The 55,404-nt window shown below is 67.8% G+C and carries 53 protein-coding genes (1 of these 53 running past the window's edge); 32 read left to right on the forward strand and 21 right to left on the reverse strand.

Features of this window, described 5'->3' with window-relative positions; all coding sequences use genetic code 11:
* The first annotated feature begins 13 nt into the window (after window positions 1-13).
* The 21 genes from QPK32_RS15285 (at window position 14) to QPK32_RS15385 (ending at window position 19,371) form a co-directional block, all read left to right on the forward strand.
* A complete protein-coding gene (locus QPK32_RS15285) occupies window positions 14-373 on the forward strand; it encodes an NADH-quinone oxidoreductase subunit A (RefSeq protein ID WP_290413647.1) in 360 nt (119 codons plus the stop codon).
* A 10-nt stretch (window positions 374-383) separates the two neighbouring features.
* Entirely contained in the window at window positions 384-860 is a 477-nt protein-coding gene (locus QPK32_RS15290; protein ID WP_135190173.1) for an NADH-quinone oxidoreductase subunit B family protein, read from the forward strand.
* A gap of 18 nt (window positions 861-878) precedes the next feature.
* A complete protein-coding gene (locus tag QPK32_RS15295) occupies window positions 879-1,472 on the forward strand; it encodes an NADH-quinone oxidoreductase subunit C (RefSeq protein ID WP_290413648.1) in 594 nt (197 codons plus the stop codon).
* Window positions 1,472-2,725 carry an NADH-quinone oxidoreductase subunit D gene (locus QPK32_RS15300; protein ID WP_290413649.1) on the forward strand — a complete coding sequence of 418 codons (1,254 nt, stop codon included), beginning with the start codon at window positions 1,472-1,474 and terminating at the stop codon, window positions 2,723-2,725. Before QPK32_RS15295 ends, QPK32_RS15300 begins: the two co-directional genes overlap by 1 nt.
* A gap of 29 nt (window positions 2,726-2,754) precedes the next feature.
* Complete coding sequence (gene nuoE, locus QPK32_RS15305; RefSeq protein ID WP_290413650.1) at window positions 2,755-3,231, forward strand: NADH-quinone oxidoreductase subunit NuoE; 477 nt, start codon at window positions 2,755-2,757, stop codon at window positions 3,229-3,231.
* Entirely contained in the window at window positions 3,228-4,523 is a 1,296-nt protein-coding gene (nuoF, locus tag QPK32_RS15310) for an NADH-quinone oxidoreductase subunit NuoF (RefSeq protein WP_290413651.1), read from the forward strand. The genes nuoE and nuoF overlap by 4 nt, the downstream gene beginning before the upstream one ends.
* A gap of 20 nt (window positions 4,524-4,543) precedes the next feature.
* The gene (gene nuoG, locus QPK32_RS15315) at window positions 4,544-6,874 is read left to right on the forward strand and encodes an NADH-quinone oxidoreductase subunit NuoG (RefSeq protein ID WP_290413652.1); all 2,331 of its coding nucleotides are present in this window, start codon (window positions 4,544-4,546) and stop codon (window positions 6,872-6,874) included.
* 19 nt (window positions 6,875-6,893) lie between these two features.
* Window positions 6,894-7,979 carry an NADH-quinone oxidoreductase subunit NuoH gene (gene nuoH / locus QPK32_RS15320; protein ID WP_290413653.1) on the forward strand — a complete coding sequence of 362 codons (1,086 nt, stop codon included), beginning with the start codon at window positions 6,894-6,896 and terminating at the stop codon, window positions 7,977-7,979.
* 13 nt (window positions 7,980-7,992) lie between these two features.
* Window positions 7,993-8,481 carry an NADH-quinone oxidoreductase subunit NuoI gene (gene nuoI, locus QPK32_RS15325; protein ID WP_290413654.1) on the forward strand — a complete coding sequence of 163 codons (489 nt, stop codon included), beginning with the start codon at window positions 7,993-7,995 and terminating at the stop codon, window positions 8,479-8,481.
* A gap of 25 nt (window positions 8,482-8,506) precedes the next feature.
* Complete coding sequence (locus tag QPK32_RS15330; protein ID WP_290413655.1) at window positions 8,507-9,181, forward strand: NADH-quinone oxidoreductase subunit J; 675 nt, start codon at window positions 8,507-8,509, stop codon at window positions 9,179-9,181.
* Entirely contained in the window at window positions 9,178-9,486 is a 309-nt protein-coding gene (nuoK, locus tag QPK32_RS15335; protein ID WP_170203380.1) for an NADH-quinone oxidoreductase subunit NuoK, read from the forward strand. Before QPK32_RS15330 ends, nuoK begins: the two co-directional genes overlap by 4 nt.
* Before the next feature lie 46 nt (window positions 9,487-9,532).
* Window positions 9,533-11,656 carry an NADH-quinone oxidoreductase subunit L gene (gene nuoL / locus QPK32_RS15340; protein ID WP_290413656.1) on the forward strand — a complete coding sequence of 708 codons (2,124 nt, stop codon included), beginning with the start codon at window positions 9,533-9,535 and terminating at the stop codon, window positions 11,654-11,656.
* Between the two features lie 15 nt (window positions 11,657-11,671).
* On the forward strand, window positions 11,672-13,174 hold the full coding sequence (locus QPK32_RS15345) for an NADH-quinone oxidoreductase subunit M (RefSeq protein ID WP_290413657.1): 1,503 nt from the start codon (window positions 11,672-11,674) through the stop codon (window positions 13,172-13,174).
* Between the two features lie 24 nt (window positions 13,175-13,198).
* Window positions 13,199-14,716 (forward strand): NADH-quinone oxidoreductase subunit NuoN, encoded by a 1,518-nt coding sequence (nuoN, locus tag QPK32_RS15350; RefSeq protein WP_290413658.1) that lies wholly within the window; start codon window positions 13,199-13,201, stop codon window positions 14,714-14,716.
* Between the two features lie 6 nt (window positions 14,717-14,722).
* Window positions 14,723-15,055, forward strand: coding sequence for a DUF2818 family protein (locus QPK32_RS15355; protein WP_290413659.1), 333 nt, complete (start codon window positions 14,723-14,725; stop codon window positions 15,053-15,055).
* 53 nt (window positions 15,056-15,108) lie between these two features.
* The gene (locus QPK32_RS15360) at window positions 15,109-15,678 is read left to right on the forward strand and encodes an NUDIX domain-containing protein (RefSeq protein ID WP_290413660.1); all 570 of its coding nucleotides are present in this window, start codon (window positions 15,109-15,111) and stop codon (window positions 15,676-15,678) included.
* Window positions 15,675-16,376 (forward strand): hypothetical protein, encoded by a 702-nt coding sequence (locus QPK32_RS15365; protein WP_290413661.1) that lies wholly within the window; start codon window positions 15,675-15,677, stop codon window positions 16,374-16,376. The genes QPK32_RS15360 and QPK32_RS15365 overlap by 4 nt, the downstream gene beginning before the upstream one ends.
* 24 nt (window positions 16,377-16,400) lie before the next feature.
* Complete coding sequence (gene ispD / locus QPK32_RS15370; protein ID WP_290413662.1) at window positions 16,401-17,105, forward strand: 2-C-methyl-D-erythritol 4-phosphate cytidylyltransferase; 705 nt, start codon at window positions 16,401-16,403, stop codon at window positions 17,103-17,105.
* Between the two features lie 17 nt (window positions 17,106-17,122).
* Entirely contained in the window at window positions 17,123-17,635 is a 513-nt protein-coding gene (gene ispF / locus QPK32_RS15375; RefSeq protein ID WP_290413663.1) for a 2-C-methyl-D-erythritol 2,4-cyclodiphosphate synthase, read from the forward strand.
* A gap of 172 nt (window positions 17,636-17,807) precedes the next feature.
* Window positions 17,808-19,061 (forward strand): MFS transporter, encoded by a 1,254-nt coding sequence (locus QPK32_RS15380; RefSeq protein WP_290413664.1) that lies wholly within the window; start codon window positions 17,808-17,810, stop codon window positions 19,059-19,061.
* Between the two features lies 1 nt (window position 19,062).
* Window positions 19,063-19,371 carry a hypothetical protein gene (locus tag QPK32_RS15385; protein ID WP_290413665.1) on the forward strand — a complete coding sequence of 103 codons (309 nt, stop codon included), beginning with the start codon at window positions 19,063-19,065 and terminating at the stop codon, window positions 19,369-19,371.
* A 1-nt stretch (window position 19,372) separates the two neighbouring features.
* Here QPK32_RS15385 and QPK32_RS15390 read toward each other — a convergent pair whose 3' ends face one another.
* Window positions 19,373-19,660: a hypothetical protein gene (locus QPK32_RS15390; RefSeq protein WP_290413666.1), complete on the reverse strand. Its 288-nt coding sequence runs from the start codon at window positions 19,658-19,660 to the stop codon at window positions 19,373-19,375.
* On the opposite strand from QPK32_RS15390, the gene sugE reads away from it, so the two are divergent.
* The gene (gene sugE, locus QPK32_RS15395) at window positions 19,659-19,979 is read left to right on the forward strand and encodes a quaternary ammonium compound efflux SMR transporter SugE (protein WP_290413667.1); all 321 of its coding nucleotides are present in this window, start codon (window positions 19,659-19,661) and stop codon (window positions 19,977-19,979) included. The two genes, QPK32_RS15390 and sugE, sit on opposite strands and share 2 nt — an antisense overlap.
* 7 nt (window positions 19,980-19,986) lie before the next feature.
* Here sugE and QPK32_RS15400 read toward each other — a convergent pair whose 3' ends face one another.
* Together QPK32_RS15400 and QPK32_RS15405 are read right to left on the reverse strand one after the other, a co-directional pair.
* Window positions 19,987-20,874, reverse strand: a complete 888-nt coding sequence (locus QPK32_RS15400; protein WP_290413668.1) for a phytanoyl-CoA dioxygenase family protein — start codon at window positions 20,872-20,874, stop codon at window positions 19,987-19,989.
* A gap of 146 nt (window positions 20,875-21,020) precedes the next feature.
* Complete coding sequence (locus QPK32_RS15405) at window positions 21,021-21,914, reverse strand: LysR family transcriptional regulator (RefSeq protein ID WP_290413669.1); 894 nt, start codon at window positions 21,912-21,914, stop codon at window positions 21,021-21,023.
* 103 nt (window positions 21,915-22,017) lie between these two features.
* Between QPK32_RS15405 and QPK32_RS15410 the strand changes: the two genes are divergently transcribed.
* From QPK32_RS15410 to QPK32_RS15420, 3 genes are all read left to right on the forward strand, one after another.
* Complete coding sequence (locus QPK32_RS15410) at window positions 22,018-22,422, forward strand: TerB family tellurite resistance protein (protein WP_290413670.1); 405 nt, start codon at window positions 22,018-22,020, stop codon at window positions 22,420-22,422.
* An 89-nt stretch (window positions 22,423-22,511) separates the two neighbouring features.
* Window positions 22,512-23,066: an NADPH-dependent FMN reductase gene (locus QPK32_RS15415; protein WP_290413671.1), complete on the forward strand. Its 555-nt coding sequence runs from the start codon at window positions 22,512-22,514 to the stop codon at window positions 23,064-23,066.
* 43 nt (window positions 23,067-23,109) lie between these two features.
* The gene (locus QPK32_RS15420; RefSeq protein ID WP_290413672.1) at window positions 23,110-24,027 is read left to right on the forward strand and encodes an ion transporter; all 918 of its coding nucleotides are present in this window, start codon (window positions 23,110-23,112) and stop codon (window positions 24,025-24,027) included.
* A gap of 203 nt (window positions 24,028-24,230) precedes the next feature.
* Here the strand turns inward: QPK32_RS15420 and QPK32_RS15425 are convergent, their stop codons facing one another.
* The 5 genes from QPK32_RS15425 to QPK32_RS15445 form a co-directional block, all read right to left on the reverse strand.
* Window positions 24,231-26,714: a TonB-dependent siderophore receptor gene (locus tag QPK32_RS15425; protein ID WP_290413673.1), complete on the reverse strand. Its 2,484-nt coding sequence runs from the start codon at window positions 26,712-26,714 to the stop codon at window positions 24,231-24,233.
* A gap of 86 nt (window positions 26,715-26,800) precedes the next feature.
* Complete coding sequence (locus QPK32_RS15430; RefSeq protein WP_290413674.1) at window positions 26,801-27,292, reverse strand: RidA family protein; 492 nt, start codon at window positions 27,290-27,292, stop codon at window positions 26,801-26,803.
* A gap of 15 nt (window positions 27,293-27,307) precedes the next feature.
* Window positions 27,308-27,718, reverse strand: coding sequence for a cytochrome c (locus tag QPK32_RS15435; RefSeq protein ID WP_290413675.1), 411 nt, complete (start codon window positions 27,716-27,718; stop codon window positions 27,308-27,310).
* Window positions 27,719-27,726: 8 nt separating this feature from the next.
* Window positions 27,727-29,307: a flavin monoamine oxidase family protein gene (locus tag QPK32_RS15440; protein ID WP_290413676.1), complete on the reverse strand. Its 1,581-nt coding sequence runs from the start codon at window positions 29,305-29,307 to the stop codon at window positions 27,727-27,729.
* Between the two features lie 374 nt (window positions 29,308-29,681).
* Window positions 29,682-30,464, reverse strand: a complete 783-nt coding sequence (locus QPK32_RS15445) for a hypothetical protein (protein WP_290413677.1) — start codon at window positions 30,462-30,464, stop codon at window positions 29,682-29,684.
* Window positions 30,465-30,659: 195 nt separating this feature from the next.
* On the opposite strand from QPK32_RS15445, the gene QPK32_RS15450 reads away from it, so the two are divergent.
* Window positions 30,660-31,289 carry a phasin family protein gene (locus QPK32_RS15450; protein WP_290413678.1) on the forward strand — a complete coding sequence of 210 codons (630 nt, stop codon included), beginning with the start codon at window positions 30,660-30,662 and terminating at the stop codon, window positions 31,287-31,289.
* Window positions 31,290-31,320: 31 nt separating this feature from the next.
* Here the strand turns inward: QPK32_RS15450 and QPK32_RS15455 are convergent, their stop codons facing one another.
* A complete protein-coding gene (locus QPK32_RS15455; RefSeq protein ID WP_290413679.1) occupies window positions 31,321-32,547 on the reverse strand; it encodes an acyltransferase family protein in 1,227 nt (408 codons plus the stop codon).
* A gap of 196 nt (window positions 32,548-32,743) precedes the next feature.
* Between QPK32_RS15455 and QPK32_RS15460 the strand changes: the two genes are divergently transcribed.
* Window positions 32,744-33,166, forward strand: a complete 423-nt coding sequence (locus QPK32_RS15460) for a hypothetical protein (RefSeq protein ID WP_290413680.1) — start codon at window positions 32,744-32,746, stop codon at window positions 33,164-33,166.
* 57 nt (window positions 33,167-33,223) lie between these two features.
* Here the strand turns inward: QPK32_RS15460 and QPK32_RS15465 are convergent, their stop codons facing one another.
* The 4 genes from QPK32_RS15465 to QPK32_RS15480 form a co-directional block, all read right to left on the reverse strand.
* Window positions 33,224-33,931, reverse strand: coding sequence for an SDR family oxidoreductase (locus QPK32_RS15465; protein ID WP_290413681.1), 708 nt, complete (start codon window positions 33,929-33,931; stop codon window positions 33,224-33,226).
* A gap of 91 nt (window positions 33,932-34,022) precedes the next feature.
* Window positions 34,023-34,634 (reverse strand): TetR/AcrR family transcriptional regulator, encoded by a 612-nt coding sequence (locus tag QPK32_RS15470; RefSeq protein WP_290413682.1) that lies wholly within the window; start codon window positions 34,632-34,634, stop codon window positions 34,023-34,025.
* 89 nt (window positions 34,635-34,723) lie between these two features.
* Entirely contained in the window at window positions 34,724-35,470 is a 747-nt protein-coding gene (locus QPK32_RS15475) for a LytTR family DNA-binding domain-containing protein (RefSeq protein WP_290413683.1), read from the reverse strand.
* Window positions 35,458-36,591 (reverse strand): sensor histidine kinase, encoded by a 1,134-nt coding sequence (locus tag QPK32_RS15480; RefSeq protein ID WP_290413684.1) that lies wholly within the window; start codon window positions 36,589-36,591, stop codon window positions 35,458-35,460. Before QPK32_RS15480 ends, QPK32_RS15475 begins: the two co-directional genes overlap by 13 nt.
* A gap of 163 nt (window positions 36,592-36,754) precedes the next feature.
* Here QPK32_RS15480 and QPK32_RS15485 point away from each other — a divergent pair, with 163 nt between their 5' ends.
* Window positions 36,755-40,549 carry an ATP-binding protein gene (locus QPK32_RS15485; protein WP_290413685.1) on the forward strand — a complete coding sequence of 1,265 codons (3,795 nt, stop codon included), beginning with the start codon at window positions 36,755-36,757 and terminating at the stop codon, window positions 40,547-40,549.
* Between the two features lie 79 nt (window positions 40,550-40,628).
* On the forward strand, window positions 40,629-42,251 hold the full coding sequence (locus QPK32_RS15490; protein WP_290413686.1) for a HAMP domain-containing sensor histidine kinase: 1,623 nt from the start codon (window positions 40,629-40,631) through the stop codon (window positions 42,249-42,251).
* Here the strand turns inward: QPK32_RS15490 and QPK32_RS15495 are convergent, their stop codons facing one another.
* From QPK32_RS15495 to ribA, 5 genes are all read right to left on the reverse strand, one after another.
* Window positions 42,252-42,845, reverse strand: a complete 594-nt coding sequence (locus QPK32_RS15495; protein ID WP_290413687.1) for a PEP-CTERM sorting domain-containing protein — start codon at window positions 42,843-42,845, stop codon at window positions 42,252-42,254.
* A gap of 61 nt (window positions 42,846-42,906) precedes the next feature.
* Entirely contained in the window at window positions 42,907-45,150 is a 2,244-nt protein-coding gene (locus QPK32_RS15500; protein ID WP_290413688.1) for a phosphocholine-specific phospholipase C, read from the reverse strand.
* 311 nt (window positions 45,151-45,461) lie between these two features.
* On the reverse strand, window positions 45,462-46,445 hold the full coding sequence (locus QPK32_RS15505; RefSeq protein WP_290413689.1) for an FHA domain-containing protein: 984 nt from the start codon (window positions 46,443-46,445) through the stop codon (window positions 45,462-45,464).
* Window positions 46,442-47,866, reverse strand: a complete 1,425-nt coding sequence (locus QPK32_RS15510; RefSeq protein WP_290413690.1) for a serine protease — start codon at window positions 47,864-47,866, stop codon at window positions 46,442-46,444. The genes QPK32_RS15505 and QPK32_RS15510 overlap by 4 nt, the downstream gene beginning before the upstream one ends.
* A gap of 81 nt (window positions 47,867-47,947) precedes the next feature.
* A complete protein-coding gene (ribA, locus tag QPK32_RS15515) occupies window positions 47,948-48,595 on the reverse strand; it encodes a GTP cyclohydrolase II (protein WP_290413691.1) in 648 nt (215 codons plus the stop codon).
* Window positions 48,596-48,831: 236 nt separating this feature from the next.
* Here ribA and QPK32_RS15520 point away from each other — a divergent pair, with 236 nt between their 5' ends.
* Both QPK32_RS15520 and QPK32_RS15525 read left to right on the forward strand, forming a co-directional pair.
* On the forward strand, window positions 48,832-51,111 hold the full coding sequence (locus QPK32_RS15520; RefSeq protein ID WP_290413692.1) for an ATP-binding protein: 2,280 nt from the start codon (window positions 48,832-48,834) through the stop codon (window positions 51,109-51,111).
* The gene (locus tag QPK32_RS15525; protein WP_374046754.1) at window positions 51,108-51,542 is read left to right on the forward strand and encodes an N-acetyltransferase family protein; all 435 of its coding nucleotides are present in this window, start codon (window positions 51,108-51,110) and stop codon (window positions 51,540-51,542) included. The genes QPK32_RS15520 and QPK32_RS15525 overlap by 4 nt, the downstream gene beginning before the upstream one ends.
* Here the strand turns inward: QPK32_RS15525 and QPK32_RS15530 are convergent.
* Window positions 51,526-52,161 carry a M17 family peptidase N-terminal domain-containing protein gene (locus QPK32_RS15530; protein WP_290413693.1) on the reverse strand — a complete coding sequence of 212 codons (636 nt, stop codon included), beginning with the start codon at window positions 52,159-52,161 and terminating at the stop codon, window positions 51,526-51,528. The genes QPK32_RS15525 and QPK32_RS15530 overlap by 17 nt on opposite strands.
* Before the next feature lie 144 nt (window positions 52,162-52,305).
* Here QPK32_RS15530 and QPK32_RS15535 point away from each other — a divergent pair, with 144 nt between their 5' ends.
* Window positions 52,306-52,914, forward strand: a complete 609-nt coding sequence (locus QPK32_RS15535) for a PH domain-containing protein (protein ID WP_290413694.1) — start codon at window positions 52,306-52,308, stop codon at window positions 52,912-52,914.
* Between the two features lie 24 nt (window positions 52,915-52,938).
* Here QPK32_RS15535 and QPK32_RS15540 read toward each other — a convergent pair whose 3' ends face one another.
* The gene (locus QPK32_RS15540) at window positions 52,939-55,131 is read right to left on the reverse strand and encodes a bifunctional diguanylate cyclase/phosphodiesterase (RefSeq protein WP_290413695.1); all 2,193 of its coding nucleotides are present in this window, start codon (window positions 55,129-55,131) and stop codon (window positions 52,939-52,941) included.
* A gap of 123 nt (window positions 55,132-55,254) precedes the next feature.
* Window positions 55,255-55,404: the final stretch of a response regulator transcription factor gene (locus QPK32_RS15545; protein WP_290413696.1), read on the reverse strand. 234 nt of this gene lie beyond the right edge of the window; 150 of the gene's 384 nt are visible here — the last part of the coding sequence; its start codon lies beyond the right edge, outside the window; the stop codon is at window positions 55,255-55,257.

Genomic DNA, 55,404 nt, shown 5'->3' on the forward strand with positions numbered 1-55,404 from the left:
CTAAGGCTTCATCGTGAACCTCGAGAACTATTTCCCCGTTTTGCTCTTCATTGTGATCGGCACCGTCGTCGGCGTCGCTTCGCAAGTCCTGGGCCGTGTCGTCGGTCCCCACCGTCCCGACGCTGCCAAACTCTCCCCGTATGAATGCGGCTTCGAAGCGTTCGAAGATGCGCGCATGAAGTTCGACGTCCGGTATTACCTGGTCGCGATCCTGTTTATTTTGTTTGACTTGGAAACGGCATTCTTCTTCCCCTGGGGCGTCTCGATGCGCGAACTGGGCCTGCCGGGGTTCGTCACGATGATGGTGTTCATCGTCGAATTCGTCGTGGGTTTCTGGTACATCTGGAAGAAAGGTGCCCTTGATTGGGAGTGAGGAATAAGCCATGGCAATTGAAGGCGTATTAAACGAAGGTTTTGTCACCACCACGGCTGACAAACTGATCAACTGGGCGCGCACCGGCTCGATGTGGCCGATGACGTTCGGCCTGGCTTGCTGCGCGGTCGAGATGATGCATGCGGGCGCCGCCCGTTATGACCTCGACCGCTTCGGCGTCGTGTTCCGCCCGTCGCCGCGCCAGTCGGACGTGATGATCGTGGCCGGTACCCTGTGCAACAAGATGGCGCCGGCGCTGCGCAAGGTCTACGACCAGATGGCCGAGCCGCGCTGGGTGATCTCGATGGGTTCCTGCGCCAACGGCGGCGGCTACTACCACTACTCGTATTCGGTGGTGCGCGGCTGCGACCGCATCGTCCCGGTCGACGTGTACGTCCCGGGCTGCCCGCCGACCGCGGAGGCGCTGTTGTACGGCATCATCCAACTGCAGAACAAGATCAAGCGCACCAATACGATCGCGCGTTAATCCAAGCTGGTTCCTACAATGACGACAAAACTCGAAGCCCTCCAACTCGCCCTGCGCAACGTGCTGGGCGAGGGCGCCGCCATTACCGCGGCGCTGGGCGAAGTAACGGTAGTGGTGAAGGCCGCTGACTACCTGGCCTCCATGAAGAAACTGCGCGACGATCCGTCGCTGCGCTTCCAGGAACTGGTCGACCTGTGCGGCGTCGACTATTCCTCCTATGGCGAAGGCACCTGGGACGGCCTGCGGTTCGCGGTCGTGTCGCACCTGCTCTCGATCGAACACAACTGGCGCGTGCGCGTGCGCGTGTTCGCCCCGGACGACGACATGCCGCTGGTCGATTCGATCACCGGTATCTGGCGCAACGCCAACTGGTTCGAGCGCGAGGCGTTCGACCTGTTCGGCATCCTGTTCGAAGGCCACGGCGACCTGCGCCGCATCCTGACCGACTACGGCTTCATCGGCCATCCGTTCCGCAAGGACTTCCCGATCTCGGGCTACGTCGAGATGCGCTACGACCCCGAGCAGAAGCGCGTGATCTACCAACCGGTGACGATCGAACCGCGTGAAAACATTCCGCGCGTGATCCGCGAAGAAACCTACGGGATGAAATAATGGCTGAGCTTAAGAACTACACCCTGAACTTTGGTCCGCAGCACCCGGCAGCGCACGGCGTGCTGCGTCTCGTGCTGGAACTGGACGGCGAAGTCATCCAGCGCGCCGACCCGCACATCGGCCTGCTGCACCGCGGCACCGAGAAGCTGGCCGAGACCCGCACCTACCTGCAGTCCGTGCCCTACATGGACCGCCTCGACTACGTGTCGATGATGTGCAACGAGCACGGCTACGTGATGGCCATCGAGCGCCTGCTGGGCATCGAGGTGCCGATCCGCGCGCAGTACATCCGCACGATGTTCGACGAGATCACCCGCATCCTGAACCACCTGATGTGGCTGGGCGCGCACGCGCTGGACATCGGCGCCATGGGCCCGTTCCTGTACGCCTTCCGCGACCGCGAAGACCTGTTCGACGTGTACGAGGCCGTGTCGGGCGCGCGCATGCACGCGGCCTACTACCGCCCGGGCGGCGTGTACCGCGACCTGCCGGACGTCATGCCGCAGCACAAGCCGTCGCTGATGCGCAGCCAGCGCGCCGTCGACGAGCTGAACGAAACCCGCCAGGGTTCCGTGCTCGACTTCATCGAGTCCTTCACCAAGCGCTTCGACGGCTACGTCGACGAGTACGAGACCCTGCTGACCGACAACCGGATCTGGAAACAGCGTACCGTCGGCATCGGCGTGGTGACGCCGGAAGACGCGATGGGCATGGGCTTCTCTGGCCCGATGCTGCGCGGTTCGGGCATCGCCTTCGACCTGCGCAAGCACCAGCCGTACGCCGCCTACGACAAGGTGGAGTTCGACATCCCGGTCGGCACCAACGGCGACTCCTACGACCGTTACCTGGTCCGCGTGGAAGAGCTGCGCCAGGCCAACCGCATCGTCAAGCAGTGCGTCGCCTGGCTGAAGGCCAACCCGGGCCCGGTCATGACCAGCAACCACAAGGTCGCCCCGCCGTCGCGCGTGGACATGAAGACCAATATGGAATCGCTGATCCACCACTTCAAACTGTTCACCGAAGGCTTCCACGTCCCGCCGGGCGAGGCGTACGCCGCGGTCGAGCACCCGAAGGGCGAGTTCGGCATCTACATCGTGTCCGACGGCGCCAACAAGCCGTATCGCCTGAAGATCCGCACCCCGGACTATGTCCACCTGCAGAGCCTGGATGAAATGGCGCGCGGCCACATGATCGCCGACGCCGTCACCATCATCGGCACCCAGGACATCGTGTTCGGTTCGATCGACCGCTAAGGCCGACAGTCTGAGAGGTAGAAAAGATTATGTTATCTGAGCAGTGCTATAAAAAAATCGACCGCGAGTTGGCCAAGTACCCGGCCGACCAGCGCCAGTCCGCCGTGATGGCCTCGCTGGCCCACGCGCAAGTCGAACAGGGATGGCTGTCGCCCGAGACGATGCAGGAAATCGCCGACTACATCGGCATGCCCGCCATCGCCGTGCAGGAAGTGGCCACCTTCTACAACATGTACAACCTGAAGCCGGTCGGCAAGCACAAGATCACCGTGTGCACCAACCTGCCGTGCGCCCTGTCGGGCGGCGAGCGCGCCGGCCAGTACCTGAAGGACAAGCTGGGCATCGGCTACAAGGACACCTCGCACGACGGCCAGTTCACCCTGGTCGAGGGCGAGTGCATGGGCGCCTGCGGCGACGCACCGGTCATGCTGGTGAACAACCACCGCATGTGCTCGTTCATGAGCGATGCCAAGATCGACGCCCTGCTGGAGGAGCTGAACAAATGACCAGCCTGCACGACCGTCACATCAAGCCGCTGATCCTGAAGGACCTGACCGGCGACAACTGGCACCTGGCCGACTACGTCAAGCGTGGCGGCTATTCGGCGCTGCGCCGCATCCTGGAAGAGGGCATCACGCCCGAGCAGATCATCGCCGACCTGAAGACCTCGGGCCTGCGCGGCCGCGGCGGCGCCGGTTTCCCGACCGGCCTGAAGTGGAGCTTCATGCCGCGCCAGTTTCCGGGCCAGAAATACCTCGTCTGCAACACCGACGAAGGCGAGCCGGGCACGTTCAAGGACCGCGACATCATCCGCTACAACCCGCACGCGCTGATCGAAGGCATGGCCATCGGCGCCTACGCGATGGGCATCACCGTGGGCTACAACTACATCCACGGCGAGATCTTCCAGGAATACCTGCGCTTCGAAGAAGCGCTGGAAGAGGCGCGCGCCGCCGGCTTCCTGGGCGATAACATCCTGGGTTCGCAGTTCAGCTTCCAGCTGCACGCGCACCACGGCTACGGCGCCTACATCTGCGGCGAGGAAACCGCGCTGCTGGAATCGCTGGAAGGCAAGAAGGGCCAGCCGCGCTTCAAGCCGCCGTTCCCGGCCTCCTTCGGCCTGTACGGCAAGCCGACCACGATCAACAACACGGAAACCTTCGCGGCCGTGCCGTTCATCCTGAACCTGGGCGCCGCCGAGTACATGGCGCTGGGCAAGCCGAACAACGGCGGCACCAAGATCTTCTCGATCTCGGGCGACGTCGAGCGTCCGGGCAACTACGAGGTCCCGCTGGGCACCCCGTTCGCCACGCTGATGGAACTGGCCGGCGGCATGCGCGGCGGCAAGAAGATCAAGGCCGTCATCCCGGGCGGTTCGTCGGCACCGGTGGTGCGCGGCGACGTCATGATGCAGACCGACCTGGACTACGACTCGATCGCCAAGGCCGGTTCGATGCTGGGCTCGGGCGCCGTGATCGTCATGGACGAGACCCGCTGCATGGTCAAGTCGCTGCTGCGCCTGTCCTATTTCTACTACGAGGAATCGTGCGGCCAGTGCACGCCGTGCCGCGAAGGCACCGGCTGGATGTACCGCATGGTGCACCGTATCGAGAACGGCCAGGGTCGTCCGGAAGACATGGACCTGCTGAACAACATCGCCGACAACATCAAGGGCCGCACCATCTGCGCGCTCGGCGATGCGGCCGCGATGCCGGTGCAGGCAATGATCAAGAACTTCCGCGAAGAGTTTGAATATCACATCGAGCACAAGCACTGCTTGGTGCCGACTTACCTCTAACCAGGTCAGGCAAAGATCAAATGGTTGAAATCGAATTAGACGGCAAGAAAGTCGAAGTCCCGCCAGGTTCCATGGTGATGGACGCCGCAAACAAACTGGGAACCTACATCCCGCACTTCTGCTACCACAAGAAGCTGTCGATTGCGGCCAACTGCCGCATGTGCCTCGTGGAAGTCGAGAAGGCACCGAAGCCGCTGCCGGCCTGCGCCACCCCGGTCTCGCCGGGCATGATCGTGCGCACCCACAGCGACAAGGCCGTGCACGCGCAGAAGTCGGTGATGGAGTTCCTGCTGATTAACCACCCGCTGGATTGCCCGATCTGCGACCAGGGCGGCGAATGCCAGCTGCAGGACCTGGCCGTCGGCTACGGCAAGGGCGAATCGCGCTACGCGGAAGAAAAACGCGTCGTCGTGCCGAAGGAAGCGGGCCCGCTGATCTCGATGGAAGAGATGGCGCGCTGCATCCAGTGCACCCGCTGCGTGCGCTTCGGCCAGGAAGTGGCCGGCGTGATGGAGTTCGGCATGGTCGGCCGCGGCGAGCACTCGGAGATCACCACCTTCGTGGGCAAGTCCGTGGACTCGGAAGTGTCGGGCAACATGATCGACCTGTGCCCGGTCGGCGCGCTGACGAGCAAGCCGTTCCGCTACTCGGCACGTCCGTGGGAACTGCAGCGCCGCCGTTCGGTGTCGCCGCACGACTCGCTGGGTTCGAACCTGATCGTGCAGGTCAAGGGCGGCAAGGTCATGCGCGTGCTGCCGCTGGAAAACGAGCACATCAACGAGTGCTGGCTGTCGGACAAGGACCGCTTCTCGTACGAGGCGCTGGACAATGCCTCGCGCCTGGTCAACCCGATGATCAAGCAGGACAACAAGTGGGTCGAGACCGACTGGCAGACGGCGCTGGAATACGTCGCCCACGGCCTGCGCAACATCCGCCACGAGCACGGCGCCGACAGCATTGCAGCCATCGGCACCGCCCACTCGACCGTGGAAGAACTGTACCTGCTGCAGAAGACGATGCGCGGCTTCGGCATCGAGAACGTCGACTTCCGCCTGCGCCAGACCGACTTCGCGCTGGACGGCAGCGTCGTCCCGTCGCTGGGCATGCCGATCGCCGAGCTGTCGACGCTGTCGCGCGTGCTGGTCGTCGGCTCCTTCCTGCGCAAGGACCACCCGCTGGCCGCGCTGCGCCTGCGCGCCGCCGTCAAGTCGGGCGCCAAGCTGTCGATCGTCCACGGCTCGGCCGACGATAACCTGATCCCGACCGCGAACCGCCTGATCGCCGCACCGAGCGACTGGCTGGCCGCCTTGAGCGAGATCGCCGTCGCCGTCGCGGCCGCCAAGGGCGTCGCCGCACCGGCCGGCTTCGAGGGCATCGAGGCGGGCGACGTGGCCAAGGCCATCGCCGCCACCCTGGTGGTCGAGAACGCGGCCGACATGCCGGGCGCCGTCCTGCTGGGCAATGCCGCCGCGAACCACCCGCAAGCGTCGCAACTCCACGCGCTGGCGCAGTGGATCGCCGAGCAGACCGGCGCCAAGTTCGGCTACTTCGTCGAAGCGGCGAATACCGTCGGCGGCTACCTGGTGAACGCCACCTCGAAGAACGCGGCGAACCTGTTCGCCCAGCCGAAGAAGGCCTACGTGCTGCTGAACGCCGAGCCGGAACTGGACGCCGCCAACCCGGCCCAGGCCGTCAAGGCCCTCATGGGCGCCGAAATGGTCGTCGCCATGTCCGCGTTCAAGCACGGCATGGACTATGCCGACGTGCTGCTGCCGATCTCGCCGTTCAGCGAGACCGCCGGCACCTTCGTCAACTGCGAAGGCCGCGCACAGAGCTTCAACGGCACCGTCAAGCCGCTGGGCGAGACCCGTCCGGCCTGGAAAGTGCTGCGCGTGCTGGGTAACCTGCTGGGCCTGTCGGGCTTCGACTACGAGAACTCGGAAGCCATCCGCGACGAAGCGCTGGGCAAGGGCAATACCGACCTGTCCGCCAAGCTGAACAACGTGGCCAAGCTGGCCCCGACGGCAGCGCGCTACGGCAATGGCGAGCAACTCGAGCGCCTGGCCGACGTGCCGATCTACTTCGCCGACGCCATCGCGCGCCGCTCCGAGCCGCTGCTGCGCACGGCCGACGCGCAGGCGCCGCTCGCCACCATCTCGGCGCAGCTGGCCGAGCAACTGGGCGTGCAGGCGGGCGACCAGGTCGCCGTGTCGCAAGGGCAGGGCAGCGTGGTCCTGACGGCCAACGTCGACCGCCACCTGCCGGCCAACGTCGTGCGCGTGGCCGCCAGCCACGAAGCGACGGCCGTCCTGGGCGACATGTTCGGTCCGATCAACGTAGCCAAAGCATAAAGCGGGGAGATCAACAAAAATGGCTATGCCTGAACTTATCAATAACCTCAACAGCGGCGGCGCGAGCCTGCTGGGCCCGACCGTCTGGCCGGTCGCCTGGACGCTGCTGAAAATCGTCTGCGTCCTGCTGCCCCTGATGGGCCTCGTGGCCTACCTGGTGCTGTGGGAGCGCAAGCTGATCGGCTGGATCCACATCCGCGTGGGTCCGAACCGCGTGGGCCCGCTGGGCCTGCTGCAGCCGATCGCCGACGCGCTGAAACTGCTGCTGAAGGAAATCGTGGTGCCCGCCAAGGCTACCCCGAGCCTGTTCGTCATCGGCCCCCTGATGACCATCATGCCGGCGCTGGCCGCCTGGTCGGTGATTCCGTTCGGCCCGGAAGTCGCGCTGGCGAACGTCAACGCCGGCCTGCTGCTGCTGCTGGCGATCACCTCGATGGAGGTGTACGGCATCATCATCGCCGGCTGGTCCGCCAACTCGAAATACTCGTTCATGGGCGCCATGCGCGCCTCGGCGCAGATGATCTCGTACGAGATCCCGATGGGCTTCGTGATGGTCGTGGTGTTGCTGGTCTCCGGCAGCCTGAACTTCTCCGACATCGTGGCCGGCCAGCAGCGCGGCATGTTCGCCGAGCACGGCGTGAACATCCTGTCGTGGAACTGGCTGCCGCTGCTGCCGCTGTTCGTCATCTACATCACCTCCGGCCTGGCCGAGTGCAACCGCCACCCGTTCGACGTGGTGGAAGGCGAATCGGAAATCGTGGCCGGCCACATGGTCGAGTATTCGGGCATGTCCTACGCCATGTTCATGCTGGCCGAGTACGCCAACATGATCCTGGTCGGCGTGCTGGCATCGATCATGTTCCTGGGCGGCTGGTCGGCACCGTTCGGCTTCCTGGACATCGGCGGCGGTTTCGGCGGCTTCTTCTGGCTGTTCCTGAAAACCTTCTTCATCGTTTCGCTGTTCGTGTGGGTGCGCGGCAGCTGGCCTCGTTACCGCTACGACCAGATCATGCGCCTCGGCTGGAAAGTGTTCATTCCGCTGACCCTGATCTGGCTGGTGCTCGTCGCAGGCTGGATGCAGACGCCGTGGAACATCTGGAAGTAAGGAAGCACATCAAATGACACGAGTAAAAGAGATCCTCGGCAGCCTGATGCTGACCGAGCTGTTGAAGGGACTGGCCCTGACCGGCAAGTACGCGCTGTCGCGCAAGATCACGGTCCAGTACCCGGAAGAGAAGACCCCCATCTCGCCGCGCTTCCGCGGCCTGCATGCGCTGCGCCGCTACCCCAACGGGGAAGAGCGCTGCATCGCCTGCAAGCTGTGCGAAGCCGTGTGCCCGGCCATGGCCATCACGATCGAGTCGGCGCAGCGCGACGACGGCACCCGCCGTACGACGCGCTACGACATCGACCTGACCAAGTGCATCTTCTGCGGCTTCTGCGAAGAATCGTGCCCGGTCGACTCGATCGTCGAGACCCAGGTGCTCGAATACCACGGCGAGAAACGCGGCGACCTGTACTACACCAAGGAAATGCTCCTGGCCGTGGGCGACCGCTACGAGAACGACATCGCAGCCGCACGCGAAGCCGATGCGAAGTACCGCTAATAACAAGAGGGCACAAGCGTAAGTCATGGATTTCACAACCGTTCTTTTCTACGTGTTCTCGGCCGTCATGGTAGTGGCCGGGTTGCGCGTCATCACCGCCAAGAACCCGGTCCACGCCGCGTTGTTCCTGGTGCTCGCGTTCTTCAACGCTGCCGGCATCTGGATGCTGCTGAAGGCCGAGTTCCTGGCCATCGTGCTGGTGCTGGTCTACGTCGGCGCCGTCATGGTGCTGTTCCTGTTCGTCGTCATGATGCTCGACATTAACGTCGACCGCCTGCGCGAAGGCATGTGGGGCTACCTGCCGCTGGCATCCATCATCGGCGCGCTGATCGTGCTGGAGATGGCCGCCGTCCTGTGGCGCGGCTTCCTGGGCACCGGCGCCGCGCCGACCGAAGCGACCGTGGGCCACATCGGCGGCACCAGGGAGCTGGGCAAGCTGATCTACACCCAGTACATCTACGGCTTCGAGATCGCCGGCCTGATCCTGCTGGTGGCCATCATCGCCGCCGTGGCCCTGACCCTGCGCAAGCGCAAGGACACCAAGGCCATCGACCCGGGCGTGGCCGTCCGCGTCAAACGCAACGACCGCCTGAAGATCGTCAAGGTCCAGGCGGTGAACCAGAAGGCGATCGACGATGCCGCGATCGCCGCAGCCGCCGCTGCCGCTGCGGCACAAGGCGACAACAAGGAGGCGCAATGACCGTATCGCTCGCTCACTACCTGATCCTGGGCGCGATCCTGTTCGCGATCTCCGTGGTCGGCATTTTCCTGAACCGGAAGAACATCATCATCCTGCTGATGGCCATCGAACTGATGCTGCTGGCGGTGAACCTGAACTTCGTGGCGTTCTCGCACTATCTGGGGGACGCGGCAGGGCAGATCTTCGTGTTCTTCATCCTGACTGTCGCGGCCGCCGAATCGGCGATCGGCCTGGCGATCCTGGTGGTCCTGTTCCGTAACCTGGACACGATCAACGTGGAAGACCTCGACAGCCTGAAGGGCTGAGCGGTTTGTTCGGTCAACCTCCTCGATAAATAAGAAAAGGTTCATTATGGCGGGGCAACTCAACCCTAATCTCTTGCTGGCGGTGCCACTGGCACCGCTCGTGGGCTCGGCGATCGCCGGCCTGCTCGGCACCAAGTTCTTCGGCAACGTCGTCGGCCGCAAGGTGTCGCATAGCGCGACCATCCTCGGCGTGTTCGTGGCGCTCGTCATCTCGGTCATGACCCTGATGGACGTGATGGGCGGCGCCACCTTCAACGGCGACGTCTATACCTGGATGACCATCGGCACCATGAAGATGGCCGTCGGCTTCCAGATCGACTCGCTGTCGGCGATGATGATGTGCGTGGTGACCTCGGTCTCCCTGATGGTGCACATCTACACGATCGGCTACATGGCCGAGGACGACGGCTACAACCGCTTCTTCTCGTACATCTCGCTGTTCACGTTCTCGATGCTGATGCTGGTCATGTCCAACAACTTCCTGCAGCTGTTCTTCGGCTGGGAAGCGGTGGGCCTGGTCTCCTACCTCCTGATCGGTTTCTGGTACACCCGCCCGACCGCGATCTTCGCGAACATGAAGGCGTTCCTGGTGAACCGCGTCGGCGACTTCGGCTTCATCCTCGGCATCGGCCTGCTGCTGGCCGCCACCGGCACGATGAACTACGGCGAGACCTTCGCGAAAGCCGGCGCATTGTCCGCGATGACCGTACCGGGCACCTCGTGGCCGCTGCTGACCGCCGCCTGCATCTGCCTGTTCATCGGCGCGATGGGCAAGTCGGCGCAGTTCCCGCTGCACGTGTGGCTGCCCGACTCGATGGAAGGCCCGACCCCGATCTCGGCACTGATCCACGCCGCGACCATGGTTACCGCCGGCATCTTCATGGTAAGCCGCATGTCGCCGCTGTTCGAGCTGTCGGACACCGCGCTGTCCTTCATCATCGTCATCGGCTCGATCACCGCGCTGTTCATGGGCTTCCTGGGCATCATCCAGAACGACATCAAGCGCGTCGTCGCGTACTCCACGCTGTCGCAGCTGGGCTACATGACCGTCGCGCTGGGCGTCTCGGCCTACAACGTGGCCGTGTTCCACCTGATGACCCACGCCTTCTTCAAGGCGCTGCTGTTCCTCGGCGCGGGCTCCGTCATCATCGGCATGCACCACGACCAGGACATGCGTAACATGGGCGGCCTGCGCAAGTACATGCCGATCACCTGGATCACCTCGCTGCTGGGCTCGCTGGCCCTGATCGGTACCCCGTTCTTCTCGGGCTTCTACTCGAAGGATTCGATCATCGAGGCGGTGCACGCATCGCACCTGTGGGGTTCGGGCTTCGCCGCGTTCTCCGTGACGGCCGGCGTGTTCATCACCGCGTTCTACTCCTTCCGCATGTACTTCCTCGTGTTCCACGGCGAAGAGCGTTTCGGCAAGGCGCATGCGCATGACGATCACGCGCATGCCCACGACGCGCACCAGCAGCACGTCGCTGCCTCGCACGATGCCCACGATCCGCACGCGCTGCACGATTCGGACGCGCACCACGAAGAGGAAGAGGACGATCTCGGCCACCACGGCCTGGCCCCGGGCCAGAAGCCGCACGAGTCGCCGCTGGTGGTCACGCTGCCGCTGATCCTGCTGGCGATCCCGTCGGTCGTCATCGGCTTCTTCGCGATCGGCCCGATGCTGTTCGGCGACTTCTTCAAGAACGTCATCTTCATCGGCGAGAACCACCCGGCGATGGAAGAACTGGCCCACGAGTTCCATGGCGCCGCCGCGATGGGCATCCATGCCTTCACGACCGCCCCGTTCTGGCTCGCACTGGCCGGCGTCGTTGCCGCCTACTACTGCTACATGATCAATCCGCGCGTGCCGGCTGCCTTCTACAAGGCGCTCAAGCCGATCCATACCCTGCTGGACAACAAGTACTACATGGACAAGTTCAATGAAGTCGTGTTCGCCGGCGGCGCACGCCTGCTGGGCAAGGGCCTGTGGCAGGTGGGCGACCGCGCGCTGATCGACGGCTTCGTGGTCAACGGCAGCGCCAAGCTGGTGGGTTGGTTCTCGACCATCGTCCGTACGTTCCAGACCGGTTACATCTACCACTATGCGTTCGTGATGATCCTGGGCGTGCTGGGTACGCTGCTGTACTTCTTCCCGTTCTGGCAGGCTTAAAAGAGAGAAAAACAAATGCAGTCCACGATTTCAACCTTTCCTCCATATTTGAGCCTGTCGGTCTGGCTGCCGATCCTGTTCGGCGTGCTGATCCTGGCCGTCGGCCGCGACAGCAAGGCGGGTTTCACCCGCGTGCTGGCGCTGGTCGGTTCGATCGTCAGCTTCTTGCCGACGATCCCGCTGTTCACGCAGTTCAGCAATAGCGCCCACGGACCGCAGTTCGTGGAAAAAGCCGCCTGGATCGAACGCTTCAACATCCAGTACTACCTCGGCATCGACGGCCTGTCGCTGTGGTTCGTGCCGCTGACCGCCTTCATCACGATCATCGTCGTGATCTCGGCCTGGGAAGTCATCACGGAGCGCGTGGCCCAGTACATGGGTTCCTTCCTGCTGCTGTCGGGCCTGATGATCGGCGTGTTCGTCGCGCTGGACGGCCTGCTGTTCTACTTCTTCTTCGAAGCCACCCTGATCCCGATGTTCATCATCATCGGCGTGTTCGGCGGACCGAACCGCGTGTACGCGGCCTTCAAGTTCTTCCTGTACACGTTCATGGGTTCGCTGCTGACGCTGGTCGCCATCATCTACCTGTACAACAAGTCGGGCGGTTCCTTCGACATCCTGGCATGGCATGCCGTCCCGCTGTCGATGACGGAGCAGGTGCTGATCTTCCTGGCCTTCCTGATGGCCTTCGGCGTCAAGGTCCCGATGTGGCCGGTGCACACCTGGCTGCCGGACGCCCACGTGGAAGCGCCGACCGGCGGTTCCGTCGTGCTGGCCGCGATCATGCTGAAGCTGGGCGGCTACGGCTTCCTGCGTTTCTCGCTGCCGATCGCGCCGGACGCCTCGCACTACCTGGCCCCGCTGATCATCGTGCTGTCGCTGATCGCCGTGATCTACGTCGGCCTGGTCGCCATGGTGCAGGCCGACATGAAGAAACTGGTCGCCTACTCGTCGATCGCCCACATGGGCTTCGTCACCCTGGGCTTCTTCATCTTCAACGAGATCGGCGTGCAGGGCGGCATCGTGCAAATGATCTCGCACGGCTTCGTGTCGGGCGCCATGTTCCTGTGCATTGGCGTGCTGTACGACCGCATGCACTCGCGCCAGATCGCCGACTATGGCGGCGTCGTGAACACCATGCCGAAGTTCGCGGCGTTCTCGGTGCTGTTCGCCATGGCCAACTGCGGCCTGCCGGCCACCTCGGGCTTCGTGGGCGAATTCATGGTCATCCTGGGCGCCGTCCAGTTCAACTTCTGGACCGGCCTGCTGGCCGCCACCGCCCTGATCCTGGGCGCGGCGTACTCGCTGTGGATGGTCAAGCGCGTCGTGTTCGGCAAGATCGGCAACAAGCACGTCGCCGAGCTGGTCGACCTGAACGGCCGCGAGTTCTTCATGCTGGGCGTGCTCGCCATCCTGACCATCTACATGGGCCTGTATCCGGCGCCGTTCACCGATTCGCTGCAAGTCTCGGTCGCGGACCTGCTGCAGCACGTGTCGGTCAGCAAGCTGCCCCAATAAGCCAAGCGGACCCTATAAGACTCTATGAATCCGATGATTGACACTACTGTTGCAACGGCGGCCTACGATTTCGGGCCGATCCGCGCAGAAATCTTCCTGGTGATCGCTTCCTGCGCCATTCTTCTGATCGACATGTTCCAGAAGAAGGACAGCAAGCGTAACCTGACCTACGTGCTGTCCCTGCTGACCCTCGTGGTCTGCGCCGGCATCACCTATGCCGACTTCAGTGCCGGCACCACCGCCTACACGTTCCACAACATGTTCGTGTCGGATCCGATGGCGAACCTGCTCAAGCTGTTCACCTACCTGGCCGTGGGCGTGACCCTCGTGTACTCGCGCCAGTACGCCGACGAGCGCGGCATGATGTCGGGGAATATGGGCGGCGAGTTCTACGTGCTCGCGCTGTTCACCGTGCTGGGCCAGATGATCATGATCTCCGGCAATAACATGCTGCCGATCTACCTGGGCCTGGAAATGATGTCGCTGTCGCTGTACGCGCTGGTGGCCATCCGCCGCGATCACGCGACCTCGACCGAAGCCTCGATGAAGTACTTCATCCTGGGTTCGCTGGCCTCGGGCTTCATGCTCTACGGTATCTCGATGATCTACGGCGCCACCGGTTCGCTGGACATCACCGCGATCTCGAACGCCATCTCCGCCGGTACCGAGAAGCACACCATCCTCGTGTTCGGCCTCGTGTTCGTCGTGGCCGGCATGGCCTTCAAGCTGGGCGCCGTGCCGTTCCACATGTGGGTGCCGGACGTGTACCAGGGTTCGCCGACCGCCGTCACGCTGCTGCTGGGCGCCGCGCCGAAGCTGGCCTCGTTCGCGATGATGATCCGCATCCTGGTCGAAGGCCTGCTGCCGCTGGCGTTCGACTGGCAGCAGATGCTGCTGGCGCTGGCCGTGCTGTCGCTGGCCCTGGGCAACCTGACCGCGATCGCGCAGACCAACCTCAAGCGCATGCTGGCCTATTCGACCATTGCGCAGCTGGGCTTCGTCCTGCTGGGCATGGCGGCCGGCGTGGTCGGCGGCAACGCGGCCAACGCCGCCACCGCCTACAGCGCGTCGATGTACTACACGATCACCTACGTGCTGACCACGCTGGGCAGCTTCGGCCTGATCATGATGCTGGCGCGCTCGGGCTTCGAAGCCGAGGAAATCGCCGACTTCAAGGGCCTGGCCAAGCGCAGCCCGTGGTACGCGATCGTCATGACCGTGCTGATGTTCTCGCTGGCCGGCGTGCCGCCGATGATGGGCTTCATGGCCAAGTGGGCGGTCCTGCAGGCGGTGGTCGCCACCGGCCAGCTGTGGCTCGCGATCGTGGCCGTGCTGTTCTCGCTGATCGGCGCGTTCTACTACCTGCGCGTCGTCAAGACCATCTGGTTCGACGACGTCGCCGATGCGAGCCCGATCTCGACCCCGATGGACATGCGCGTCGTGCTGTCGCTGAACGGTATCCTGGTCGTGGTGCTGGGCATCGTGCCGGGCGGGCTGCTGGCAGCCTGCCTGTCGGCGATGACCAAGACCCTCGGTTCGTAAGCGCCCGTGGATACCACGCTCGCAGCCTGGTTGGTGATCGCGGTCGCGATCGCGTTCGCCAACCTGCCTTTCCTCAATGAGCGCGTATTCGGCTTCATCCCGGTGAAGCCGGCGCTGGGCAAGGCGCACGCCAAGTACTTCGTCGTGCGCCTTCTCGAGTTGTTTGTCTTATACTTCGTCGTCGGCGGATTGGCCCGCATGCTCGAAAGCCAGATCGGTAATGCATTTACCCAGACCTGGGAGTTCTATGCGATCACGGCCTGCCTGTTCGTCGTGCTGGCATTTCCCGGTTTCGTAGGCCGCTACCTGCTGAAACGGAAAACGGCACGCCCCGCCTGACCGCCGGAGTCCGACAGCTCCGGTGACCGATCAACGATCACACCGGAGCTTGTTTGGAAACCGCTGACGATTCCCACCTGAGAGAAACCCGCATCGATGGCGAGCTCGCCTACGACGGGCACTTCCTGAAAGTCACCCGCGACCGCATCCGCCTGCCCGACGGCAAGGAGTCCGCGCGCGAATTCATCCGCCACCCGGGCGCCGTCGTGATCCTGCCGCTGCTGGACGACGGCCGCGTGCTGCTGGAACGCCAGTACCGCTATCCGAACGACCGCGTCTTCATCGAATTCCCGGCCGGGAAGATCGACCCGGGCGAGGCCTCGCTGGCCTCGGCCAAGCGCGAGCTCGAGGAAGAGACGGGCTATACGGCGAGCGAGTGGCACTTCGTCTGCACGATCCACAACGCCATCGCCTATTCCGACGAGCACCTCGACCTGTTCCTGGCGCGCGGCCTCGTGGCCGGCGATGCCAAGCTGGACGAGGGCGAGTTCCTCGAGACGTTCACGGCCACCGTGCCCGAGCTGCTCGAGATGGTCAGGAAGGGCGAGATCACCGACGTCAAGACGGTGATCGGCACGTTCTGGCTCGAGAAATTCCTGGCAGGCAGCTGGACACCCGCGTGAATCTTGCCTTGCAGCTGTTGCTGGGATGGGCGCTGATCGCGTCCGCGGGCAGCTGCGCGGCGCGCAGCGCCTTCCAGCAGCGTTGCGAGGAAGCGGCCGGCAGGGCCGGCGCCACGTTCTCCTCGCGCGATACCGGCTACCGGGTCGACAACAGCCTGTCGTGGCGCGCGCTGACGCAACTGAAGCGCACCGCCGTCAGGAACGGGCTCGTGCTGGGCCTCACGCGCGCCGAATCGCGCGTCTCCGTCAAGGTCGACGGCGTGCTGCTGCAAGACCCCGAAGGCAGCAACGAATGCGTGATGCCGCAGGTCGACGTGACGCTGTACTATCCGCCCATCGTCATCTACGTCGGCAGCGAATTCGCGCCGGACACCTGTTCGTATCGCGAGATACTCGCCCACGAAATGCGCCATCTCAACACCTACCTGGACTTCCTGCCGAAAGTGGAAGAGCGCATCCGCACCCGCCTGGCCAGACGGTTCAGCGGCAAGCCCTTGTACGCCCGCCGCGGCCAGGCGCGCAGCATGCTGCAAGCCGAGATCGACGCCAACTGGATGCCCTTCATCAAGGCCGAGATGATGCGCGTGGAGCGCCTGCAGGCGGCCATCGACAGCCCGGTCGAATACGCGCGTCTCAGCAAAGTTTGCCAAGGTGAGGTACAGTCTCTTATTGGATCGACAAGACGACCGGGCGCATAATCCGCAGCTCGTCCATCAACATACATGACTCAAGCACCGCGTTACTTCGCATTAATTCCCGCTGCCGGCGTCGGCTCCCGCATGGGGGCCAGCAGCCCGAAGCAGTACCTCAAGATCGGCGGCAAGCCCATGCTCCGCCATACGCTCGACGCCTTCCTGTCCAGCGAGCTGATCGCCCATACCTTCGTCGTCGTCAGCCCGGACGATCCGTACATCGACAGCGTCGCTCCCAGCCACGGCGTGACGGTGCTGCGCTGCGGCGGCGACAGCCGCATGGAATCCGTGCGCAACGGCCTGGCGGTGCTGGCCAGCACGCTGTCGGACACGGACTGGGTGCTGGTGCACGACGCCGCCCGCCCGGGCCTGACGGCCGAACTGATCGAAAAGCTGGTGACGGCCACCGGCGACCATCCGGCCGGCGGCCTGCTGGCCTTGCCCGTGGTCGACACCGTCAAGCGCTGCATCGACGGCGAGGCGGCCGGCACCATTCCACGCAACGGCCTGTGGCTGGCCCAGACCCCGCAGATGTTCCGCTACCAGCTGTTGCGCGAGGCGCTCAGTGCCGCCACCGACCCGAACACGATTACCGACGACGCCAGTGCGGTTGAAGCGCTCGGATTGAGCCCAAGATTGGTGGAAGGCCATCCGCGCAACCTGAAGGTCACGCTGCCGGAAGACATCCGCATCGCCGAGATCTACCTGGCGGTCTCCCAACCCGAACTCGTTTAAGACGCACACGACACACCATGGCACTCGCATCGTACAACCCAACCCCGCCGTTTCGCATCGGAACCGGCTATGACTGCCACGCCCTGGTCGAGGGCCGCAAGCTCATCGTCGGCGGCGTGACCATCCCGCACCGCCTGGGCCTGCTTGGCCACTCGGACGCCGACGTCCTGCTGCACGCGATCATCGACGCCATGCTGGGCGCCGCCGGCCTCGGCGACATCGGCAAGCATTTCCCGGACACCGACCCCATGTTCGCGGGCGCCGACTCGCGCACGCTGCTGCGCGAAGTGGCGCACCGCGTGGTCGCCACCGGCTACACCATCGGCAACATCGACGCCACCATCATCGCCCAGCAGCCGAAGATGGGCCCGCACATCCCGCAGATGGTCTCGCGCATCGCCGAGGACATCGGCGTGTCGCCGCAGCAGGTGAACATCAAGGCCAAGACCAACGAGAAGCTGGGCTTCCTCGGCCGCGAGGAGGGGATGGCGGCGCAGGCGACGGCGTTGCTGGTGCGCGCGGAGAGCTGATACAGCGGCAGCACTTTTAGCGCGTCGTCCCTGCGCAGGCAGGAATCCAATTTCTGCATGCGCAGCCGTGCTGCACGCGCAATTGGGCCCCTGCCTGCGCAGGGGCGACGGTGGATTTGCGGCGGCGTCCGTTCGCCGCGATAATGGCAGAACCAACAACAACGGGGACGCCATGACGAACGCACCTGCGATGAGCCCGGGAAGCGCCTGGCTGCTGATCCTGTCCGCCAGCGCCATCCTGATGCTGACGATGGCGGCGCGCCTCACCACGGGCCTGTTCCTGTCCCCGATCAATACCGCCACGGGCCTCGGGATCGCATCGATCAGCTTCGCGATGGCCGTCGGCCAGTTCATGTGGGGCGCCTCGCAGCCCGTGTTCGGCGCCGTCGCCGACAAGTACGGCCCGGGAAGGGTGCTCGTGCTGGGCGGCGTCCTGCTGGCCGCCGGCCTGGCCGCCACGCCCTTCGTGTCCTCGCAATGGGGCCTGCTGCTCACGCTGGGCGTGTTGTCGGCGGCCGGCGCAGGGGCGGGGAGCTTCTCGATCCTGATCGGCGCCACCGCGCAGCGCCTGCCGCCCGAGCGGCGCGCCTTCGCGTCCGGCTTCATCAATGCGGGCGGTTCCTTCGGCCAGTTCGTGTTCGCGCCCGCCGTGCATGCGCTCATCGCCGCCTTCGGCTGGGTTTCCGCGATGCTGGCGCTGGCCGCGACCACGCTGCTGACGATCCCGCTGGCCCGCCCGCTGAGCGGCAAGACGCCCGCCGCGGCCGCCGCAACGGGCAGCGTCGTCGGCCATGGCGCATTGCCGGCCCTCACGCTGGGCGGCCAGCTGCGCGAGGCCCTGCGCGACCGCAGCTACCTGTGCCTGCATGCGGGCTTCTTCACCTGCGGCTTCCACATCGCCTTCCTCGTCACCCACCTGCCGGGCGAGGTGGCGCTGTGCAGCCTGTCGGCTTCCGTGTCGGCGACGGCGCTGGGCCTGATTGGCCTGTTCAACATCTTCGGTTCGCTGACGGCCGGCGCCCTCGGCCAGCGCTACCGCATGAAATGGCTGCTGGCGCTGATGTACGGCAGCCGCGCCGTCATCATCGCGCTGTACCTCGTCGCGCCCAAGACACCCATGACCTTCTACGCCTTCGCCGCCGCGCTGGGCTTCACCTGGCTGGCCACGGTGCCGCCGACGGCGGGCCTGGTCGGCAAGCTGTTCGGCATGCGCTACCTGTCCACGCTGTTCGGGCTGACGCTGCTGTCGCACCAGGTCGGCGGCTTCTTCGGCGCCTGGCTGGGCGGGCTCGCCGTCGTGCGGTTCGGCGACTATGCGTGGATGTGGTACGCGGACATCGTGCTGGCCGCGCTGGCCGCCCTGGTCAACCTGCCGATCCGCGAAGCGCCGCTGGCGCTGCCGGCGGCAAGCGCGGCGAAGGCTTGAGATGGCGCGCGATCCCTGGGCCTACCGCGACGTGGCGGTCGAATCCGTGCTCGACGCCCGCACGGGCCGCCTGCGCATCAAGCCGGTGGCGGGCCAGGCCTACGCCACGTCGATGCGGGTGCAGTGCGCGCGGGCGCTGGCCGACCCGGCGCGCTATCCGGCCGGCACGCGCTTCCTGATCCGCGCCAAGCTGACGGACCGCGACGGCGGGCCGCCGTTCCTGTATGCCTGGCATGGCGACCCGGTGAAGGTGCTCACGCCGCGCGAGGCGGCGTCCTTCCTGGACGAATACCGGCGCCGCAGGATTTGAATCAGTCCTTGCGGAAACCCGGGCCGAACGCCAGTTGCCGCGCGGGGCAGTGGGCGACAACTTGCGGCTTCTCTGCATCATTGTCGCGGCGTACGTAGCACTCGTCGAAGACGGAGCAGTAGCAGGCCGAGATCGCGGCGTCGTTCATGCTCCGGTGCAGCGTATCGAAATCGGCGTTCGCATGGGGCTGCTCGGTCCACGTGAACAGCGTGACGGATGCGCGCGGCTTGGAGGATCGCGGCGCCGCACCTATCATGCGAAGCATTCGATCATCGGGAGAAACAAACATGGTGTGGCTCGTCTTGGGATTGGCAGGCTTGTTCGAAATCGCCTGGGCCGTCGGGATCAAGTACACGGACGGCTTCAGCCGCCTGTGGCCCAGCGTGGGCACGGTGGCGGCGATGGTGGCGAGCGTGCTGTTGCTCGGCCAGGCCGTCAAGACGCTGCCGCTGGGGACGGCGTACGCGGTGTGGACGGGCATCGGCGCCGTCGGCACGGCACTGGCGGGCATGGCGCTGTTCGGCGAGGCGGCGACCGTGGCGCGCCTCGTGTGCATCGGCCTGATCGCGGCCGGGATCGTCGGGCTGAAGCTGGTGACGCCGCACTGAGGCCGCGTCAGCGGGCCGCCGGCGCGATCAGCAGGCGGTTGACGTAGGGGTCGACGCGCAGGTCGCCATGGTAGGGGACGGGCGCGTAGTCGTAGATCAGGCAGGGCAGCAGCGAGTACTGGACGATGAGCACGAGGCGCGCGCGGCGCGTCGGCGGCGTGCCCTTGTGGATGCCGCGGGTATCGATGAAGAAGCCGGTGCCGGCCGGGCCCGTGACGACGATGCCGGTCCCGTGCTTGCGCACGATCTCCTGGTCGGCATAGCGGCGCAGGCGCAGCGGCATGCGGTCCAGGTGGGTGCCGGCGACGTAGCTGTGCGGTCCGGAGTCGGCGTCGACGTCGGTCAGGTAGACCAGCAGCTTGATGCTGGCGGCGTCGGAATCGCGGTGGAAGCCCTGCACGTCGGCATCGCTGGTCGGACGCGGAAACGACCAGCGCAAGCCCATCAGCGTGATCGTCGGCGTGTAGCCGAGGTAGTCCGTGGCCACGGCCAGCAGGTCGGGACGGTTCGCCAGCGCCAGCAGGTGCGGGCAATGGACGGCGCTCCCGACCGGGAAGTCGGCGACGCGCGCACCGGGCGGCACGTCGTCGATGGAGAAGGCGCGGCCATCGCCGCGCACGGCCACCATGTCGCGTCCACGCAGCCAGGCCAGCGCCTCGGCGCACTGGGCGGGGGACAGCAGGCTGCCCAGCGGCGCATAGCCCTGCGCGCGCAGCGCGGCGCCCGCGCCGGCCGGCTGGCGGCGCTCGATGCGCCCGTGCAGCGTGCCGAGCAGGGCGACCGCGGCGCGCGTCGCCGCATGGCGGATGCGGCGGCTGGTGACGGCCCGCTGCACGTAATAGCCGAACAACTTGAGCCGGGCGTTGCGCGACGCGCCGACGGTGACGTACTTCACATGCACCCCCGCAAATCGATGGACGAAGCGCCGCCGGACGGCCATGGCGGGCATGGCTCTTTATATTACCTGCGAAATATTAAAAATTGCGGAGGCGCAATGTTAATGCGAGTAAAGATCATGCCGGGGTGCGCCGGCGCAGCCGGCTAGGTGGCGAACAGCGTCCCGGCCCGCTCGAGGATGCGGCGCACGGCCGGGTGGTCGATGCGCCGCTCCACGGTCACGGCATGGAACTGCTCGGCGATCGTGCCGATCTCGCCCAGCGCGACGAGGCCGTATTCGCGGCAGATGGTCGGCGCCAGCACGGTGGGGGCCGGCACGAAGCCAGCGCCCTCGCGCGCGAACGACATCAGCAGCGCGCCGTCGTCGAATTCGCCGGCCACGATGGGGCGCAGGTCCTGCAGGTCGAACCAGGCCTGCAGCTGGCTGTGCAGGGCCGTGTCGGCGCCCGGCAGCAGGAAGGGCGCGCCGCGCAGGCGCTGCGGAAAGCCGCCTTCCCATTGGGCGCACAGGCCGGGGTGGCCCAGGACCGTCTGCGTGCTGGACCCCAGCAGGTGCGTATGGCCGCGCACGGCGCTGCCCGCGGGCAGGCCGCGGTCGGTGATGACCAGGTCGAGGCGGTGCGCGGCCAGGTCCTGCAGCAGCGCGTCCAGCGGACCTTCGCGGCAGACGAGGCGCAGCGCCAGCCCGGCATCGCGTGCCGGCTGCAGCAGGCGGAAGGCGAGCGTCTTCGGGATCATGTCGCCGACGCCCACGCGCAGCGTCTCCGCCTCTCGGAACAGGCCGCGCCGCACGGTCTGTTCCAGTTCGTTGCCGAGGTCGAAGATGCGTTCGGCATACAGCAGCACCGTCTTGCCCGCGTCCGTCAATTCCAGCACGCGGCCCTTGCGGCGCAGCAGCGCTTCGCCGAGCTGGTCCTCGAGCAGCTGCAACTGCCCGCTGATCGCCTGCGGCGTGACGTGCAGGCGCTGCGCCGCCGCGGCCACCGTGCCGGTGGTCGCTACCACGTAAAAGTATTGAAGGTGCTTGTAGTTGATCAAGAAACAGCTCCAGAAATCTTGATGATTGCAAAAGATAATTCGATTTTACTTTATCGAGCGTGGGCTTTAGTCTGGAGCCATCGACACTTTGATGAGGAACACCATGCGAATCTATGCCACCGACAGTCCCCGCGCCGTCTCGCGCCTGCTGGCCCTGGCCATGATCGTCGACGGCCACCTGGCCCCGGCCGAACTGAAGGCCATGCGCCATTCCGGCGTCCTGCAGGGCGTCGGCATCGGCGAGGACGACTTCGACGACGTGGTGCAGGAATTGTGCGAAGACCTGCTCGCCACCGCCCACCAGCGCGGCGCCGGCGAGGTCGAGATCGATACGAAACTGCTCGACGGCCTGCTGCGCGAAGTCGAGGCGCCCTCGCTGCGCATGGGCACGATGAAGGCCATGCTCGACATCGTCCATGCGGACACCGTGCTGGACGGCCGCGAGACGCTGCTGATCCAGCGCGCCTTCAAGGCCTGGGGCGCGTCCGGGGCGGCCCGCGCCGCCTGACGCGGGGCTTGGCGGGGCGCGTGCCGTCCCGCCGCCAGAACCGCTACACTCTGGTCTCGACCTTCTCATCGAGACCGGAAAGGATGACCATGGCAACACGGAAGATCGCAGTACTGGTGGGCAGCATGCGCAGGGAGTCGTTCACGCGCAAACTGGCGAAGCAGCTGATGCTGCTGGCGCCGCCCACGCTCGAACTGGAGATCGTCGAGATCGGCCAGCTGCCGATGTATAACCAGGACGACGAGACGGATGCGCCGCCGCCGGCCTGGAGCGAATTCCGCGACCGCATCCACGAGGCCGACGGCATCCTGTTCGCCACGCCCGAATACAACCGCTCGCTGCCCGGCGTATTGAAGAACGCGATCGACGTCGGCTCGCGCCCCTACGGCAAGGCCGCCTGGACCGGCAAGCCCTGCGCCGTCGTCAGCAACTCGCCGGGTGCGCTGGGCGGCTTCGGCGCCAACCACGCCGTGCGCCAGACGCTGGTGTTCCTGAACATGCCGTGCATGCAGTCGCCCGAGGCTTATATCGGCGGCATCGCCGACAAGTTCGACGGCGACGCCCTGAAGGACGACGGCCTGCGCACCTTCCTGACGCAGTTCATGGAATGCTACGCGACCTGGGTCGAGCGCCACGCCGACTGAGACGCATGAGCGCGCATCGGCATCGCATGAAGGACCGTCCCTGATGGCGGAGGAAGGCAAGACGGCCGAGTACGTGCCGCAGGCGCCGCCGTCCTACGGCACGCCGCCGCCGGGCTGGCGCCGCCGCATGTACGACGTGATCTTCGAGGCCGATACCCCGGCCGGGAGGCGCTTCGACATCGCGCTGGTGTTCGCCATCCTGCTCAGCATCCTGGTCGTGGTGCTGGACAGCGTGCCGAGCCTGCACAAGGAGCACGGCACGGCGCTGCACGCGCTCGAATGGGTGTTCACGCTGCTGTTCACGGTGGAGTACATCGCGCGCATTGTCGCCGTGCAGCACCCCTGGCGCTACGCCACGGGCTTCTACGGCATCATCGACCTGCTGGCGGTCCTGCCGACCTATTTCTCGCTGCTGGTGTCCGGCAGCGCCGTGCTGATCGACATCCGCATCCTGCGCCTGCTGCGCGTCTTCCGCATCTTCAAGCTCACGCTGTACATCGAGGAATACACGCGCCTGGGCGAAGCGCTGGCGGCGAGCCGGCGCAAGATCATGGTGTTCCTGTCCGTGGTGCTGATGGCGATCCTGATCCTGGGCACCGTCATGTACGTGGTCGAGGGGCCGGAGAACGGCTTTACCAGCATCCCCGTCTCGATGTACTGGGCCACCGTCACCATGACGACCGTGGGCTACGGCGACATCACGCCGCACACGCACCTGGGCAAGGCCATCGCCTCGTTCATGATGCTGCTCGGCTGGGGCATCCTGGCCGTGCCGACGGGGATCGTCACCGCGGAGATGACGCTGCGCCGGGGCGACCGCCGCCATGGGCCTGCGCGGCCGCTGCAGCCGTCGTCTCCGCCGCGTACCTGTTCCACCTGCGGCACGGATGGTCACCAGGTATCGGCGAAGTTCTGCAAGGATTGCGGCGCGGGCTTGCCGGCGGCGAAGCCTGGAACGTGACGGTCGATGCAAGCTACGAGTGTCGTGCTGCAGTATTACCGAACGAGGCGTGCATCGAATCCCTGACGCTCAACAAGAATCGACGGCGTTGGACGATCGACGCGATCGGCGAAGCCTGCGATCGATCCGTTCGCTGACGGCAGATTTGAAAAAAACGGCCCGCACAAAGTACGGGCCGCCGGCTGCAATGCATCAGGTCATGTTCAGAACTTGAACCCCACCCGCGCATAGTAATACCCGCCATTGATCCCGAACGGCGAGAACGACGGATACACGGTCACCGCCGCGTTGTCCAGGTTCGCGCGCTGCTCGGCCAGCAGGTTGGCGTTGATGTGGTTCGGATACTGGTTGAACAGGTTGTTCGCACCGATCGAGAAGGTCCAGGCCTTGTTGTACTGGTAGCTCACTTCGAGGTCCGTGAGGGCGGTCGGCTTGATCTCGGTCTCGTAGTAGGTCGCGCCGTCCGACGACTGCAGCTCGGACGACTTGCCGAAGAAGTTCTCGCGCAGGTTCACCGTCCAGTTGCCCATCTTCCACAGCGCGCCCAGGTTCACGCGCACGCGCGGCGAGGCCGTTTCCAGGTCGGAAATCGCGGTCTGGTCGAGCAGCGTCTGCGGCCGCAGTTCGACCGGGGCCTGGTTGATCTTGATGACCTCGGTGCGGTTGTAGTTCGCCGCGAGCGACCAGTCGACGCGGCCGGCGCTGCCGTAGTTGCTGTTCAGCGTGGCGACGAACTCCAGGCCGCTGGTGCGGGTGTTGACGGCGTTCGAGAAGATGTTGATGCCGGTCTGGACCACGCTCGGGTCGAGCACGTTGCCGTTGGCCAGGATCGCCGCCGTGACGGCCGGCGAATTGACCGCGCCGCCCGAGCCGTACAGCGAGCCGGAACCGACGATGCGGTCGCGGATCGTGATCTTGTAGGCGTCGGCCGTGATCGCCACGTTCGGCGCCGGGTTGAGCACGATGCCGGCGCTGATGTTGGTCGAGGCTTCCGGACGCAGGCCGTTGACGCCGACCAGGCGCGCGCCCGGCGAGTTCGGCGGCAGCTGGACGAAGGCCGTGCGCGGGCCGACGTTGGTGGCCGAGTAGTAGGACTCGGCCAGCGTCGGGGCGCGGAAGCCGTTCGAGTAGGTGGCGCGCACGGCCACGGCCGGGCTGAAGTCGTAGCGGCTGGTCAGCTTGCCGACCTTGGCGTTGCCGAAGTCGCTGAAGTGCTCGTAGCGGCCGGCCAGGTCGACGGTCCAGTCCTTGATCGGCTGCGACGAGAAGTTGATGTAGCCGGCCTTGCTGTTGCGGCTGTGCTTGCCCGCATCGGTCAGCGAGAAGCCCGGGAACGATTGCGAACCTTCCTTGTAGCGCGAGGCGGCGTCGCCGGCGCCGATCTCGTATTCGTCGCGGCGGTGTTCCAGGCCGATGGCGAAGGTCAGCGGTGTGGCCCAGCCGACGTCGAACTCGCGGTTCACGTCGAGGTTGTTGGTCCACTGGCTGGCGACGAACTGGCCCGCATGGAACTCGGTCGGGGTCGCGCCGGTGTCGCTGAACAGCGAGACGTTGCCCGAGTGCGCCACGCCCAGGTCGGCGGTGTCCTTGCCGTAGGTGCTCGACAGGTCCCAGTTCCAGTTGCCCGGCAGCTTGCCCTTGATGCCCGCCGTGAGGGCCCAGTCCTTCTCGTCGAAGACTTCCTGCGGCGAGAAGCCGGTCGGGTAGATCCTCGGCAGGCGGTCCGGCGTGCGGTAGTTCTCGAAGGCGCGGGCCTTCTTCTTGCCGTAGGTGGCGAAGCTGTACAGGTTGAGGTCGGGCGTGAGCTCGGCGCCGAAGTTGGCGGCGAAGATGTGCTGGCGGTACTGGGCGTCGCCGGAAATGTGGTTCACGTACGGGTAGCCCGGATGGTTCTGCAGCTGCGGCATGGCGGCCAGGTTGGCCGGGTCGTTCACGCGCGGGTCGATGCCGCCGCGGTCGGAAAAGCCGTGGTACTTGGTTTCCACCGTCAGGCTCAGGAAGGCGTCGGTGAAGGGCGCGAGACCGATGTTGGCGGTGCCGTCGCCCGTGTGGCCGCCGCCGTCGCCGTAGCCGCCGCCGTTGACGTTGGCGGTACCGCCCTTGTAGTTCTGCTTGAGGATGATGTTCACCACGCCCGCGATCGCGTCGGTGCCGTACTGCGCCGCGGCGCCGTCCTGCAGCACCTCGATGTGGTCGATGGCGGCCACGGGGATGTAGTTCAGGTCGGCCGCGGCGCCGCCCTGGTACGGGCCGCCCAGCACGGCCAGGTTCGAGGTGCCGTGGCGGCGCTTGCCGTTCACGAGCACCAGCGTGTTGTTGGGGGAAAGGCCGCGCAGCCGCGCCGACAGCGTCATGTTGGCCATGTCGCCGCCGAAGGCCTGGGCGTTCAGCGACGGCAGGTTCTGCGACAGCGCCTGGATCAGGTCCGGCTGGCCCGTGCGCTGCAGCGAGCTCGAGTCGAGCACCTGGATCGGCGAGGCGCTGTTCTCGACCTTCAGGCCGGATGCGCGGGTGCCCGTCACGATCACGACGCCCGCGTTGACCGGGCCGGCTTCGACGGCCGGCGTGGCTGCGGCAGGCACGACGTCGTCGGGCGCCGCCGACTTGTCGTCGGCGGCCTGCGCCAGGCCCAGGCCGCAGGTGAGGACGCCGGCCGCGACGCCGGAATGGATGATGGCCTTCTTCATGGATTACCCCTTTTGTTATTGGACTACGTTGCGATGAACACGTGGTGCGAACGGCAGCGATGCGGGCAAACGGCAGGCGCGGAAGCTTATTTCTTGGCGGCGACCACCTCGATCTCGACCAGCCAGCCGGGGTTCGCCAGGGCGGCGATCTGGAACGCCGCGCGCGCCGGCAGGTTCGGCTGCTTGCCGCCGAAGAACTGGGTATAGCCTTCCATGAAGCCGGCCATGTCGGCCTTGCCGCCCTTGGCCGGGTCGCCGACGAGGAAGACCTGCATCTTGACGACGTCGCCCATGGAGAGGCCCATGCCTTTCAGGATGTCCTGGATCTTGGTGAGCACGCCGACGGTCTGCGTCTTCGTGTCGCCGAAGGCGGCCTGGGAATTCGGGTCCGCGCTCTTGTTGACGGTGGGCGGGACCTGGCCGCTGATGAAGTGGATGGTGGCGCCGGGCGGAATGGTGACGGCCTGGGCGATCGGGAAGTCGGAGTTCGGCAGCTTGTGGCGCACGATGTCCTGGGCGCCGGCGGACAAGGGCAGGATGGCGGACAGTAGCAGGGTGGCGACGGCGATCTTCTTCATGGGTCCTCTCTGTGGTTAGTGTTTGTTGCCGAAACGGCTGTTGGTGGCGGGGCCCACGCCCAGGGCGGTGCGCTGGGCGCCGACTTCCTGTTCGGTGACGGCGGGCGCGTTGTTGCCCCAGTTGGCGCGGACATAGGTCAGCACCTGGGCGATGTCGCCGTCGTTCAGGCTGCCCGAGAAGTCGGGCATGCCGCCGCGGCCCTTGAGCAGCACGGTGGCCACGTCGACGGGCGCGCCCTGCACGAAGGCATTGCCGGCCAGCGCGGGAAAGGCGCCCGGGATGCCCTTGCCGTTGGCCTGGTGGCAGGCCGCGCAGTTCTTGGCGAACAGGGTCTTGCCGTCCATCGTGTCGGCGCCGGCGGGGGCGCCGGCGAGCAGCGCGGCCGTCCCGAGAACGGCTGCACGGAGTGCGTGTGGAAGCGTCATGCTGAGGGTCATGCGTTGGCTTTCTTGTGGAGTTGTTCGATCTGCTGCCAGGCCGATTCGATGGCGCCGGCCTGCCACCCCGTCAGGTAGCTCAGGTGTTCGCCGGCCAGCATGATCCGGCCTTCTCCGGCCAGCAGCGTCGGATAGGCTTTCTCGCGGCCGGCCTGGTCCCACTCGGCCCAGCCGCCCAGGTTGTACTGGACCCGGTGCCAGGCGACGGAGAAGGCGTTCTCGTACGAATCGCGGTAGGCCGGGAAGATCTTCTCGCCGGCGGCCACGGCGAATTCGGCGCGCTCGGCAGGGGACAGGGCGCTGACCTCGATCGCGTCGAGCGCGTAGTGGTAGTAGCCCAGCACCACGCCCTTCTTCTTCTGCCAGCCGGACGAGGGCAGCGAGATCGTGTTGATGCCCTTCATGTCGGTCAGCACGTGGCCGCCGTAGATCTGGTCGTCCTCTTCCCAGAAGCGGCGCTTCATCTGCAGGCCGATCTTGCCGACCGGGGCGTAGGACACCGACTTCATCGCGGCCTTGAAGTTGTCCGAGAAATCGCTGTCGACGGTGCGCAGCACCGACAGCGGCATCGCGCACAGGCACCAGTCGGCCTTTACCTGCGACAGCTTGCCGCTCTTGACGTCCTTGACGGCGATGGTGACGCCGTCCGGCGACTGGCGGATCGACTGCACCTCGGTGCCGTAGCGGATCTTCTTGCCCAGGCGCTTGGCGAAGCCCTGCGCGATCTGGTCCATGCCGCCCACCGGCTGGAACATGGTCGCGTGCATGGGGAATTCCTGCACGGCGCTGTAGACCTTGCCGACCTTGGAGGCGAGCAGCTCGTGGAAGCCCAGCGGATCGGAAGGCTGGCCCGGATTCAGGCCGGCGCCCGGCGGTACCGCCCAGCCGCGGCCGTTGCGCCCGCGGTAGACGAGGTCCGTCTTGCGCAGCGCGCCCTCGTGTTCCAGGTAGTCGAGCAGCAGGCGCTGGTCGTCCGGCGTGAGGCTGGCGTCGAGCATCCTGGCCTGGACCGACTTGGCCAGCAGCTCGGCCACGTGGCCGCGCATGTCGGCCTTGACCTGGGCGGCGCGCAGGCGCTGCTTCGACAGCGGGCCCGCGTCTTCCATGTAGACCCAGGCGTGGTCGTTGTCGTTGACCATCACCTCGAGCGGGATGTCGAACTGGCGCGTGTAGTACAGCGTCGACTGGTGGTCGAGGGGAATGCGCCAGGGGCCGTGGTTGATGTAGTTGCCTTCGTCGAAGCGGCAGGTCTGCATCTCGCCGCCCAGCTCTTGCAAGGTAAATCCCTTGCGCGCCGTCTGGCAGCGGCCGCCGGCGAAGCCGCGCGCTTCCAGCACCTCGACCTGGTAGCCGAGCTTCACGAGTTCGTAGGCCGCCGTCATGCCGGCCAGGCCGGCGCCGAGCACGACGACCTTCTTGCCCTTGCCGCTGCCCGACAGCGCGGGCGGCGCGCCGGTGCGGGACGCGATGCCCATGCCCCAGGCGTTCATGGTGTTGAGTAACAGGGCGGAACCGCCGACTGCGGCGGCCCGGTGGAGAAATTCGCGTCGCGTCAGCGACGTTGTCAAACGTTTCATCCGCACCTCGGCTGGTTATTGCAGGAACACTTCTTCTTCAGTTTGTGTTTCAGCAATAGCCGTGCCAGCCAGGCGGGTTCAGGAGGATAAATTTATGTAGAAAATAAAGTAAGAACCGACGTCTCCGAGATGTAAGTTCGTCGTAAGCACGGATTTTCAAATAAAGTTTGTTTTCGCCTCAGCGGCGAGACCGTCAATACGAATGTGGAATCGCGCCGCATGCATACTTTATTTATTGCAAGCCAAACTTTGTTTTGCAGTGCGGAAAAGACGCACCTGTAGCGGGTAAGGCCATGCAATCTCGATAGGGAGAAACGGCGCGCCCGGCCCGCTTTGCGGCGCTGCACCATCATGGGCCGGGGCGCACTGGAAAGTTACAGGCGCATGACAGACTGCACCGCTGCGGCGGACGGGGATGCGGTGCGGCGGGTGGCGGGACGTTGCGGCGGGGCGCCGTCCTTGTCCAGCCAGTAGTTGAACTGGCCGAAGGTCGGCACGGCGCCGGGAGCGTGGCCGTGGTAGTAGTCGGCCAGCATCTGGCGGTAGGCGGCGCGGCGCGAGAACTCCGGATGCGTGGCGGCGTAGCGCGCCACCGCCGCACGGAAGGTCGCGCGCATGTCGGCATCGGTATTCAGTCCCGGATGGTCGCCAGACTTGCGCGGCCGCCCGCGCTTGACGCCGGCGCTGGCGCCGCGGGTCTTGCCGCGCGCGCCCGAGTTGCCGTAGTCGGGCAACAGGGCGTCGACGGTCTGGCCCCGCTCCCAGAAGCGGCGCAGGTAGCGCAGCACGCTGGGACGCGAGACGCCGTGTTCCTCGGCGCATCTCGCCACCATGAGGGCACGCTCGCGCGGCTGGTACAGGCCCGGCACCTGCGCCTGCAGGGCGCTGACGATGTCCCAGGCCTTGTTCTGCAGGTCGCGGTATTTCTGGGGCAGCAGCGGCGGTGGCGGCGGGGCCGCGTACGGGTCGTGCAGCAGCAGGCGCGCGCGTCCTTCCTGCACGTCCTCGACCAGCGTGGCCAGGGCATGGACACGCGGCTGGCTGTGCGCCAGGCCGAGCTCGAAGGTATAGGCCTGGGCGCGCTGGCGGTCGATCCACAGCACCCGGATCGTGCGTACCGGGCCGGCGTACTGAATCACATCGTTAGGCAGAAACATCGGGGCTCCCGGACGGGTTCAGATACCGGGACTCATGCAATTATCGCGCCAGCCTCGATCGGTGTGCGCCAGTGGCAAGCCGGCACGATTAGTCCAGATCAAGCGGCGAGGGCGGCGCGACCTTAGGCTGTGAGCTCCCGTGGCGCCCGCCATGCCGGCGTCACGGTCCAATCACCTACAACGAGGAGGCAACGCATGTACCCGTATCCGTTCGCGCAATCCGTGACCCCGGCCGTCCGCACCCACCTGGATGCCCAGACCGCGTTCATGAACGACATCTCGAAGTCCTTCTTCAACTCCTTCCAGCAGATGGTGGCCCTGAACATCCAGCTGGCGCAGACCATGGTGGAGGAAACGACGCTGGCCGGCCAGAAGGTCCTGAGCGCCGACCACCAGAGCGAACTGCTGAGCGCCGCCGCCGCGCGCACGCAGCCCGCCACGGAAGAGCTGCGCGCCTACCAGCAGCACATCTCGCGCCTGGCCGCCGATGCCCAGGTGGACCTGGCGCGCGTGGCAGAGCAGCACGTGCAGAACACGACCCGCACGGCGCGCGCCCTGGCCGACGAGGTGGCGCGCACGGCCGGCGAAGAGACCGAACGCGGCCTGCGCAACCGGCAGGAAGCGCTGCGCCAGTTCGGCGACCCGTTCGAGCGCGACGGCGGCACCGGGGCCCTGCGGTCGGAAGGCGAACGCGCGGTGCAGGCGGCCCAGCACTCGTCCTCGACCTCATCCCCGTCCGCATCCTCGTCCGCATCCTCGTCCGCATCCCCATCCCCATCCTCGGCGGGCACCCCGCAGCCGCAGCGCACGACCGCGGCGCATTGATTCGTCCCTCGTGCCCGCGCCGCTCGCGGGCCTACGCGGCGTCCGCTACCGTCAGCGCCCGGGCCGCAGGGTGGCGCGGCAGCGCGCCGAGGCCGAACAGCGGGCGCAGCACGGACACCCGGCGCACCAGCTCGAAGCCGGCAAAGGACAGTACCGTCGTCAGCACGACCAGCACGATGGCCTCCACGCCGGCGGCGAGGTGCAGGGGCTTGAAGGCGTGGGCCAGCGTCACGATCAGGGTCTGGTGCAGGATGTACACGGGGAACACGGCTTCGGTCAGGTAGCGCCGCGCCGGGCCGTCGCGGTCCAGGTGGCGGCGTGCGAAGCCGCACGCGGCCAGGATCGCGGACCAGGCCAGCAAGCCGTACACGCAGCGCATCACGGGCAGGATCCAGGGCATCAGGCCGGCGCCGATGGCGTCGTCCGGCAGCGCCCACCAGATCACGGCCACGGCCCAGCCGCCGAGGGCCTGGGCCAGGCAGCGCCAGCGCAGCGCCTCGATGCGCGCCCACACCTGGGGCAGGCGCGCCAGCAGGGCGCCGAACAGGAACATCGGCAGGTACTTGGCATGCAGGTACCAGTCGCCGACCAGCGCATGGGTTTCGCCGAAGCGCGCGATCAGCAGCTGGCGCGCCAGTGCCAGCACGGCGGCCGGCAGCAGGATCAGCTTCCAGCCGGCGAGCCAGGGACCGGCGCGCGACGCCAGGCGCGTCATCGCGCCCTCGAAGCGGCGGCCGAGCGCCAGCGCCAGCAGGGCCAGCACCAGCGTATAGGTCCACAGGTAGGCAACGAACCACAGGTGGTTCCAGGTCGGCAGGATCAGGCAGCCGTCCTTGCAGAAACCGTGGTAGCCACTCGCGTACAGGCGGATGAAGGCGCCGTAGCCGCCGTCGTAGCCGAGCTTTTCGACGACCTCGAAGTAGGATTGCGGCGGCACGACGACGAGCATGCCGAACAGCAGCGGCACCAGCAGGCGCCAGCTGCGCTGGCCCAGGAAGCGGCCGGGGGCGATCCTGGCCAGCATGCAGCCGGACGCCACGCCCGCCACCAGGAACAGCAGGTCGAGGCGCCACGGGGAGGACAGCAGCATGAACGGCTCCGGGCCGTGGCCGGCATCCGGGCTCTTCACGTGCCAGCCCCAGGACACGTAGTACATGCCGACGTGGTAGACGATCAGGACGAAGAAGGCGAGGATGCGGACCCAGTCGAGGAAGTGGTAGCGGCCTGGATGGGCGATGGGCGGGACGGGCGTGGACATGGCGGCGTTTCCGGTGGTGGTCGATGCCGTCGAGACTAGGCCCGCGTGCCCGCGCCGGCGAGCGAAATGTGGCGAGTGGGCCCCCGTTGGGGCGAACCGGATGCGCGGACGCCGGCGCGGCAACGCGTACGTATCGTGAGCCACGTTTTCTCAGAAACGTGTAATCTAAATTACAACATTCTTCAAGGAGATCAACATGAAAGCCACCACCATGAACAAGACCACCTTCGCTGCCATGCTGCTGGCCGTCGCCGCCCTGGCCACCGGCTGCCACAAGGCCGACAACAACCCGAACACGGGTCCGGCCCAGGAAGCGGGCAAGGCCATCGACGACGCCGGCGCGAAAGTCGCGACCGAGGCGCGCCAGGGCGCCGCCGAGGCGAACGCCGCCGCCGACCGTGCCGGCGAGCGCATCGACGCCGCGACCGACCGTGCCGGCGCCAAGATCGACGCCGCCACCGACCGCGCCGCCGAGAAGACGCGCGAAGCCGGCGCCGAAGTGCGCCAGGAATCGCGCGAAGCGGCCCAGAACGTCAAGGAAGGCGCAAGCAACGCCACCGCGGCGACCGGCCGCGCCGTCGAGCGCGCGGGCGAGAAGATCCAGGACGCCGCCAAGTAAGCAGGGCATCGACGCCAGCGCGGCGACGCCAGCGCGGCCCCAGCCCGGCGCCGGCGCTCAGCGCTGGATGAGGTCGAGGTAGATGCCGGGCTCGGCGGCCACGCCGAGCTTGATCTTCTGCGACAGCTCGTCGACCAGTACTTCCTTCTGGCCGTCCTCGAGCGCGGCGTAGGTGCGTTCCACCACATGCGCCGGCTGCAGCTTGGGCACGTCGATGCCGCGGGTGAGGTCGGTGTCGATGAAGCCGACGTGCATGCCCAGCACCTGCGTGCCCTGTTCGCGCAGGGCGATGCGCAGGCCGTTGGTGAGGCTCCAGGCGGCCGACTTGCTGACCGCGTAGGCCGCCAGGAACGGGCTGCTGACCCAGCTCCCCACCGACAGCACGTTCAGCAAGGCGCCGCCGCCATTGCGGGCGAGCACGGGCGCGAAGGCCTGGCTCACGCGCAGCATGCCGAACACGTTCGTGTCGAGCATGCGCTGCATCGCATCGATGCCGTTCGCGTCCAGCAGGCTGCCCGGCTGGGCGATGCCGGCATTGTTGACCACCAGCGTGACGTCGCCGCAGGCCGCCGCCGCCGCCGCGACCTGCTCGGGATCGGTGACGTCCAGGCGGACCGGCACCACGCCCGGCAGGGTGATGGACGCGGGATCGCGGGCGCCGGCATACACCTTGGCCGCACCCTTCTCCAGCGCCTGGCGGGCGAATTCCAGGCCGAGTCCACGGTTGGCGCCCGTCACGAGTACCACGGCGTTTTCGAGTTTCATTGCATGCTCCTTCAGCGGTTGTATAAAAAATATGACGAACGTCATATTTGTGGTCAAGAAAATGGCCGGCCCCTGGACCGGCCGTGCAAATTCATGGTCTGGCCGTGTGGCGGTCGTACTGCGCGAGCAGGGAAGCGGCGCAGGCGCGCAGGATGTCGAGTCCGCCATTGTCCTTGCCCAGCACCCGCGCCATCTGGATGGCGCCCGCCATGGTGGCGGCGATGACCGTGGCGCTGTCGGCGCCGCCGTCGGTGCCGCTGCCCGGCGGCAGCGCCTCGCGCACGAGGGCGACGAGCGCACGCACGCGGCCGGCGGAGACCTCGCGCAACCCGTCGCTGCTGCGCGCCATCTCGGAGCCCAGCGCCGCGACGGTGCAGCCCGCTTCCGTGCTGGCCATGTGCGCTTCCGACAGGTATTCCTCGACCAGCAGGCGCAACGGCGACTGGCCGGCGTCCGCACGCCGGCGCAGCCGGTCGGACAGGGCCGCGTTGCTGCGCCGGCCCGCGTGTTCCACGGCCTCGACCAGCAGCGCGTCGCGCGAGGCGAAGTGGGCATAGAAGCCGCCGTGCGTCAGGCCGGCCTGGCGCATCACGTCGGCCACGCCGACTCCGGCGATGCCGGAACGGTAGAGTTGCTGCGCGGTGGCATCGAGAATGCGTTCGTGCGATTGCTGGCGGCGGGCTTGTCTGGCATCGGTGGGCATGGCGGCCTCGACGAAATATGATGAGACTCATATTATTCCCGTCATATTTCGCTGTCAAGCGCTTTCGCGCCGGTGCGTACGGCGGCGTGTCAGAGGCGTTCCAGGACCCGGGCGCGGTACTGGCGGCTGCAGGGCACGCGCGCCCCGCCGCGCAGCAGCAGTTCGCAGTCTCCCTTGTCGAGCGCGACGACGCGCTCGATCCATGCCAGTTGCACGGCCGCGCGCCGGTGGCAGCGCACGAAGCCGGGGCCCAGGCGGTCGAGCAGCCCGGCCAATGTCTGGCGCAGCAGCGGACTGCCGGTCGGCGTATGCAGGGCGACGTAGTTGTCGGCCGTCTCGATCCAGCCGATGTCGTCGATCGGTACGACGCGCGTGACGCCCCGTTCGCCCACCAGCAGCTGGCGCAGCGGGAGCGCGGGCAGGACGGGCGTCAAATGGGCGGCGTGCTCGCCGGTGGCGGGGGCGTGGGCCGCCGCGCGTTCCCGCAGCCGTTCACGCAGGCGCACGAGGGCCCGATCCAGGCGCGCGCCGTCGCAGGGCTTGAGCAGGTAGTCGATGGCGCGCGCGTCGAAGGCCTGCAGGGCGTAGCGGTCCCAGGCTGTCACGAACACGACCAGGGGCGCCGGTTCGGGCAGCGATGCCGCCAGTTCGATGCCGGACAGTTCCGGCATCTCGATGTCGAGCAGCAGCGCGTCCGGCCGGAACGCCTCGATGCGTGCCAGCGCGTCGATGCCGTCGGCCGCTTCCTCGACGGCGGCGATGTCGTCGCGGCCGTCGAGCAGGCGGCGCAGGCGTGCGCGCGCCGGGGCTTCGTCGTCGACGATCAGGATGCGCACGGCAACCTCAGCTCGGCGCGCACACCGCCGCCCGCGCGCTCGGCGAGCGTCAGGCTGGCTTCGGCGCCGTACAGCGCCTGCAGGCGCGCGCGCAGGTTGGCCAGGCCGATGCCGCCGCGGTAGCCGCCGTCGGGCGCGCCGGCAGTCGCGCCTGCTTCATGGGGAGCCGCGTTCGCCTGCGCCGGCGCGGGCAGGGCGGGCGTTTGCAGCCGCCCGGCATCGTCCTCCACGCTCAGCACGAGCGCATCGCCGTCGCGCGCAGCGCCCACGGCGATGCGCGTCAGGCCGCGGCGCCGCTCCACCGTGTGCTTGAACACGTTTTCCAGCAGCGGCTGCAGGCTCATCGCCGGCACCTCGCGCGCCAGCAGCGCCTCGTCGACGTGCCACTGCAGTTCCACGCGCTCGCCGAAGCGCGCCGCCATCACGCCCGCATAGCCGCGCGCCAGCGCCAGCTCGGCCTGCAGCGGCGCCTGGTGGCGCTCGCCCAGCGCGAGCGCGGCGCGCAGCACGTCGGCCAGCTGCACGAGGGTGGCGTCGGCCTTGCCGACGTCCGTGTGCATCAGCGAGGAAATCGTGTTGAGGGCATTGAACAGGAAGTGCGGCTGCATCTGCTGGCCGAGCCGCTGCAGGCGCGCCTGGGCCAGCAGCAGGTTGGCCTGTTCCGCGCGCAGTTTCGCTTCCAGCAGCGCGCGCCAGGACTTGATGCCGAAGCGGATCACGGTGAACAGGCCCACGAAGATCGAGATCTTCATCGACTCGTATAAAAACAGGCGCGCCGGCGGATCGTGGCGGTAGATCTCGCCGACCAGGGCGTACACGCCGTGGCGCAGGCCGAACGCCAGCGGCACGAAGGCGATCCAGTACATGGGCAGCCATAGCGCCTGGCGCGCGAACCAGCGCCACGGCGTGCCGAGCAGGCGGTCGTCGGCGCGCGAGCCGCGCACCTGGACCAGGGCCAGCACCGTGGTGACGATGGCCGACGAGCCTTCCCACAGCACCGGCTTCCATAATGCGCTGCCGTGTTCGTTGCGGATGTAGTCCTGCACGGCCACCAATATCATCAGCGCCCAGAACAGGATCCAGGCAAGCACGAAGACGGCATGGCGGCGCGGTACTGACATGGAAAGATCATGTTGTAATCCAGAACACATGTCAATCGCTGCCGCTCCGCTGAACAATATCGCCCCCTGCCTGCGGGCCGATGTGTCAGAATGCCACCACTGTCGCGGCTGCTTCCCTGGCAGCGAGCCCTGGCCCACGTGCGGCCGCAACCTTTTCACGCGAATGTCCGACGATTTCCGTTCCCGCTATCCCTTCCTGAGTTTTCCTGGCGAAATGGCCGGCCTGATCCGCGCCAAGGACTGGTCCGCCACGCCGTTCGGTCCCATCGACACCTGGTCGCCCGCGCTGCGCTCCGCCGTCAGCATCTGCCTCGGCTCGCGCTTTCCCATGGTGCTGTACTGGGGCGAGACGCGCGCGCTGATCTACAACGACGCCTGGGCGCCCGTGCCCGGACAGAAGCATCCGTGGGCGCTGGGGCGGCCGGGGTTCGAGGTCTGGTCCGAGATCTGGGACATCATCGGCCCCATGTTCGACCACGTCATGGACACGGGCGAGGCGACGTGGTCCGAGGACCAGCTGCTGCCGCTGAACCGCTACGGCTACGTGGAAGAGTGCTATTTCTACTACAGCTATTCGCCGGTGCGCGGCGAGGACGGCACGGTGGAGGGCATCTTCACTGCGGTGACGGAGACTACCGACCGCGTGCTGGCCGAGCGCCGCGAGCGCCTGCTGCGCCAGGTGGCCGAGCACACCTCGAACGCGCGCGGCGCCGCCGAGGTCTGCGCCAGCACCGTCGCGGTCCTGGCCCAGATGCCCGAGGAGGCGCCGTTCGTGCTCGCCTACCTGTACGACGCGGCGACCGGCACGGTGGCGCTGGCCGGCCGCGCCGGCAGCATCGGCGACGCGCTCGTCCCCGCCGGGGCGGCGCTGGACGGCGCCGCGGCCTGGCCGTTCGCCGAAGCCCTGCAGGGCGGCGTGGCGGTGCCCGTGCAGGGCCTCGCGGCGCGCACGGGCGGCACCGTGCCGGGCACGTCCTGGCCCGAGCCGCTGGACGAGGCGCTGGTGGTGCCCGTGCTGAGCGCGCGCCGCGACGCGCCCTACGGCTTCCTGGTGGCGGGACTCAGTCCGCGCCGGCGCCTGGACCGCGACTACGCGACGCTGTTCGAACGCATCGCCGCCCACATGAGTACCGCCTTCGTCAACGTCGAGGCCTACGAGGTCGAGAAGCGCCGCGCCGAACAGCTGGCCGAGATCGACCGCGCCAAGACGGTGTTCTTCTCGAACGCCAGCCACGAGCTGCGCACGCCGCTGACGCTGATGCTCGCGCCCCTGGGCGAACTGCTGGAGCAGGCCGACGACGGCGCGCGCGAGCGCCTGCGGCTCATCGAGCGCAACGGCCAGCGCCTGCTGCGCCTGGTCAACGGCCTGCTCGACTTCAGCCGCCTCGAAGCGGGGCGCGACGACGCGCGCTTCGTGCCGACCGACCTGGGCGCGTTCTCGGCCGACCTGGCCAGCAATTTCCGCTCGGCCTGCGAGCGTGCCGGACTGGCGCTGGAGATCGATTGCCCGGCCCTGCCGGAACCCGTCTGGATCGACCGGGCGATGTGGGAAAAGATCGTGCTCAACCTCGTGTCGAACGCGTTCAAGTTCACGCTCGACGGCGCGATCGCGGTGGCGCTGCGGGCCCACGACGGCGCCGCGGAGCTGGCCGTCGCCGACAGCGGCGTCGGCATCCCGGAGGACGAACTGCCGCGCATCTTCGACCGCTTCCACCGCGTCGAGGGACAGCGCGGACGCTCGGTGGAAGGGACGGGCATCGGCCTGTCCCTCGTGCGCGAGCTGGTGCAGCTGCACGGCGGCACGATCGGCGTGCGCAGCGCGGTCGGGCAGGGCACCGTGTTCACCGTGCGCATCCCGTTCGGCAACGCCCACCTGCCGCCCGAGAAGCTGCATGCGGCACCGGCCGCGCCCGAGCCTGCGCCCGCGCGCGCCGGTGCCTGGGTCGAGGAAGCGCTCGGCTGGGTCGGCGGCGCGGCCGAGGCGCTGCCTGCGTCCGTGCCCGCGCACGCGGGCGCGCGCATCGTGCTGGCCGACGACAACGCCGACATGCGCGGCTACGTCGCGCGTATCCTGACCGAGGCGGGCTACCGGGTGGATGCCTGCGGCCACGGCGCGGCGGCGCTGGCGGCGGTGCGCGCCGGGCCGCTGCCCGACCTGGTGCTGTCCGACGTGATGATGCCGGACATGGATGGCTTCGCGCTGCTGCAGGCGCTGCGCGCCGACCCCGCCACGGCCGGCGTCGTCGTGATCCTGCTGTCGGCGCGTGCCGGCGAGGAGGCGCGCGTGGAGGGCCTGGATGCCGGCGCCGACGACTACATGGTCAAGCCCTTCAGCGCGCGCGAGCTGCGCGCCCGTGTCGACGGCGCCGTCACGCTGGCGCGCCAGCGCCGCGCGGCCCAGGCGCGCGAACAGGCGCTGCTGTCGGAAATCGAGGCCGGGCGCAGCCGCGCCGCCCTGCGCGAGAGCGAGGCCCACGTCGCCTCGCTGTTCGCGCAGAACGCGGCGGGCATCGCCGAGGCGGACATGGACTGGCGCCTGGTGCGCGTGAACGACCGCTACTGCGAGATCGTCGGCCACCGGCGCGAGGACCTGCTCGGACGTTCGCTGCTGGAACTGGTGCACGACGAGGATGCCGGCGAAAACCTGGCGCTGCTCGAGCGCCTGGCCGCCGACGGCCGCCCGTTCAACCTGGAGAACCGCTACCGCCGCGCCGACGGCAGCGCGGCCTGGGTCAGCAAGGCCGTGGCGCCGGTGCGCGCGGAAGGCAGCGCGGCGCCCAGCGGCGTGGTGGCCCTGGTGCTCGACATCGGCGACCGCAAGCTGGCCGAGCGCCTGCGCGAGGCGGACCAGCGCAAGGACGAGTTCCTGGCGATGCTGGCGCACGAGCTGCGGAACCCGCTGGCGCCGATCGGCGCCGCCGCCCAGCTGCTGCAGATCGGCCAGCTCGATCCGGAGCGCATGCGCCATACCAGCCGCATCATCGGGCGCCAGGTGGAGCACATGACGCACCTGATCAACGACCTGCTGGACGTGTCGCGCGTGACGCGCGGCCTCGTCGAACTGGAGCGCACGCGCCTGGACGTGAGCCAGATCGCGGCCGACGCCGTCGAACAGGTCGCGCCGCTGGTGCAGGCGCGCCGCCACCGCCTCGACCTGCACCTGGCGCCTGAGGCGGCCGAGGTGATGGGCGACAAGAAGCGCCTGGTCCAGGTGCTGACCAACCTGCTCGGCAACGCCGCCAAGTACACCGACGAGGGCGGCCGCATCCAGCTGCGTACCGCCGTGCATGCGCACGAGATCCGCATCGAGGTCGAGGACAACGGCATCGGCATGACGCCCGAGCTGGCCGCGCGCGCGTTCGACCTGTTCACGCAGGGCGAGCGCACCTCGGACCGCTCGATGGGCGGGCTGGGGCTGGGCCTGGCGCTGGTGCGCAGCCTCGTCGAACTGCACGGCGGCACGGCGCGTTGCCACAGCGCGGGACCGGGCCGGGGCAGCACCTTCACCGTGTGCCTGCCGCGCGCCGCCGCGCGGCAGGCGGACGACGGCGCCGCGGCCTCGGGCGCCGGGGGAGCGGCGGCCGGCGCGCGCCGGCTGCGCATCCTCGTGGTCGACGACAACGTCGATGCCGCCGCGATGCTGGCGATGCTGCTGGAGGCGGCCGGCCACGAGGTTGCCGTCGAGCACGGGTCGCAGGCGGCGCTGGCGCGCGCCGGCGCCTTCCTGCCCGACGTGTGCCTGCTCGACATCGGCTTGCCGGACATGGACGGCAACGCGCTGGCCCGGCGCCTGCGGGCCGAGCCGGCGAGCGCGGGCGCGCTGCTGATCGCGGTCACCGGCTATGGCCAGGACAGCGACCGCCAGCGCTCGCTGGAAGCCGGCTTCGACCACCACCTGGTCAAGCCGCTCGACATCGTGGCGCTGGAAGCCATCCTGGCGCATGCCGGCGCGTCCTGACGGGCAGCGCCGGGGCAGGGTGGCGCTGCCGGATCGGCGGTTTCGGTAGAATCGGCCCATCCGAACACCGGGACACCGCATGCCGCCCGCGACCACGTCATCCAAGTCATTGCCCGTCTTCTGCGCGGCTGCCTGCGTCGCCATTTCCACGGTCAGCCTCCTGGGCTGGGCCGCCGGCATCGACTGGTTGACGTCCTTCGCACCGGGCCTGCCCCGGCTGGTGCCGATGACCGCCATACTGTTTCTGCTGGCCGGCCTGGCGCTGTGGTCGCAGACCCGCGCGAGCGCGCCGCGGTCCGCGCCGGGCGTCGCGGCGGCCGCGCTGGTCGCAGCCGGCGCCGTCGCGATCCTCGGGAGCCACGCGGCGCAGCAAGTCTCCGCGCCATTCGCGCTCGGCGTCGACTCGTACGCGTTTACCCTGTCCTCGCCCGTCACCGCGGCCATGTTCCTGGCGCTGGGCGCCAGCCTGGCCTGCATGCCGTGGCCGCGCGCGCTGCGCTGGGGGCAGTGGCTCGCGCTGGGCCTGCTGCTGATGGCGCTGCTGACCTTGGCCGGCTACGTCTTCCGCGATACCTTCCTGTATGCGCTGTTGCCGGGCAAGGGCACCTCGATCCCGACCACGCTGGCGTTCATCCTGCTGGCGCTGGGCGTGCTGGCGCTACGGCCGGCCGAGGGCATGATGGTCGCGGTGCACGGTCCCGGCCCGTCCGCGTGGGTGACGCGGCGCCTGCTGCTCTCGGCGCTGGCGGTACCCGTGCTGCTGGGTGCCGCCATCGGCTTCGCCCTGCACCTGGACATGATCGACGTCGGCACCGCCATCGCCTTCCTCGTCTGGGGCATGGTCGCGCTGTTCACGGCGGTCGTCTGGATCTTCGCCCTCGTGCTGCAGCGCTACGACGCGGCGCGGCGCCAGGCCGAGCGCGAACGCGAGGCCGCCCTGGAGGCGCTGCGCGAAGCCGATGCGCGCAAGGACGACTTCATGGCGCTGCTGGCGCACGAACTGCGCAACCCGCTGGCGCCGATCCGCGCCGCGGCCGAGTTCCTCAAGCTGGGCAACTGCGATCCCGCGCAGATGCGCCGCACCAGCGACATCATCAAGCGCCAGACCGACTACATGGTGCACCTGGTCGAGGACCTGCTCGACGTCTCGCGCGCGCGGCGCGGCCTGATCGCGCTGGACAAGGTGCCGGTCGACCTGGTCGACGCCGTGGGCGACGCCGTCGAGCAGGTCAAACCGCAGATGGCGCGCCGCGGCCACCGGCTGGAGGTCGACCTGCCGGAGCGGCACCCGAGCGTGCTGGGCGATCACAAGCGCCTCGTGCAGGTCGTGGCGAACCTGCTCGGCAACGCGGCCAAGTACACGCCCGAAGGGGGCCACGTGCGCCTGCAGCTGCGCGCCGACGACAAGCGGATCGAGGTGGAAGTGCGCGACGACGGCATCGGCATCGATGCCGCGCTGCTGCCGCGGGTGTTCGACTCCTTCACCCAGGGCACGCGCACGGCCGGCCGCGCCGAGGGCGGCCTGGGACTCGGGCTGGCCCTGGTCAAGCGCCTGGCCGAGCTGCACGGCGGCGACGTGACGGCCGATAGCGCGGGCAATGGCCAGGGCAGCACCTTCGTGCTGACGCTGCCGCGCATGCAGGGCATGCCGGATGGGCAGCCCGGCGCGCGCGTGGCGGCACGGCTGCCGCTGCGTTCCTGATTACCCGACCCGGGTTCCGGAGCGGGAGCGGCGCACGGCGCCGGCCAGCCCGAGCCCGGCCAGCACGAGCGCCAGCGAACCCGGTTCCGGTACCTGCGCCGCGCTCTCGAACGTCAGGTCGTCCATCACATACGATGCCTGCGCGCCGGTGGACACGACGACGGTGTCGATGGCGCCGTTCCAGCCGGCGTCCAGGAAGGCCGGCGACTCGGACAATTGCAGGGACGCCGAACTGGCGACGAGCTGGCCGCCGAAGTACAGGTCGAAGCGCACGCTGCTGTCGCCGTAGCCGGAGAACCAGGCGCCGTCGAAGACCGTGGGCGTCGCGAAGCGGATGGCGCTGGCGATCGGCCCGCCGTCGATCCAGTCCGTCGTCACGCGGCCCTGGCCGGAATGGGCGGTGAACGGCGCCTGCTCGCCGGTGAAGACGGACAGGCCGGAGGCCGACCAGTCGAGGCCACCGTAGTTGGCGGGAACGGCGGCATAACCGTCGGGACCGACGATGTCGTCGAAGGTCAGCACGGTCGCCGAGGCGAAGGGAGCGCACAGCGCGATCGTTGCGCTCAGTGCGACATTGCGGAAGATGGGATGCATGGCAATCCAGTCGATAGGGTCAAATAGGGCGCGGCCGGCGCGTGCCGGCCGCGTATCAAGTTCAGGCCAGGCCCAGCGCCGGGTCGCTGACCGTGTGGCGGCCGGTCTCGACGCGGCCGGCGAAGCGCCGCAGGTAGTCCGGCTGGCTCGACACGGTGGCGCAGACGTCGTACCAGTAGCCGTTCGCGGCCACGGGGAGGCGCACGACCACTTCGCCGCGCGCCGCCACCGTGACCATCTGCCGGAGCTGCGCATAGGCGTTCGCGGCCAGGTTGAACGTGCACGGCGCCGTGCCGGCGTTCACCAGGCGCAGCACCAGTTCTCCCGTGCTCGCGTCGCAGCGCACCTGCACGTCCGGGCGCGGCTGGCCGGCCGCCACGGCGCGCAGCGCGCTGCCCGTGAAGTGGCGGTGGTAGCCGTTCGGGCCCAGCACCCACAGGTCGTAGGCGCCGCCGACGGCGGGCGTCCAGGCATCCGCCAGCGACTTGCCCGCCTCGACGGTGTAGCGGCGCGGCACCGCGGCCAGGTTCTTGCGGTCGTACACGTGGAAGACGGCGGCCTGGCGGCCCGTGTTGACGAAGTTGAGCGCCACCCGCACCGCATTCATCGTGGCGCCGGGCTGCACCTCGCAGATGGTCGCAAGTTCGTAGGGCAGCGCGCGCGAGGGCCGCGTACCCGTGGCCTGCACGGGCTGCTGGGGCGAGGCCGGCGGCGCGATCTGCGCCAGGCGCTGCTGCGCCGCGCGCAGGGCGTCGGCCTGGCTGCGGTCCTTGCGGCCCTGCAGCACGGGCAAGGCCTCGGCGTTGGGCGTCGCGAAGTTGAAGGCGCTCGTCAAATCGCCGCAGACGGCGCGGCGGAACGGGCCGATGTTCGGTTCCTTGACGCCGAAGCGCGCTTCCAGGAAGCGCAGCACCGAGGTGTGGTCGAACACTTGCGAATTGACCCAGCCGCCGCGGCTCCACGGAGAAATGACGAACATCGGCACGCGCGGGCCGGGGCCGTAGACGCGGCCGTCCGGCGCCGGCTGCTTGGAGCTGCCAGCGGGCCGGCCGTGCGTGAAGTACTCGGCCGCCAGGTCGGACTGGGCCAGCGTGGTCTTGCCGGCATAGCCGCCCTTGCCGTCGGGCGACGGCGCGGAGGGCGAGGGCACATGGTCGAAATAGCCGTCGTTCTCGTCGTAGGTGACGATCAGCACGGTCTTGCTCCACACGTCGGGGTTGGCCGTCAACGCGTCCAGTACCTCCTGGATGAACCAGGCGCCCTGCACGGGGCTGGACGGGCCGGGGTGCTCGCAATAGATCGACGGCGCGTTCACCCACGACACCTGCGGCAGCTTGCCCTCGCGGATGTCGCGCTTGAACGCGTCCAGGTAGGCTTCGGGCTTGGTGCCGGGCAGCGTGTTGGCGATGCCCTTGTAGAGCGGATTGTTGGCGTTGTCCGTGGCCGCGTCGTACGCGTGGTAGGGCAGGGCCTGGCCCGTGCTGGTATAGGGCTGGCCTGGCGCGCCGCCGCTGGAGACGGGGTAGCCCGACGCGATGTTGGCGCGCCGGAACTGGCGGAATGCGCCCAGCATGTTGTCGCCCCATTCGTCGGGCATGTTCTGGTAGCTGATCCAGCTGACGCCGGCGGCCTCGAGCCGTTCGGCATACGTGGTCCAGGTATAGCCCGTGTTCACGCCGCTCGCCGTGCCGTCGATGGCGTCCCACTCGTTGGTGACGAAGGCCGTGCCGGTGGGCACCGCGCCGTTCGTGCCGGTGATGAAGAACGAACGGTTCGCATCGGTCCCCGTGTGCATCGCGCAGTGGTAGGCGTCGCACAGCGTGAACGCATTGGCCAGCGCGAACTGGAAGGGGATTTCGTTCTCGTTGAAGTAGCCCATCGAAATGGGGTTCTTGTAGCGCGGCCACTGGTCCATGCGGCCGTTGTCCCAGGCCGCCTGGCTGTCGTTCCAGTCGTGCGGGGTGCCGTTGGCGCGCTGGGCGTTGCCCTTGCTGCCGTCCAGGTGGAAGGGCATCACGACGGTGCCGTTCGCCAGGCGCTGCTGCCACACGTTGCGACCTTCCGGCAGCGGAATGGGGAAGCGGTCGCCGAAGCCGCGCACGCCGGCGAGCGTGCCGAAGTAATGGTCGAACGCGCGGTTCTCCTGCATCAGGATCACCACGTGCTCGACGTCGCGGATGGTGCCGGTCGCGTTGTTGGCGGGGATGGCCAGCGCGCGCTGGATGGACGGCGGAAAGGCGGCGTAGGTGGCGGCGGCGATACCGGCGCGGGCGCTGCCGCGCAGGAAACTGCGTCGTGTGGTCATAACGGTTATCCGGGCGTTGAGGTTTCTGTTGTGCAACTTAAGTTGCCGTTTACTGTTGCCATGCCGATACGAGGCATGACTGCGCCAATGTAATTTGCGTACGTGACGGGGCGATGACAGGCGAACGATGCGGACAGCGGCTGCCCGTGACAAACCGCGCGTGTTCATGGTCGGAAAACGGTTGCTTTGAACCGAGTATGTTTTCTCCTTATTTACCTGAGCGTGACTTGGGAATAAGGAGGTGGAATGGCGAAGGTAGGCAATGGGGCGGCAGCCGCCTGTCGTGACAAGGGAACTGCAAGACGGCCGCGCTAATCCTGGTCCAGGTCGTCCCCCAGCTTGCGCCCGCGACTGGCGTCCACCGACTCCTGCATCCCCTCGACGTCGCGCATGAACTCGTCGATGCCGCGGTCGCGGCTGACGCGCACGCCGGGCGGCATCAGGACCGACATCGCCAGTTCGTCGGCCAGGCGCCCGGTGCGCTGCACGTTGGCGACGAGGATCAGGCCGGAACCCATCAGTGCCAGGCCGGCGCAGGTCCAGCGGTAGCGCAGGCGCTGGCGCGGGCGGATGGTGCACAGGTGAAAATAGACCATCCCCGCCAGCAGCAGCGTGGCCACGTGCGAGGCGTAGTGCGTGAAGCCCTCGAGCGAAAAGGCGTAGCCGAGCGTGCTGCCCACCAGCGCGTAGGCGGCCAGCGCGGCGACGCCGCAGCCGGCGATGAACAGGTGGCGGCCCAGGCGCGCGTGGCGGCCGAACAGGCGGTTGGCCAATGCCCAGGCGCCGCCCCACAGCAGCGCGCCGCCAATGCCCCAGGCCAGCGCCGCGAAGTAGCGCACCGGGTCGTAGTATTGGGTGTCGCCCAGCCAGCCGACCAGCAGCGAGAACGCCGCGACGAGGGCGATGCCCGCGACGCCGGGCCAGGCGCCTTCCCAGCCGTGGAACGTGCGGTCGACGAGTTCCGGCGGCACGGGGAAGCCGGCGGCGCGCACGCGCAGCGCCGTGTGGCCGATGCGCGCGACGGTGTCGCCCCCAAGCACGGTCTCGGTGAGGCGCTTGCCGTGCACGACGATGCCGTTGCGGGTGCCGAGGTCGCGCAGCAGCAGGCGTCCGTCGGCGTCGCGCTCGACCACGGCGTGGCGGGCGGCGGCATAGTCGTCGTCGAGGATCAGGTCGTTGTCGTAGCCGCGCCCGATGCGGATCGGCAGCGCGTCGATGCGCAGGCGCGCCAGCACGTCGCCGTTGCGGGCCAGCAGCTCGACGAACCAGGGACCCGCGAACCAGGGACCGCTCATGGCCGCGCCGTCCCGGGATGGCGTGCGCGTCCCAGCGCGGACAGGAAGGAGCGCGTGGCGCGCATGCCGTTCTCGTACGAGACCCCGGCCAGGTCGAGGCGGCTCTGCAGGCTGGCCTGGGCATCGTCCGTGCTGGCCGTGAGCAGCGTGAAGTTGTACAGGCCGGCGAACTTGCGGTAGGCGCGCACGCAGGTCACGGCGCGCAGTGGCAGCGTGGCCGTGTGCACGAAGGATTCGGTGCAGGAGGGGCGCGTCAGGCGGGTGTCGCGGCTGGAGCCGATGCGGTCGACGCGGAAGCGCCCGCTGGCCAGCATGGCGAACTGCAGCGGATGCATGCTGCTCGAACGCAGGTACTGGTGGGTCATGGACACGTGGCCCGTCTGCTGGGTGTCGGACACGTAGATCGCCGCCTCCATCGCGCAGCTGACGGAGTCCAGCGTGTAGGCGGCCTCGGCGCGGAAATTCGAGCGCCCCCAGCAGCGCAGCTGCTGCGATTCGCGCACGGGCACGCGGTACGGGCCCATGCTCTTGATCGACAGCGGCTCGGCCAGCAGGCGGTCGATCATCTCGCGCTGGTGCGCCAGCAGCTGCTGGCCGATCAGGGGATTGAAGTTGCGCGGCGGGTGCGGCTGGCTGGCCACCTTGCGCAGCAGGTCCTGGGCGTAGGCGACGGGGACCAGGAAACTGACCAGCTCGCCGTCGCGGCGCTTGGACACGTTGATGCCCACGACCATGCCGGACGCCGTCACGCTGGGACCGCCGCTCATGCCGGAATTGATCGGGCCCGTGAAGATCAGCTGCTCGTAGAAGCTGCGCCGCACGACCCCGTTGTACGACCCTTCCGAAATGGCGAAGCCCAGGTCGAGCGGGTTGCCGAGCGAGTACAGGTACTGGCCCTGCACCAGTGCGACCGGGTGCTCGGGCACCTCGAAGAAGCCGGTGCCCTGGCGGTTGACGCGCACCACGGCCAGGTCGTGCAGCACGTCCACGGCCAGGAGTTCGATCGGGCCGCTGTTGCCGTCCGTGTCGACGTATTCGCCGAGATAGACCTCCGGATCGAGCGCCATCTGCGACACGACGTGGTAGTTGGTCAGAACGAGGTTGCCGGTGCCGACCAGGAAGCCCGAGCCGACGCTCGACTGGCTGCGGCCATTGCGCAGCAGCATGCGGATCTGCAGCAGGTCGGCGCGCGCGGCCGAATACAGTTGCTGGGCGGCGCCGGATGGCGTGGGCAGCGTGGCCGTGTCGTCGGTCTCGCCGGGGCCGGGGGCGGGCGGCGTGGCGGCGGGGGCGGTGGCGGGCGGGGTCACCAGCGGCGCCTGGGGCCGGGCGGCGCCGGCGGGAGGCGCCGCGCCGTCGCCGGCGCCAGGCAGCGCGGCGAGCAGCAGGACGATGAAGAATGCAGGCAGGGCAGGGCGCATTCCATCCTTCGGCAGGCAAATGGGAACCGCGGGAAGCGCGGCCGGGAGTCCCTATCTTGCCAGATTCACACCGAAGGGGTTTTACGCTTCGCTGACGGGCGCCGCTTCGTCGGCCGCGGTCATCATGTGACCCAGCTTGGCTTCCTTGGTGTTCAGGTAGTTGTTGTTGTAGGCGTTGCGGTTGACCAGCAGCGGCACGCGCTCGGCGACCTTGATGCCGAACTTGCCCAGCGCGGCGATCTTGCGCGGGTTGTTGGTCATCAGGCGCACGGCGTCGATGCCGAAATGCTCCAGCATCGGCAGCACCAGCTCGTAGCTGCGCGCGTCGGCCTGGAAGCCCAGCTGCAGGTTCGCCTCGACCGTGTCGGCCCCCGCTTCCTGCAGGCGGTAGGCGCGGATCTTGTTGACCAGGCCAATGCCGCGCCCTTCCTGGCGCAGGTACAGCAGGATGCCGCGCCCTTCCTCGGCGATGCGCTGCAGCGCCGTCTCGAGCTGGGCGCCGCAGTCGCAGCGTTGCGAGAACATCACGTCGCCGGTCAGGCACTCGGAGTGGATGCGCGCCAGCGCCGGTTCGCCCGTCGACAGGTCGCCCAGCGTCATCGCCAGGTGCTCCTTGCCGGTCGCATGCTCCACGAAGGCGTGCAGGGTGAACTGGGCCCAGGGCGTGGGCAGGGTGCACGAGGTGACGTAGTCGACGAGGTTGGCGGGCGAAGCGGCGTTGTCTTGCATGGCGATTCCTGAAACGGTCTAGGGCAGGTGTAAATGGAGAGTTTACCGGAAATCGGACATGGCCGTACGGCTCCCGGGGTCGCGCCCTTCCTACATGGGGTTTCAATTTGGAAATTGCAACCCCGTGCCAGGAACGGAGAACCGCGGCCAGCAGCCGAAATACTGTACTCTGCTGTTGCTGTAGCGGTACCATGAGGTTCCTCATGGCATCAAAGCTGTGCTAGTCTCCTGCCACCATGTCAATATCCTCGACCCTGCTGCGCCGCCTGCGGCCCCGCGCCCTCGGCGCCTGGCTGGCGCTCGCGTTCGTTTTACTCTCCATCGCCCTGACCCTGGTACTCGTCGGCGTCATCGAGCGCAAGTCCAGCGAGCAAGTCAAGTCCAGCATCGGCAGCGGCCTGGCCGAAATGGCCATGCAGACCTCCGACAAACTGGAACGCGGCATGTTCGAGCGCTACCGCGAAGTGAGCCTGATCGCCCAGTTGCGCGAACTGCGCCCGGACGTGCCGGCCGCGCAGCGGCGCGCGGCGCTGGAGCGCGTGCAGGCCACCTACGGCTACTACAGCTGGATCGGCGTGGCCGGCATGGACGGCCGGGTCCAGGCGTCGGCGCGCGGCGTGCTGGAAGGCGTCGACGTCTCTAAGCGCCCGTGGTTCGGCAACGCCCTCAAGGGCATCCATGCGGGCGACGTGCACGAGGCGGTCAAGCTGGTGAGTTTTCTCCCCAAGCGCAGCGAGCCCTGGCGCTTCGTCGACGTCGCCTTTCCCGTGGTCGAGGACGGCGCCGTGCGCGGCGTGCTGGGCGTGCACCTGTCGTGGGAATGGGCGCGCGACGTCGAGCGCTCCGTCATGGCGGGCATCGCGCGCCGCCGCCACGTCGACGCGCTGATCGTCGATGCCGGCGGCAAGGTGCTGCTCGGTCCGCAGGACGTGGCGGGCAAGCAACTGCGCCTGGCGAGCCTGAAGGCCGCCAGTGGCGAGACGCGCTGGGGCTATCTCGAAGAGCCCTGGCCGGACGGGAAATCCTACCTGGTCGGCTATGCGCGAGGACGCGGCTACGGCGACTATCCCGGCCTGGGCTGGACCGTGCTGGTGCGCCAGGAAGTGAACGACGCCTACGCGCCGGTGCGCCAGCTGCGCGAATACGGTCTTGCCAGCGGCGTGCTGGCGGCGCTGCTGTTCTCAGTGGCCGGCGTGGCGCTGGCGCGCCGCATCACCCGTCCGCTGGGCGAACTGGCCGAATCGGCGCGCCGCATCCGCGCCGGCAGCGTCGAGCGCATCGAAGTGCGGCGCGGCTACCGCGAGGTGCGCGCCCTGGGCCGCACGCTCAACGCGCTGGTCGCGGGCCTGGTGCGGCGCAAGCGCGCGCTGGAGGACCTGAACGCGACATTGGAGCAGCGCGTCGTGCAGCGCACGCAGGAGCTGGAACAGGCGCTGTCCACCGTCACCGCCAACGAGCAGCGCACGGCCGCCATCCTGGAGGCGGCCCAGGACGCCTTCATCGGCATCGACATGCGCGGCCGCGTCTCCGACTGGAATTCCGCCGCCGAGACCATGCTCGGCTGGCGCCGCGCCGAGGCGCTGGGCCGGGACGTCGTCGAACTGATCGCGCCGCAGCGCCTGCACGAACGCACCTACGCGATGCTGGCGGAGTTCTTCGACCGGCGCGACCTGGAGATCCTGGGCCGGCGCAGCGAACGCACGCTGCGCACGCGCGACGGCCACGAGATCCCCGTCGAGATGACGACCGGACTGGCCGGCGGCGGCGACGGCGCCGTGCTGACCGTGTTCATGCACGACATCTCCCAGCGCAAGGAAGTCGAGCGCATGAAGAACGAATTCGTCGCCACCGTCTCGCACGAGCTGCGCACCCCGCTGACGTCGATCAGCGCCTCGCTGGCGCTGCTGGCCGACGGCATCGCGGGCGACCTGCCGGACGACGCCCAGGAACTCGTCGGCATCGCCAACGCCAGCTCCGGCCGCCTGGTGCGCCTGATCGGCGACGTGCTCGACATCCAGAAGATGGAGGCGGGCCGCATGGCCCTGCAGCGCGACGTGCAGCCGCTGCTGCCGCTGGTGGAGGACGCCGCGGCCGCCATGCGCAGCTTCGCCGACCAGGCCGGGGTGAAGATCGCCTGCGCGGGCGGCGCCGACGCGGGCGACCTGCGCGCCGCCATCGACCGCGACCGCATGACGCAGGTGCTCACCAACCTGCTGTCGAACGCCATCAAGTTTTCCGAGCCGGGCACCACGGTGACGACGCGCGTGGAAGCCAACGGCGACCGCGTGCGCCTGTCCGTGGCCGACGAGGGCAGCGGCATCCCGGAAGCCTTCCGCGGCCGCGTGTTCCAGCGCTTCGCCCAGGCCGACGGCGCCGATTCGCGGCGCAAGGGCGGTACCGGCCTGGGGCTGTCGATCTGCAAGGCGATCGTCGAGGAACACGGCGGCACGATCGGGTTCGACAGCCGCGAGGGGCAGGGGACGACGTTCTGGGTGGAGTTGCAGGCGAAGCCGTGAAGGGCGCGACCGCCTTTCGCCAGGCAGAGCACCGCGACATCCCCGCCATGTCGCGCATCCGCTTGTCCGTCGCCGAAAACGTGCTGTCCGACCCCAGCCGCGTGACCCTGCAGATGTACGAGGACTTCCTGGACAAGTCGGGCCGCGGCTGGGTGGCCGAAGACGATGGCGAGGTCGTCGCCTTCTGCTATGCGGACAAGGACAACGGCTCGATCTGGGCGCTGTTCGTCCGTCCCGGCCACGAGGGCAGAGGCATTGCCAAGGCGCTGCTCGGATTGGCCGTCGATTGGCTCTTCAGCCTGGGTAACGCGCGCATCTGCCTGAGCACGGGCGCGAACACGCGCGCGGACCGGTTCTACGCGGCGCAGGGCTGGCGCCGCGATCCCGTCGGCGCGACGGAGATCGCGTACTCGCTCACGAAGCCTGCGTAAGCTGCGCGAACGCCGCCGCGAATCCGGGCCCGGCCGCGTGAACGCGCGGCACGCCCACGTCGAAGCTGCAATGGCGCAGCAGGGGCGCAGCCGCGAGGCCCGCGTCGGCCAGCATGCGTTCGGCACGCAGGGCGCCCAGCATGCCGTCCAGCATGACGTGCTGCATGTCGAGGGCGGCGTTGTCGGTATGGCCGGCGTCGAGCACGCTGGGAGCGAACGCCATCGATGTGGCGCCATAGCGGATCGCTTCGCGCATCGCGACGCGGGTGGCGCGCCGCAGCACCTCGCCATCCAGTGCCGCCGGCTCGCCCAGGCCGATCACGAGCACGGCGCGCGCCGCGATGCCCGGCGGCGGCGTCGTCACCAGCAGCGTTTCCATCGGCTGCGCGCGGAAGGCGCCCGCCGTCCGCAGGCGCGCCAGCTGGCCGCCCAGCGCCTGGTCCAGCGCCAGCAGCCCGCCGCCCATGCCGGCGCCGCCCATCTCGTGCTCGAACATGCAGGCCACGCTGACGTCGACGGCGGCTTGCGCCGGGCCCCAGGCGACGACGTCGAACACGACGCCGTCGCTGGTGCCGATGGGAAGCCGGATGGGGTTGGCGGTGTGGTCGGTATCGGTCATGTCGGCTTTACTCGATTCTTGCGTTGAGTCATGCTAACCTCGATCGAACGGCGGCGCATCGGCAAAAGGTCATGGTGCTGCGCAAACTGCGGCACGGTCGTTGCTGCAAGATCGATGTCTTGCTTTTCAGAACGAGAGGAAACCATGTTCAAGAAACTGGCTGCGGAAGCACTGGGTATCAGCGATATCGGCGTCATCGTCGGACCGGCCGACTACAACAAGGTCGATGCCGACGACTACCTGTTCACGGAAGACGGCGAGCAGATCTTCTTTCTCATCAAGAGCAAGAAGGACGAGTACTGCTTCACCAATCTCGCCCTGGTCCACGTGGACGGCGATTCGGCCGTGTCGTCGAAACGCTCGATCAAGCGCTACGACTATTCGTCCCACCACATTGCCAACGTCAGCATCGAGACCGCCGGCACGCTGGACATGGACATCGAGCTGAAGTTCAGCGTGGACGACGTCCGGTTTTCCATCGACGTGAAGAAGAGCTTCATCGAGCAGCTCAAGGATATCTATAAAGCCTTGATCACGATCGGCAAGCAGCAGCGGCGCGACGCCGTGTGCCGCGACAATGCGCTGCGCGCGCTGGAAGCGACGGGCTCCGTCCACAAGCTGAACATCGCCCCGGGCGAAGGCGGCCTCGTCACCCAGTACGGCGAGCTGCTGAAGGCCTTGAACACGGCCATGCTCGATACGCACACCAAGCGCGACTTCAGCGACGTGTTCGCCAAATACATCCACAACTGAGATCGCGGGCGCCGCGCAAGCCGATCAAGCCGTGCCGGCCGCCCCGTACATCCGCTCGAATTCCGCCGCCGGCACGGGCCGGCCCAGCAGGTAGCCCTGCAGTACGTCGCAGCCGCAGTCGGCCAGCAGGCTGCGCTGGGCCTCGTCCTCGACGTCCTCGGCGATGATGCCCAGGTCCAGCTTGCGCGCCAGCGCGACGATCGCCTCGACCAGGTGGCGGCCGTGCGCCGGCGCACCGTCGTCGTAGGGCGCGTGGACCAGGGCGCGGCCGATCTTCAGCGTCGCGAACGGGAAATCCTGCAGGTAGGCGAGGGACGACGGACCCGTGCCGAAATCGTCCAGCGCGAACTGCACGCCCAGTTCGTTCAGGCGCTGCATGCGCGGGATCAGGTCGGGCAGCTTGGCGGCGAACACGTTTTCCGTGATCTCCAGCGTCAGGCGGCCGGCCGGGGCGCCGCTGGCGGCCAGCATGGCGGCCAGCGCGTCCGGGAAGTCGGGGTCGCGCAGCTGGCGCACGCTGACGTTGACGGCCAGCGGCAGCCCGGCCAGCCGCGGGTCGCGCGCCCAGCGCGCCAGCAGGCCGCAGCTTTCCTCCAGTACCTGCATGCCGATCGGGACGATGAGGCCCGAGGCCTCGGCCTGGCCGATGAATTCGCCGGCGCCGACCGGCGCCGCCATGTGGTCGCCGTCGCGCTGCCAGCGCACCAGGGCCTCGGCGCCGGCCAGGCGGCCGTCGGGCGCGAACTGCGGCTGGCAGTGCAGCACGAACTGGCGCCGCGCCAGGCCGTCGCGCAGCTGGCCGTCGAGCGCGGCCTGGCGCGCGGCCGCTTCCTGCATGCCGGGGTCGAAGAAGCGCATCGTGTTGCGGCCGTCGGCCTTGGCGCGGTACATCGCCAGGTCGGCCTGCTTGAGCAGGGTGTCGATGCCGGTGCGGTCGCCGTCGAACAGCGTGGTGCCGATGCTGGGGGAGGTCGAGCACTCGCAGGCGACCAGGTCGAAGGGCACGCCCAGCGCGTCGAGGATGCGCCGGCTCACCAGCTGGGCTTCGCCGATGGCGTCGTCCTTCGACGTGCCCAGGTTTTCCAGCACCACGACGAATTCGTCGCCGCCCAGGCGCGCCAGGTGGTCGGACTCGCGCAGCGCGGCGCGCAGGCGGGCGGCGACCTGGCGCAGCAGCATGTCGCCGACGTCGTGGCCCATGGTGTCGTTGAGCAGCTTGAAGTTGTCCAGGTCGAGGAACATCACGGCGCCATACTGCTGCGAACGGGCCGCGCGTGCCAGCACCTTGCCCAGTTCCTCGGTCAGGAAGCGGCGGTTCGGCAGGCCGGTCAGGTGGTCGAAGTAGGCCAGTTCGTAGATGCGCCGTTCGGCGTGCTTGCGCTCCGTGAGGTCGCCGGTGGTGCCGGACATGCGCAGCGCACGGCCTTCGGCGTCGCGCACGATGTAGCCGCGCGCCAGCACCGGCACGTCGTGGCCGGCCCGGTGGCGCAGGCGGAATTCGATGCCGAAGTGCTCGCGCCCGCTGTGCAGCAGCTCGGCGAGGAAGCCGGCGATGCGGGACTGGTCGTCCGGATGCGCCATGCGGATCCAGGTGGTGGCGTTGGCCTCCTGCTCGCCCGGCGCATAGCCGACCAGTTCCCACCAGCGCGGCGAATAGTAGGTGTCGCCGCTGACCATGTCCCAGTCCCAGGGGGCGTCGGTGGAGCCGCGCAGGGCGAGCGCCAGGCGCTGCTCGGACTGTTCCAGCGCCAGCCGCGTCGATTGCAGCGCGGTGCACTCGGTGAAGCAGACGATCGCGCGCAGGCGGCCGTCGTGCCGTTCGGGATAGGCGTTGGCCAGCATCCAGCGCACGCCGCCGGCGACCGGCGCAGGCAGGCCGACGACGAGGTCGCGCACCGGTTCGCCGGTACGCAGCACGTGGTTGGCGGGGAATTCGTGGGGCGGCATCGGCGTGCCGTCGGCGCGGACGAAATGCCAGGCCGGGACGGTCGCTTCCAGTCCGACCGCTTCGTCCGTCCCGCGACCGAGCAGTTCCAGCGCATGGCGATTGGCCGACAGCACATGCCCGTCGCTGCCGTGCACGACGACGCCGGCGGGCAGGTGATCGAGCAGGGGATCGAGAAGAGGCGCGAGCAGAGGCGCAGGCACCTCGGTGCCGGGGCGCGTGTCTCCCTGGGCGCGCTCTCGGGCAGGGTCGCGTAGCGGTTCCGTATGCATACGAATGTTCAGTTTTTTCTGCATACTATCAGTTCCTCGGCCGGTGTGGCGCGAGCATTGAACCGCCGAACGGGCGTTGCGCCGCGGCGTCGATCGCGGCGGCCGGACGCGATCGCGGTGACTTCAGGACGCCGGTTTCAGGTAGCGGCGCAGGCGCGCCAGCAGTTCCTGCGGCTGGAAGGGCTTGATGATGAAATCGTTGGCGCCGGCGTCCAGGGCGCGCACCGTGTCGCGCTCCGTGTTCTTGGCCGTCAGCATGAGGACGGGCACGTC

Origin of the sequence: Massilia sp. YIM B02763, from assembly GCF_030412015.1 — a bacterium.
GTDB lineage: Bacteria > Pseudomonadota > Gammaproteobacteria > Burkholderiales > Burkholderiaceae_D > Telluria.

Coding starts and splice junctions, on each gene's coding strand:
- QPK32_RS15290 (WP_135190173.1), top strand. CDS start 384: ATGGCAATTGAAGGCGTATTAAACGAAGGTTTTGTCACCACCACGGCT.
- QPK32_RS15295 (WP_290413648.1), top strand. CDS start 879: ATGACGACAAAACTCGAAGCCCTCCAACTCGCCCTGCGCAACGTGCTG.
- QPK32_RS15300 (WP_290413649.1), top strand. CDS start 1,472: ATGGCTGAGCTTAAGAACTACACCCTGAACTTTGGTCCGCAGCACCCG.
- nuoE (WP_290413650.1), top strand. CDS start 2,755: ATGTTATCTGAGCAGTGCTATAAAAAAATCGACCGCGAGTTGGCCAAG.
- nuoF (WP_290413651.1), top strand. CDS start 3,228: ATGACCAGCCTGCACGACCGTCACATCAAGCCGCTGATCCTGAAGGAC.
- nuoG (WP_290413652.1), top strand. CDS start 4,544: ATGGTTGAAATCGAATTAGACGGCAAGAAAGTCGAAGTCCCGCCAGGT.
- nuoH (WP_290413653.1), top strand. CDS start 6,894: ATGGCTATGCCTGAACTTATCAATAACCTCAACAGCGGCGGCGCGAGC.
- nuoI (WP_290413654.1), top strand. CDS start 7,993: ATGACACGAGTAAAAGAGATCCTCGGCAGCCTGATGCTGACCGAGCTG.
- QPK32_RS15330 (WP_290413655.1), top strand. CDS start 8,507: ATGGATTTCACAACCGTTCTTTTCTACGTGTTCTCGGCCGTCATGGTA.
- nuoK (WP_170203380.1), top strand. CDS start 9,178: ATGACCGTATCGCTCGCTCACTACCTGATCCTGGGCGCGATCCTGTTC.
- nuoL (WP_290413656.1), top strand. CDS start 9,533: ATGGCGGGGCAACTCAACCCTAATCTCTTGCTGGCGGTGCCACTGGCA.
- QPK32_RS15345 (WP_290413657.1), top strand. CDS start 11,672: ATGCAGTCCACGATTTCAACCTTTCCTCCATATTTGAGCCTGTCGGTC.
- nuoN (WP_290413658.1), top strand. CDS start 13,199: ATGAATCCGATGATTGACACTACTGTTGCAACGGCGGCCTACGATTTC.
- ispD (WP_290413662.1), top strand. CDS start 16,401: ATGACTCAAGCACCGCGTTACTTCGCATTAATTCCCGCTGCCGGCGTC.
- ispF (WP_290413663.1), top strand. CDS start 17,123: ATGGCACTCGCATCGTACAACCCAACCCCGCCGTTTCGCATCGGAACC.
- QPK32_RS15380 (WP_290413664.1), top strand. CDS start 17,808: ATGACGAACGCACCTGCGATGAGCCCGGGAAGCGCCTGGCTGCTGATC.
- QPK32_RS15385 (WP_290413665.1), top strand. CDS start 19,063: ATGGCGCGCGATCCCTGGGCCTACCGCGACGTGGCGGTCGAATCCGTG.
- sugE (WP_290413667.1), top strand. CDS start 19,659: ATGGTGTGGCTCGTCTTGGGATTGGCAGGCTTGTTCGAAATCGCCTGG.
- QPK32_RS15390 (WP_290413666.1), bottom strand. CDS start 19,660: ATGTTTGTTTCTCCCGATGATCGAATGCTTCGCATGATAGGTGCGGCG.
- QPK32_RS15410 (WP_290413670.1), top strand. CDS start 22,018: ATGCGAATCTATGCCACCGACAGTCCCCGCGCCGTCTCGCGCCTGCTG.
- QPK32_RS15415 (WP_290413671.1), top strand. CDS start 22,512: ATGGCAACACGGAAGATCGCAGTACTGGTGGGCAGCATGCGCAGGGAG.
- QPK32_RS15420 (WP_290413672.1), top strand. CDS start 23,110: ATGGCGGAGGAAGGCAAGACGGCCGAGTACGTGCCGCAGGCGCCGCCG.
- QPK32_RS15425 (WP_290413673.1), bottom strand. CDS start 26,714: ATGAAGAAGGCCATCATCCATTCCGGCGTCGCGGCCGGCGTCCTCACC.
- QPK32_RS15430 (WP_290413674.1), bottom strand. CDS start 27,292: ATGAAGAAGATCGCCGTCGCCACCCTGCTACTGTCCGCCATCCTGCCC.
- QPK32_RS15435 (WP_290413675.1), bottom strand. CDS start 27,718: ATGACGCTTCCACACGCACTCCGTGCAGCCGTTCTCGGGACGGCCGCG.
- QPK32_RS15440 (WP_290413676.1), bottom strand. CDS start 29,307: ATGAAACGTTTGACAACGTCGCTGACGCGACGCGAATTTCTCCACCGG.
- QPK32_RS15445 (WP_290413677.1), bottom strand. CDS start 30,464: ATGTTTCTGCCTAACGATGTGATTCAGTACGCCGGCCCGGTACGCACG.
- QPK32_RS15450 (WP_290413678.1), top strand. CDS start 30,660: ATGTACCCGTATCCGTTCGCGCAATCCGTGACCCCGGCCGTCCGCACC.
- QPK32_RS15455 (WP_290413679.1), bottom strand. CDS start 32,547: ATGTCCACGCCCGTCCCGCCCATCGCCCATCCAGGCCGCTACCACTTC.
- QPK32_RS15460 (WP_290413680.1), top strand. CDS start 32,744: ATGAAAGCCACCACCATGAACAAGACCACCTTCGCTGCCATGCTGCTG.
- QPK32_RS15465 (WP_290413681.1), bottom strand. CDS start 33,931: ATGAAACTCGAAAACGCCGTGGTACTCGTGACGGGCGCCAACCGTGGA.
- QPK32_RS15470 (WP_290413682.1), bottom strand. CDS start 34,634: ATGCCCACCGATGCCAGACAAGCCCGCCGCCAGCAATCGCACGAACGC.
- QPK32_RS15480 (WP_290413684.1), bottom strand. CDS start 36,591: ATGTCAGTACCGCGCCGCCATGCCGTCTTCGTGCTTGCCTGGATCCTG.
- QPK32_RS15485 (WP_290413685.1), top strand. CDS start 36,755: ATGTCCGACGATTTCCGTTCCCGCTATCCCTTCCTGAGTTTTCCTGGC.
- QPK32_RS15490 (WP_290413686.1), top strand. CDS start 40,629: ATGCCGCCCGCGACCACGTCATCCAAGTCATTGCCCGTCTTCTGCGCG.
- QPK32_RS15495 (WP_290413687.1), bottom strand. CDS start 42,845: ATGCATCCCATCTTCCGCAATGTCGCACTGAGCGCAACGATCGCGCTG.
- QPK32_RS15500 (WP_290413688.1), bottom strand. CDS start 45,150: ATGACCACACGACGCAGTTTCCTGCGCGGCAGCGCCCGCGCCGGTATC.
- QPK32_RS15505 (WP_290413689.1), bottom strand. CDS start 46,445: ATGAGCGGTCCCTGGTTCGCGGGTCCCTGGTTCGTCGAGCTGCTGGCC.
- QPK32_RS15510 (WP_290413690.1), bottom strand. CDS start 47,866: ATGCGCCCTGCCCTGCCTGCATTCTTCATCGTCCTGCTGCTCGCCGCG.
- ribA (WP_290413691.1), bottom strand. CDS start 48,595: ATGCAAGACAACGCCGCTTCGCCCGCCAACCTCGTCGACTACGTCACC.
- QPK32_RS15520 (WP_290413692.1), top strand. CDS start 48,832: ATGTCAATATCCTCGACCCTGCTGCGCCGCCTGCGGCCCCGCGCCCTC.
- QPK32_RS15530 (WP_290413693.1), bottom strand. CDS start 52,161: ATGACCGATACCGACCACACCGCCAACCCCATCCGGCTTCCCATCGGC.
- QPK32_RS15535 (WP_290413694.1), top strand. CDS start 52,306: ATGTTCAAGAAACTGGCTGCGGAAGCACTGGGTATCAGCGATATCGGC.
- QPK32_RS15540 (WP_290413695.1), bottom strand. CDS start 55,131: ATGCATACGGAACCGCTACGCGACCCTGCCCGAGAGCGCGCCCAGGGA.